Here is a 56586-nt window from a genome sequence, read left to right on the forward strand (position 1 = left end):
TCGTCGGCGCGTTCTTCGGCGTGCTGGCGTAAGGGCCCGGCTGCATAGACTGTCATTGCAACCTGGTAAGGGGATGGAGCGGGCCTATGCCCTCAATCCCCTTACTTGTATAGAGGGAGTTCGTATGTTCGCGAAGGATCGCGAAGCAATGCGCCTGACGCCGGCAGAAGTCAGGCTGATTCTTATTGAGTCCCTGCAATGGTGCGCCAACAACGCGGTGTACTTTTTAGGGCTTATCGGCGCGGCGACGTATGATCTGGCTGGCACGGCCTTTTTGGTTGCTGCCATTACGCTCGTGCGCAATCTTATGACGTCGGCGGGCAATATGGTGTCGGGCTCGGTCATCGACCGCTTTGGACCGCGCCGGACGTCGTTTGTGACGTGCGTGATTACGGCGGTGCTATCGCTTGGCGTGGGGTTGGCGCCGTTGTCTGTCCCCGGGCTTGTGTTTGCCGCGTGCGTCTTGGGGCTTGCGGGCGGCTTTATCAACACCTGCACGCATGCGTTTCCGGGATACCTGGAGTCGACCACCGAGGGCCGTACCCGCGTGAACGGTCTCATGGTGTTCTACAGCAATATCGCCTATACCGCTGGCCCGTTGCTCGGTGGTGCCATCGTGAGCTGTTTTGCCACGCAATCGGTCTATCTGCTCATGGCGGGCATGATGGGTGTGGCGGCTGTGCTCTCCTTGGGCTGTCACGAGTGCGTTGTTCCCGCAAAAGGGGAGAAGCCGAAGGGCGGTATTCTGGGCGGCATGGCCGAGGGTGCGCGACTTACGTTTCGCGATCACGACCTGCGCCTCATCTTTATCTCGGGCTTTTTGGGTTTCTTTGCGTTTGGCGCGTTCGATTCGCTGGAGTCGTTGTTCTACCGTGATGTGCTCAACGTGGATATCGTCTGGTTGGGCTGGCTGTCCTCGGTCGTGGGCCTTACTTCCTCGGTGGGTGCGTTCATCCTGACCAAGCTTTCTGCTCGCCATGTCAACCTGCGATTGCTGCTCGGCGCGCTCATGGCCGTGGGCATTGGGTCCATGGTGTACGTGGGCACCGATATGCTGGGGGTCGCGATTATCGGCCAGGCGATTAACGGTATGGCCTGGGGATTCCTAGAACCTCTGCAGATGATCTTGATTCAGGAGCGCGCCGACATCAAATACCTGGGGCGCATTACCGGCTTTGTGCGTTTTGGCCTGATGAGCGCCGGCGTGCTACCGCTGCTGGCGGCTCCGTTTTTAGCGGAGGCTTTGGGCGTCCAGGCGGTGCTGTTTGGGGCATCGACCATTATTGCGCTGGTAGGAACGCTGTTCTTTGTCACACAAGGGAGACGCCAGGGGCGTTAGCTATACATCAAATTCTAATTTAATACCACTCACCAGAGAATTTCGACCGTTCACCGAGGATTGGAGCAGATTGAAAAGTGGTATTAAAAACACGTTAGGTGTATGTCTATAATTGGTATCGAAAAGAAACGCGATGTATAGATTCGCGTGCAGAACAGAAAGGAAAAGCCATGAAGGAAACCGAGAAGATCGAAATCATGCACTTTAGCCAGGAGGGCTACGTCGAGGACGGCAAGAACGTCTACGAGGCCGGCAAGAAGATGACCGCGCTCGCCGACAAGGTCGCCGACGAGGGCTACGACGCCGTGTTCCTGATGGGCGTCGGCGGCACCTGGGACGAGCTCATGCAGCTCGAGTACCTCATGAACAAGTTCGGCGACCGCGACCTCGAGGTCTACCTGATCCACGCCGCCGAGTGGAACGTCATGGGCCACAAGCGCATGACCGAGAAGTCCGTCGTGCTCACCGCCTCCGAGTCCGGCACCACCCCCGAGGTCCTCGAGGCCGTCAAGAAGATGAAGGAAAAGGGCATTCGTGTCTACGCCATGACCAAGCCCGAGGGCCTCATCGGCCAGGCTGTCGGCGCCGAGAACTGCGTCAAGATGGCTTCCGATCATGGTAACGGCGGCTGCGAGATGGGCTACTACCTCGCCGACTGCTTCGGCCTGCGCCTGCTCAACCGCCGCGGCTGCTTCCCGCAGTTCGACAAGTTTATTGAGCAGACCAAGGATGTTTGGACCCACCTGGTCGACATCCGCAAGAGCTTCGAGCCGCGCGCCGAGGAGCTCGCCAAGAAGTACGCCCTGGCCCCCTACACCATGTTCATCGGCTCCGGCGCCCTGTGGGGCGAGACCATCCTGTTCTCGATGTGCATCCTCGAGGAGATGCAGTGGAAGCGCACCCGCTACATCACCTCGGCCGACTTCTTCCACGGCACCCTCGAGCTCGTGGAGCCCGGCGTCCCCGTGTTCCTGTTCATGGGCGAGGACGAGAACCGCAAGCTCGATGAGCGTGTCCGCGCGTTCCTCAACCGCGGCGTGACCGGCGACACCGACATCAACATCATAGACACCGCCGAGTTCGCGATCCCCGGCCTTGACGACGAGTTCCGCGTCATCGTGTCTCCGTGGATTCTCTCCTCGCTGATCACCGATCGCCTTGCCGCTTACTACGAGACGGTCACCAAGCACAACCTCAACTACCGTCGTTACTATCACCAGTTCGACTACTAATAGTTAACCACTCATTTAAGAAGCACCCTGCCCGGGCGCATGCGTCCGGGCATTTTTATGCCGAAATTCGCAAGAAAGGGGAATCGAATGAGGCAGTTTATCGTGGCGTCCCATGCTCACTTCGCGTCTGGAATCGTCGAGAGCATCGGCCTGCTCTCCGGCGAGCGCGAAAACGTCCATGCGCTGTCTATGTATGTCGACGGAAACGAGGACCTGGTCAAGGAGGCCGCAGCGATTCTGGACGGCTTTGCCGCGGACGATGAGGCCGTCGTTTGCACCGACCTCTTTGGCGGCAGCGTCAACAACGAGTTCACCAAGATCGTCCAGACGCGCCCCAACACGCACCTGGTGACCAATATGAACCTGCCACTCCTTATTCAGCTGCTGTTCGTGCCCGACTCCACCCCGATCGATGAGGCCATTCGCCAGATCGTCGAGGCGGACGACACTAAGGTCAAGTACGTCAACGACCTGCTGGGGCAGGCCGAACTCGATGAGTTTTAATCGTTAGGAGCACATCATGATTCAGATGATTCGCGTGGACTATCGACTGCTTCACGGCCAGGTTGCCGTTAGCTGGACCTCGGCTCTGGGTGCCGACTGCATCCTGTTGGTGAGCGACACGGTCCTCAATGACAAGCTTCGCCTGCAGGCCCTTTCCCTTGCAAAGCCTGAGGGATGCAAGGTCGTCGTCAAAAATACCGAGGACGCCGTCAAGGCGCTTCAGAGCGGTGTGACCGACAAGTACAAGCTCTTCGTGGTTTGCGAGACGATCCAGCAGGCCGGTGCCGTCGCCAAGGCGATGGGCGTCAAGAAGATCAACCTCGGCAATGTTGCCTTTAGCGAGGATGCCCGCCAGGTCTCGACCAGCGTATTTCTCACGCCCGAAAACGAGGCATACGTCAAAGAGCTGCTCGGCGAGGGCTACGAGCTGTTCATTCAGATGATTCCGGCAGATGCGAAGACTGACGCCGCGAAGGTCATCGGTTAGGGGCCGTCATGGTTATCAAGACAATCCTGATTTTCCTGATCGCCCTTTTGGGTTATTCCGAGTGGCTGACCGGTACGAGTTACCTTCAGCGCCCCATTGTGCTCGGACCGTTGGTCGGCCTTGTCATGGGCGATGTGGTGACCGGCACCATCATGGGCGCCACGATGGAGCTTGCCATGGTCGGCGCCATCTCGGTCGGTGCGTATAACCCGCCCGATACGATTTCCGGCACTATCCTGGGCGTATCGCTTGCCATGCAGGCCGGTGCGGACGCTTCGGCGGCCCTGACCCTGGGCATTCCCATCGCAACGATCGTCCTGGCGCTCGATACCGCCCTGGGCCAGCCGGTGATGCTGCTGCTGGTGCACCGTATCGACAAAAACGTCGAGGACGGAGACACCAAGGCCATCACGCGCAACATGCTTATCGCGGGTTATGCGCAGAGCTGGTGCGGCCTGCTGATTATTCCCCTGGCATTCTTCTTTGGCGCCGATGCCGTCGCCAGCCTGCTCAACATCATCCCCGATTTCGTTCAGACCGGCATGGATGTCGCCGCCGCCTTCTTGCCCGCACTCGGCTTTGCGATGCTGGCGCAGATGATTATGAACAAAACGGTGGCTCCGTTCTTCTTCGCTGGCTTCTTCCTCGTCGCCTACTTTGGCATTAGCACGACGGGCGTGGCGATCTTTGCCGCGATCATCGTCGTCGCGATGACGGTTTTGGGCGAGAAGAAAAAGGCGGAGCAGCCCGCAGTGGCAACCGAGGATCCTGCGATTGGGAGTGGGTTCGATGAGTTTTAAGTTTGAGTCTTCTTATGACGGGCTGATTTCCCGCGCAGACCTTAAGAAGCTGTTCTGGCGCTCGATTCCCTATGAGCATTCCTGGAACTACGAGCGTATGGGTCATATCGGCTTTATGTGGGCCCTTATGCCGATTCTTCGCAAGCTGTATCCGCAGGATGCGGACTTTAAGGCCGCCCTCAAGCGCCATATGGAGCTCTATAACGTCACACCGTACATCTCGACGCTCCCCATGTCCATTGCTGCCGCAATGGAAGAGGTCAACGCTACTGACGATAGCTTTGACACGAGCGCGATCTCTAATGTCAAGCTTGCTTTGATGGGACCGCTGTCCGGCGTGGGCGATGCCTTCTACTGGGGCACGCTGCGAATTTTGGCAACGGGTGTCGGCACGTCGCTGGCGCTGCAGGGCTCTATTCTTGGCCCGATTTTGTTCCTGCTCGTGTTCAACGTCCCTCACTACATTATCCGTTACCTGCTGACGTTTGTGGGATATCGCTTTGGCTCGGACATGATCAGCAAGGTCCAGGAATCGGGCATTATGGACACGATCGTCAAGATGGCCTCTATCATGGGCGCCATGGTGATCGGTGCTATGACCATGGAGATGGTCACCGTGGACATTCCGCTCATGGTCGGCGCGGGCGATGGCGCTCAGACGCTCGCCGAGCTGCTCAACGGAATCTTCCCGGGCTTTGTCACGATGGGGCTGTTTGGAATCGTCTATCTCATGCTCAAGAAGAAGATGAATCCGCTGCTCATCATGCTCGTGATCCTACTCGTGAGTATCGCCGGCGCGTTCTTTGGAGTGCTTGGTGTTCAGTAGGGCATCCGTCATAATTAAAACAATGTAAGAGGGGGCGTCGCGCACACTGTGCTGCGGCGCCCTTTTGCCGAAAGGTGGACAAGATGGAGTATCCACAGCTTGCCGTCATGAATATCAGCCATCGCTATTTTGACCTTGAGGAATTCTTTTCCTCGGCAGCGACCTCGGGCTACACGTGTTGCGAGCTTTGGACCGGGGCGATGCATCTGTATGTCGATTGCCATGGATACGATTCGCTCGAGCAGGTGCGGGAGCTGTCACAGCGGTATGGAGTTCGGATTGTGGGACTTTGTCCCGAACAGAACAACCCCAAGCCGTGGAATATCGCGGCGCGCGGGAATGAGGCGCGTGCCCGCACGCTCGCGTACTTTAAGAACGTTGTGGATATCGCGGCGGAACTTGGAGCCGAGCAGGTCATGGTCTCGAGCGGCTGGGCATTTTTGAACGAGCCGATCGAGGACGCGTGGGGTCGCAGCGCCTCGATGCTGCGTGCGATTGCCGAGCATGCGGGAGAACGCGGCGTGCGACTGGTGCTCGAAGCCCTACAGCCGGTTGAGTCGATGATCGTGAACTCGGCGGCCGATACGAAGCGCATGATCGAGGCAGTTGATCATCCGGCACTTAAGGCGTGTCTGGATATGGGCGCCATGGCGGTGGCGGGGGATACCATCGACGATTACTTCGATCTGCTTGGCGAAGATGTCGCCCACGTGCATTTTGTCGATGTTGCGGCAGATGGCACGACGCATCTTGCCTGGGGTGACGGCGACCGCGATATGCGCGCTGACCTGGATAGGCTGGTGGCGCGCGGCTATCGCGGAGTTGTTTCGGCCGAGACCTATGACGGGCGCTATTTTGCCGACCCCGCAGCTGCCGATGCGCAGGTAATGGCAGAGTATCGTCGTGCGATTGGCGCCTAGGTGGGGTTGGGCTGCGGCAATCTGCCCCATGTTTCCAAATGAATACGGTGTGAGCGGCTGCGACGGATTTCCCCCGCAAGCACTCTAGTATGCTAAAGTACCCAGAAGACCGGCGGAGCTATGCCGGTCTTCTGTTCTATGCGAAGCACAGCATGAGGAGGCTCACCAGATGACGGCCACACCGTGGGGATTCCGGGACATATTGCCCGAGGAGGCTCAGGCACGCGAGGAGATCGCATGTACGGTGAAGGGCTGCTTTAGGGAGCATCATTACCTGCCGGTTGAGACGCCGCTGCTCGAGGACAAGGGTTCGCTCGAGGAAGGTGGCCGCATTGCGGACACGCCGTTTAAGCTCTTTGACGATGACGGGCGTTTGCTGGTGGTCCGTCCCGACAACACGTTGCCGATCGTGCGCTTGGTTTCGACCCGCATGCGCGCGGCCGACCTGCCCCTGCGCCTGCGCTACGAGGCGCCGGTGGTTCGCGAGTGCCAGCGCAATGCCGGCGGCTCGCGTCAGTTTACGCAGCTGGGCTTTGAGCTCATCGGCGCGGGCGACGCCGCGGGCGATGTCGAGATTGTCTCGCTGGTAGCCGAGGCCGTGCGCAAACTGGCGTTGCCCGATGCGCGCATTATCGCAGGTAGCGTGCGTCCTTTTAAGGAGCTGCTCGCGGCGTGCGAGGATCGCGAGCTGGCTGCCGAGGCCCTGCGCTGCGTGCACGCCAATGACTTTGTGGGCCTCGATGCCCGCGTGGTGGCAAGCGCCGAGTCCGAGGCCGTCAAGGCCGCCATTAGCGAGCTGCCGCGCTTGCACGGCGGTGCCGAGGTACTCGACCGTGTGGACGCGCTGCTGGAAGCTGCCGGTATCGTCGCGCCGCTGACGCGCGAGCTGCGTGCCCTGGTCGAGGGCCTGGCTCCCGAGGACGCCCAGGTGCTGTCGTTCGACTTTTCCATCATGAACTCGTTCGATTACTACACGGGCCTGGTATTTAAGGCCTATGCCGGTGGCCTGCCCGATCCGGTGGGTTCGGGCGGTCGCTACGACTCCATCTTTACCGGCGCGTTCGGCGATGGCATCGAGGTACCGGCGGCGGGATTTGCCTTTTCGCTCGAGCGTCTGGAGGCCGCGCGCACTTCGGCTGAGGACGCCGCTTCCGACGGCGACCACGCCGCGGGCCGTGGTGCCGAGGGTCCGCTGCGCATCGCCGTTCCCAAGGGCTCGCTTAAGGCCGACACGCTCGACGTGCTCGAGGCCGCGGGCCTGGACGTCTCCGAGCTGCGCGACCCCGGCCGTCACCTGATCGTGCGCGGTCGCGATACGCGTGCCGGCGAGGGCGCGGTCGGAGATATCGAGTTTGTCATTGTGCGCCCCAGCGATGCGCCCGCCTTTGTGGGCTGCGGTGGTGCCGATTGCGGCATCTGCGGCTGGGATTCGCTTATCGAGGCCGACCTCAACCTGCTGCAGCTGGTTGATCTGGGCTACGGCCTGTGCACCTTTATTGAGGCTGAGCCCGCTTGGCGCGCCGGTCAGGCCGAGCGCAACTATGCCCGCCGCGGTTCGCTTCGCGTGGCAACCAAGTACCCGCGCATCGCGAGTGCCTGGTATGCCGAGCGCGGCGTGAACGCCGACATTGTTTCGCTGCACGGCAACATCGAGCTGGGACCCATCGTCGGCATGACCGACCGCATCGTGGATATCACCGCCACGGGCGCCACGCTGCGCGACAACGACCTGGTCATCACCGGCCGCATTATGGACTGCACGGCCCGCTTCTTCGTCAACCCGGGTGCCGCGCGCCTGGATCCGCGCGTTCGCAACCTGGCCGATCGCCTGGCGGCTGCCGTGAAGGACAAGCATTTTGAGCCCGTCGCGGGCTCGGCACAATAGCGCGAGCACGCACGGGCGCCCCCATATCCGGGCTGCGGACCGATTGGTGCCGCTGCCCGGCATCTCGTTTTCCAAACGCAACCTCGACCGATAGGGGATACCGATATGAAGACCATCAAGCTTGCTCCCGGTGAGCGCCTCGTTACCAACCAGCTCAACCGCAAGGGTGTGCTGCCGCAAAACATCGTCGACGCCGCCCGCGATATCGTGGCCAACGTGCGCGCCAACGGCGATGCCGCGGTGCGCGATTATTGCCAGCGTTTTGACGGTGTTGAGCTGCAGAGTTTTCGTCTGCCGCAAGAGCAGATCGATGCTGCGCTCGAGGGCCTCGATCCTGCCTTTGTCGCCGCGTTGGAGAAAGCCGCACGCCAGATCCGTGAGTTCCACCAGCGCGAGGTCGAGCAGAGCTGGTTTACCACGCGCCCGGACGGCACGATGCTCGGCGTTAAGGTGACCCCGCTTGCCGCTGCCGGCATCTACGTGCCGGGCGGTCGTGCGCAGTATCCCTCTACCGTGCTCATGAACGCCATTCCCGCTAAGGTGGCCGGCGTCAAGCGCGTGGTCATGGTGACCCCGCCGCAAAAAGATGGCCTGATCAGCCCCTACACGCTCGCCGCGGCCAAGCTTGGCGGCGTGGACGAGATCTATATGGTGGGCGGCGCCCAGGCCGTGGCCGCGCTGGCGTACGGCACCGAGACCATTCCGCGCGTCGACAAGATCACCGGCCCGGGCAACGCCTTTGTTGCCGCGGCCAAGCAGATTGTCTCGGGCGACGTGGGCATCGACATGGTCGCCGGCCCCTCCGAGGTCTGCGTGCTGGCCGACGCCACGGCCAAGCCTATGGTGGTCGCGGCCGACCTGATGGCTCAGGCCGAGCACGATCCGCTGGCCGCCTGCTACCTGGTGACTTGCGACGAGCAGTTTGCACGCGAGGTCGAGGCGGGCATCGATATTCTAGTGGCGCAGTCGCCGCGCGCCGAGATCACGCGCGCCTCGCTCGATAACGAGGGCACTATCGTAGTGGCCGCCGACATGGCCGCTGCCGTCGAGGCCGTGAACACCGTGGCGCCCGAGCACCTTGAGCTGCACTGCAAGGACGCGATGGGCCTGCTCGGCGGCATTCGCAACGCCGGCGCCATCTTTGTGGGCGCCTGGAGCTCCGAGCCGCTCGGCGATTACGTCGCCGGCCCCAACCACACGCTGCCGACCGGCGGCACCGCCATGTTCTCTAACCCGCTTGCGGTCGAAGAGTTCGTCAAGCGCTCGAGCGTCATTTGCTATACACCCGAGGGCTTGCTCTCCGACGCTCCCGCAACACAGCGCCTGGCCGAGGCCGAGGGCCTGTGGGCACACGCGCTTTCGGCCGCGCTGCGTCGTCGCGTGCTGGAGCAGGGCGAGGATGCCGTGAGTGCCGAGTCTCTGGCCGCGGCCGACCTGACCAAGGTTGCCTGGCCAGGCGACGCCGTGGCGACGGTTGCCGAGGGCGTGGACCTAATGGCGGCTGCGGGCGGTGCCGCTGGCGCGGTCGTCGAGGAGGCCTAATATGGCCGAGCTGACGCCCCACATGAAGGAGCTCGTCCAGCCTTACCTGGCCGGTATTGAGCCCTACGATCCCAACTTTACGCCCACGCGCATCAACCTTTCGGCCAACGAGAACACCTATTCCGTGCCGGCCGGCGTGCGCGAGGCGATCGACGCTGCCTTGGCTGCCACACCGCTCAACCGCTATCCCGATCCCATGTCGAACGACCTGCGCGACGAGCTTGCTGCTTGGCATGGCGTGACGCGCGAGCACATCTGCGTGGGCAACGGCGGCGACGAGCTGCTCTATAACTATCTGCTGGCGTTTGGCGGCGCGGGAAGGACTCTGCTCAACTGCCCGCCGTGCTTTAGCGAGTACGCGTTCTTTGCGTCGCTCTGTCAGACCGAGGTGCGCGACGTGTGGCGCGACCCGGCGACCTTTGAACTCGACCAAGCTGCTGTGCTCGCGGCAGCGCCGGCGTGCAACCTGGCAATCGTAACCTCGCCCAACAATCCCACGGGCGACGTGGCGCCGCTCGACTTTGTCGCGGCCCTGTGCGATGCGTGCCCCGGCATGGTGATGGTCGACGAGGCCTACGTGGAGTTTGCCGACGACTCGTTTGGCGCGGCCACCACGGCGCAGGGGCTTATCGCCGAGCACCCCAACCTGGTGATCCTGCATACGTTGTCCAAGGCGTTTGGCGCCGCCGGCGCGCGCCTGGGCTACGTGATCGCGGCGCCCGAGGTTATCGAGGTGTTCGCGGCGATTCGCCAGATCTACTCGGTCAATGTGCTGAGCAAGGCCGCCGCGTTTGCCTGCGTGCGCGCCCGCGATGCGTATGCGCCCGTGGTGGCGCAAGTTACATCCGAGCGCGAACGCGAGTTGTGCGCCCTGCGTGCAATGGCTGCCGAGGGCATGCCCGTGGAGGCATGGCCGAGCGCGGCGAACTTTGTGCTCGTGCGCACGCCGCATGCCACGCGCGTGCGCGAGCGTCTGCGCGATGAGTATTCGATTTTGGTGCGCGACTTTAGCTACGCGCCGGGGCTCGCGGACTGCCTGCGCATTACCGTGGGTACCCCGCAGGAAAACGATGAGGTGCTGACCGCGTTTGCCGCGCTGGTGAAGGAGGAGATGTAGATGGGCCGTTATGCCGAGGTAACCCGTAAGACGGGCGAGACCGACATTGTCGTCAAGCTCGACCTGGATGGAACCGGTACGTGCGATATCTCGACCGACGTGCCGTTTTTCGACCACATGCTCAACGCCTTTGGCCGCCATGGTCTGTTCGATCTGGCGGTGCACGCGGTGGGCGACGTGGAGGTCGATGCGCATCACACCGTCGAGGACACGGGCATTGTGCTGGGCGAGGCGTTTTGCCAAGCGCTGGGCGACAAGGCGGGCATTACGCGCTTTGCCGACGCGGCGATTGCCATGGACGAGACGCTCGTGATGGCCGCCGTTGATATCTCGGGTCGCGGGCAGGCCTACTGCGAGCTGCCCGTGCCGACTGAGCGCGTGGGCAGCTTCGATACCGAGCTGGCCGTCGAGTTCTTCTACGCCTTTGCGCGCGACGCCAAGCTCACGCTGCACGTGCGCGAGCTGGCGGGCGGCAACTCGCATCACATTATCGAGGCGGCCTTTAAGGCCGTGGGTCGCACGATGCGTCACGCCTGTGAGCTTGATCCCCGCGTGCAGGGCATCCCCAGCACCAAGGGCTCACTGTAACCGTCACAAGGGTAAAAACCACCACAAAGGGGACAGGCACCTTCGTGGTGGTTTGGCGGGCGGTGCGTTCAAAAGAGGTAAAACCACCACGAAGGTGCCTGTCCCCTTTGTGGTGGTTTTGAATGGGAAAAGGAGGGTCGCGTGGGCGAACCGGAGATCGTGGTGGTCGACTACCACAAGGGTAACTTGTCGAGCGTCGTGCGCGGACTTGTGCGCGCCGGTGCCGCCGCCTGCACATCGGACGATCCGGAGCAGATCCGCAACGCCGACGGCCTGGTCATCCCGGGCGTGGGCGCGTTCTATGACGCGATTGCCTTTATGCGCAAGAGCGGCGAGGCGGACGCGGTGCTCGACGCCGTTGCCGCCGGAACTCCGCTGCTCGGCATCTGCCTGGGCCTTCAGCTGTTTTTTGAGCGCGGTGACGAGGGCGTGCCGGCGGACGAGGGTGCGGACGCGGACGACGATGCCTCCGAGCATGCCGGTGGCCCCTGGGTCGATGGCCTGGGCATCATGCGCGGCTCGTGCACGCACCTGGAGTCGAGCCGCCTCAAGGTGCCGCACGTGGGCTGGGACCAGGTGCACATGACGCCTGCCGGCGCGGCCGATCCGCTGCTCGCCGGTTTTGCCGAGGGCGCCAATATGTACTTCACCCACAGCTATGCGGTGGCCGACGATGCCGATGCCGCCGATGTTCTGGCGCGCACGCACTATACGCGGAGTTTCCCGTGCATCGTGCGCCACGGCAACGTGTGGGGCTGCCAGTTCCATCCCGAGAAATCCTCTGCGCTGGGTCAGCGCATCCTAAAGAACTTCGTCAACATCGTTGAGGAGGCCGGCCGATGATTCTGTTTCCCGCAATCGATTTGATCGGCGGCAAGGTCGTGCGCCTGGAGCGCGGTGACCGGAGCCGCTGCAAGGTATATTCCGACGACCCCGTTGCCGTTGCCCGCTCTTTTGCCGAGCAGGGCGCGAGCTGGGTGCACGTCGTCGACCTGTCCGCTGCCTTTGGCGAGGACGAGGACGCGTGCGCTGCCAACTCGACGGCGATTAAGGCCATCTGCGGCGTCGACGGTCTGTCCGTGGACGTGGGCGGCGGCGTTCGCTCGCTCGCACGCATCGATGAGCTGGCAGGCTATGGTGCTCGCCGCATTGCGCTGGGCACTGTGCTCGTGACCGAGCCGGGTTTTGCTGAGGTGGCAGCCCAAGGCTTTGGCGAGCTGCTGGTGGCTGACATTGCCGCACGCGACGGTCAGGTCAAGGTGAACGGCTGGCGTGACGGCGCGGGCGTGGCACTTGACGATGCCGTGGCGCAGCTCACCGAGCTGGGCTTTGAGCACCTGGTCTACACTGACATCGCGCGCGACGGCATGCAGACGGGCATCGATGTGGCGGCGTATCGTCATGTGGCCGAGGTCGCGGGCTTTCCCGTCGTGGCGTCGGGCGGTATCTCGACGCTCGGCGATATCCGCGCGCTAGCCGCGGTGGGCGAGGACGCCATCGAGGGTGCTATAACCGGTCGTGCGCTCTACGAGGGCAACTTTACGCTGGCCCAGGCGTTGGCCGCCGCCCGAGGGGAGGAGTAGCCCATGCTAACCAAACGCGTGATTCCCTGTCTGGATGTTAAGGACGGCCGCGTGGTCAAGGGCGTCAACTTTGTGAGCCTGCGCGATGCGGGCGATCCGGTGGAGCTGGCCCGCGCCTACGACCGCGAGGGTGCGGACGAGGTCGTATTTTTGGACATTACCGCGACGAGCGACAACCGTGCGACGACCATCGAGATGGCGGCACACGCGGCCGAGGAGCTCGCCATTCCCTACGCCGTGGGCGGTGGCTTTCGCGACCTTGCGGGCATGCGAACGATGGTGGCGGCCGGTGCCGACAAGGTATCGCTCAACTCTGCCGCTGTGCGCGACCCATCGCTGATCAGCCAAGCTGCCGCGGCGTTTGGCAGCCAGGCCGTGGTCGTGGCGATCGATGCCAAGCGCGTCGGCCTGCCTGGGCAGCCGGATGCCGACAAGTGGGAGGTCTTTACCGCGGGAGGCCGCAATGCCACGGGTATCGACGCGGTGGCGTGGGCCGAGGAGGCGGCCCGTCGCGGCGCCGGCGAGATCTTGCTCACCAGCATGGACCGCGACGGCACCAAGGCTGGTTTTGACCTGGCGCTCACCCGCGCCGTGGCGCGCGCGGTGTCGATTCCCGTCATCGCGAGCGGCGGCGTGGGCACGCTCGAGCATTTTGCCGAGGGCGTGATCGAGGGCGAAGCCGACGCCGTACTGGCGGCCAGTGTCTTTCACTTTGGAACCTTCAGCATTCGCCAGGTGAAGGAGTATATGGCCAGCCAAGGCATCCCTGTGAGGCTGGACTTCTAGTGCTGCGGCTTGCCCAGGCGCCCGACCTTCCGGCTCCAACCCTCCTCGCGTACTTTAAGTACGCGTCGTCGGGCTTGTCGCTCGGAATCTCGGGCACCTGGACAACCCTCGCCGACCTGCGAAGTTTGAATTTGGGGAGAGAAATGGAAGAGATAACCGATCCTTCAAAACTTACGTACGACGCCCGCGGGCTGATTCCTTGCGTGGTTCAGCAGTATGACACCGGTGAGGTGCTTATGGTTGCTTGGATGAACGAGGAATCGGTGGGGCTGACGCTCAAGACCGGGACCACGTGGTTTTGGAGTCGCAGCCGTCAGGAGCTCTGGAACAAGGGCGCGACGAGTGGCAACATGCAGGAGGTCAAGGAGCTCTGGGCCGACTGCGATAGCGATACGCTGCTGGTCAAGGTGGACTCACCGGGCCCGGCCTGCCATACCGGCAACCGTACCTGCTTCTTTAAGCGCATGGAAGGGGGAGTGCGATGAAAGTCGTGACGCCGTTCGAGGTCGCCGAATGCAACACCGAGCTCCTCCGCGCGGGCGTGCCATGCCGCGTGCACCTGACTGATGCCTGCGGGGCGCAGTCGCTTTGGCTCGAGGCCGAGAAGGAAAGGCTCGATGAGGCCCATGCCGTCATCGTCGAGTTCTTTGAGAAAAAGGGCGCAAAGCCTCGGTTCGATGAGGCCGGTACCTACTTTACGCTGCAGTAACGAGAGGAAATAACCATGGGAGTCAGAACAGCTAACGTGCAGCCGGGAAACATCGGTGAGACGCTGACGGGACTGGCCGAGGTGATTCACAGTCGTCGCGACGCATCGCCGCAGGAGAGCTATACCGCGCGTCTGCTGACCGACGTCGAGGACGAGCTTCTCAAGAAGCTTGCCGAGGAGGCGAGCGAGGTGATCATGGCCTGCAAGGATAACGACCACGATCACATCCGCTACGAGGCCGGCGACCTGATCTACCACCTGCTCGTGACGCTCGAGCGCTACGGCATCACCCTCGACGAACTGGCCGGCGAACTCAACGCCCGCCGCCACTAGTCATTGGGGACGTTCTTAAACGACTAGTTAGGCGAGGGGCGTGGATTCCCATTCGCCGGTGGGGTGGGGGATATCGAAGGCCCGGTAGCCGCAGTCGTAGGCGTGGGCCTGGGCCTCGCGGATGTTCCAGCAGATGTCGCAGGCGCGGTGCGCGTCCGAGCCAAAGGTGATGGGCACCTCGGCATGGGCGAAGCGGCGCAACAGCCCGGTCGCGGGGTAGTAATCGTCGAGCCCCTTGCGCGGTGCGGCGGTCGAGACCTCAACGCGGCGACCCGTATCGTGGGCGCATTCGGCCATCTGCTCCCAAAACGGCGCGGGGTCAAAGTCGGGTGCAAAGCCGTCCTTCGAAAAGCGCATGACCAGGTCGGGATGGGCCATCGCGTCAAAGTTGAGTGAGCTTTCGCAAGCACGGCACCAGTCGTCGACGTAGCACTCCCACACGCCGCGCACGCCTAAGTTTTCCCAAACATGCAAGTTGGTATCGTCGTCGATCCAACCGCAAAGGGAATCGGGTGTATCGGGGCGCGCGACGTCCTCTGTCCCTGCCGTGCCCGCGGCGCCTGCCGCAATATCGCCCGGGTTGCCAATCCAGTGCACGCTGCCCAGACGTACGACGGCGCCCTGGGACCAGTGCTCTACCAAGGGCTCGCAGCCCTCGTACCAATCGCATTCAAAACCGTAGATAAAGGTGAGCTCCGGCGCAATCTGCGCGGCGAGTTTGCGGGCGTCCTCAAAGGCCAAACGATGTGCCGGCAAGTCGCCCTCGACGACCTGCACCTCGCAGTTAGCATCCATACTGGCGGGCAGGGTAAGGTGGTCGGTCGAGACCATGACGCGGCAGCCGGCGGCAGCAGCGGCACGGACGTTGTTCTCGAACGAGGCGTGCCCGTCCGAGAACGAGGTATGAGTATGGCAATCGACCAGCGGGCAGGCGGGCATGGCGACTCCTTTGCATTTGGTGAATCCGCTCCATTGTAATGGTGCAGCTCTCAACACGCCGCGCACGCCGGGTGCCGAAATCGAGTGGAAAGGCGGGACGGCGCGTGCCGGCGCCGGCGACTACTTGCTTCGTGCCGCCGCGCGTTTGGCCTGCACTGTTACCATCGCGTGTCTCACGGCGGTGATGGGGCGATAGCGGATCATACGCGGTCCCGACCAACGCATAACCTCGCGGATCTTCTCGCGCATGGCAGGCCGGTAACAATGCGAAGGACATGCCGAGCAAAATGTCTTGGTGCCCATGTGCGGGCAGTGCTCAATGCGCGCGATGGCGTATTTCTGCAGCTCGGCGCATTCGGGGCAGAGCGTAATGGTTCGAAGGCCGAGTTTCACGCGCACGGACTCATCGCCGCCAGCCTGTTCGACCACATGCCCGCCGCCATGATGCCCACGACACCACAGCGCAATCATCTGCGACACCATTTGGGCCTCACGCTCACGTTTGCGTGCTAGCTCCGGTGTGTCGACTGGGCGCGCCATTAGCTCAGCCTCCCGTGCTCGACCGAAAGCGAGAAATCGGCAAACGCGCAGGTGCTGGCACGGTGGCTCACGAGCACAATGGTCTTGCCGCGGCGCTTGAGCTCGTCGATTGCCTGCATCACGGACGCCTCGTTGAGAGCATCGAGCGCGCTGGTGGGTTCGTCGAGCAAGATGAAGGGTGCGTCGTTGAGGAAGATGCGCGCAAGGCCGATGCGCTGGCGCTCGCCGCCCGAAAGCGAGTCGCCCAGCTCGGCAACGGGCGTGTCGAGTCCCTGCGGCAGACGGTCGATGAGCGTGGTGAGTGAGGCGGAGCGGCAAGCGTCGAGCAGCTCGGCATCGGTGGCGTTGGCGTGCGCGACCAGCAGGTTCTCGCGTACGGTGCCGCAGAACAGATGCGTGTCCTGGGTCATATAGGCCTCGTGGCTGCGCAGGCTCGCCGTGTTGATGTGGCGGGCATCGACGCCGCTCACCGTGATGGTGCCGGCTGCGGGGTCCCAAAAGCGCATGAGCAGCTTAAGCAGCGTCGACTTGCCCGAACCCGAGCGCCCCATGATGCAGGTCATGGTACCGGGCGCAAAGGTGCAGGTCACGTCGTCGAGGATGAGACTCGCAGCGGTGTCGTTCGCGACCTGCTCTGTGGCGCCCGCACCGCCCGCGTCCACGCCGCCCACATAGCTAAAGCTCACATGCTCGGCTGCGGCGCCGGCAAACTCAACGTTCTGTCCATCGGCGACCTCGGCGCACTGGGGCCGCTCGTCGAGCAAATCGAGCACGCGTGCGCCCGAGGCGAGCGTCTCCTGCAGTGAGGCGCCCAGGCGGCTCACGGCCATCACCGAGCCAAACGACGACACAAAGGTAAAGACGGCGACAAACGCTGCGGCAAAGTCAATCGTTCCCGCAGCCACCAGCTGCAGCGCACGCCCGAGCATCACCAGATTAGCCACAAGAATAAGCGCATCGGCTACGGCCTCGCTGACCGCCTGGCGGCGCTTGAGGCGCGCGTCCACGGCGCCGACTTGCTCGGTCAGCTTGCCCAGGGCACGGCTGCGATCGGTGCCACCGGCAAACTGGATGGTCTCGCCCGCGCCGCGCAGACTGTCGAGTACAAAGGCGCCCAGCTTACCGGCGCCCTCGCGGCTCTGGCGGCCGGTGGTGCCGCATGCCTTGGCCGAGGTCAGGGGCAGCAGCACGCCCAGGACCGCGTAGGCCACGAGCGCGATGCCCGCGAGCTCGGGGCTCACAGCCAGCAAAAAGCCCTCAAACACAACGGTGCAGACCAGAGCTATGGCAATGGGCGAGATGGTGTGCGCGTAGAAGACCTCGAGCAGCTCGATATCCGAGGTGACCAGGCTCACGAGCTCGCCCTTGCCGCGGCCCTCGAGCTTGGCGGGGGCGAGCTGGCGCAGGGCGCCAAACACCAGGTCGCGAATGTGTGCGAGCAGACGGAATGCGATGTAATGGTTGCAGAGCTGCTCGCCGTAGTGGAGCGGCCCGCGCGCGATGCCGCAGGCGGCACAGGCCGCGCATGTGACGATAAGACCAAGCCCCAAGGCGTTGCGGCCCAGCGCGGCCATAAGGCCAAGGGCGCCAAAGGCCGGCACGAACGCGGCGGTGAGCATGCCAATGCTGCCCAGCGCGACGGCTAGCACAAGCCAGCAGGCAAGCGGTCGGACGAGCCCCATCATGCGCCACATGATGGACGGCGCCGAGCGACGGGCGCGGCCGGAGTCAGGCACCGCGGCAGCGGAAGACGAGCCGGCACCGTTGAGGCCATCGGTACGGGCGGTGCTGCCGTCAACAGCCTCATCCGCGCCAGCATCCTCGGCATCATCCTCCGCATACGCATATGCCGAGAGCCGTTCCTGGCTATCCCACATGCGTGCATAGACGCCCGCGGTGGCCAAGAGCTCGCCGTGAGTCCCGCGCTCGGCAATACGGCCACGCTCCAGCACCAGGATCTGATCGGCGTCTACGATCGTCGACAGGCGGTGCGCCACCACAATTACAGTGTGCTCGCCTGCGAGCGACGCGATGACCTCGCCGATCGCGGCCTCGCTTGCGGCATCGACGTTGCTCGTAGCCTCGTCAAACACATAGATCGGCGAGTCATGCAGCAGGGCGCGGGCCATGCACACGCGCTGGCGCTGGCCGCCCGAAAGGTTGGTGCCGCCCTCGTTAATCACCATGTCGAGCCCGCCGTTGGCCTGCACAAAGGCCGCCACGCGCGTGCGGTCGAGCGCGCGCAAAAGCTCGGCGTCGGTGGCGTTGGGCTGGGCGAGCAGCAGGTTGTCGCGCAGGGTGCCGGCAAACAGGTAGCCGTTGGTGGGCACCAGGGTGACGGCGTGCATGAGTGAGGCGGCCGTGGCATCGCGCAGTTCAACGCCGCCAATGCGCACGCTGCCGCGGTAGGCGTCCTTGCGGCCTGCGATAATCCCCGCGAGCGTGGACTTGCCGCCGCCGCTTTCGCCCACGAGTGCCACGAGCGAGCCATGCGCAATGGTCGCGCTGGCGCTGTCCAGCACCGTGCGGTCGCCGTATGCATAGCTCACGCCCGCGAGCTCGATATCGCCGCGACCGTCAAGCTCAACATCGCTGCGCTCGGGCTCTGGCGTATCCAAAATGCCAAACATGCGGCGCGAGGCGGCCATGCCGTTCATGGCTGTGTGGAACAGCGATCCCAGGCGGCGCATGGGCAAAAAGAACTCCTGCGACAGAAAGACGATGAGGAAGGCCGCCTCAAAGCCAATCTTGCCCGTGGCGAGCTGCAGCGCGGCTACGATAATGCCGAGCGCGGCGCCCATGTAGACGACCAGATCCATTACGCAAATGGAGCGCAGCTGCATCACCAGCAGGCGCATGGTCGCTGTGCGGAAACGCTCGGACTCGGCGTTGATGCGCTCGTGCCAGCTGCGATCGGCCTGGTAGACCTTAAGGGTGGTGAGACCCTGCACGGCCTCCAGGAACATGCCGCCCAGATCGACATAGCTGCCCCAGTACTCGGCACCGATCTTTTTGGCGTTGCGCATGACCATCATGATGGAGACGGGGATGACCGGAACGCAGGCGAGCAGCAGCGCGGCAGGAAGACCCGCCTGGCCCACGAGCAGTACAAACAGCGTGATGGGTGCCAAGCCGGCAAAGAAGAGCTGCGGCAGGTAGCCGCCAAAGTACACCTGGAGTTGCGTGGCGCCCTCGACGCTGGTCTGGACGGCCTCGGCGGTGGGGACGGTCTCGGTGTAGGAGGGGCCGAGTGCGGTGAGCTTGTCGTAGACGAGCGAGCGCACGCGGCGGACGGCCTCGAACGCGGCCCTGTCGCCGGCGCGTTGGGCCAGGTAGATGGAGGCGGCGCGCGCGATGATGGCGGCGGCGAGCGGCAAGGTCGCCTGTGCGAGGGCATCGACGGCGAGCGCGGTGGAAAGGCCGTCCGTGACGATGCCGCCCAAGATGCGCGCAAGCACCCACATCACCGTGATGTTTGCCATGAGCGCGATCCACTTAAACAGGACGCTTGCCATAATGCAGGGCGTTGCCTGCGGAACCAGGGAGAAGAGCCGCTTCTCGAACATGAAACCTCCTATGCCGTAACGGTGCCGGTCGGGGTCCTCGGCAGCCGCTTAGTTAGCCAAATGCAACTAGAGTAGCATCGTGCAGCCTGTAAGTATGCCGAGGGTAATTTTTTGGCCGATGAACTGCGTAGAAAGTTCAAAATTGTTGAGTGTAGTGAACTTTGTGGTGGACGGAGTGCGAGCGCAATTCTGATCGTGCGCGGCCCCGCTCCAAAACATGTACGTCAGCCTCCAAAACCGACAAAAAATGACATGTTTGGAGGCTGACGTACACGTTTGGATAGGGGTGAGGGCGGCGACGGACGAAAGTCACGCCTGTGCCACGTCCGATGTGCTAGCGTTTGGGTGAATAAAACGAGCCCGCGCGGAAAGGATTCGGACCGTATGCAACGTGGAAGTACATCTCCGCTGTCCCGCGAGACCGATGCGCCCGAAACTATCGTCAAGCTGGAGTGCGACATCGATGACGCGTCGCCCGAGGTGCTCGCCTATGCCGCCGACCGCCTGCGCGAGGCCGGCGCCCGCGAGGTGCACTGGCTGCCCCTCTACTGCAAAAAGGGCCGCCCCGGATGGCAGTTGCAGGTGATCTGCTCGCACGAGGATATCGAGTGCCTACAGACGATTATCTTTTTGGAGACCACGACCAACGCCGTTCGTCGCCAGGTGATGGAACGCGTTTGCCTGCCGCGCCGATTCGAGCAGGTGACAACGCCTTGGGGCGAGGTATCCGTTAAGGTGGCGACCCTGCCCGACGGCAGCGAGCGCGCGGCTCCCGAGTACGAGGATTGCGCCCGTCTTGCCCGCGAACATGGCGTGCCGCTCCAACGCGTGATGCAAACGGCTCAGAGCGTGGCGCTGCGATTCTAGTAACACGGTAGATGGGCTCCATATCCGCCAGACCTCGTATTCAGCCCTCATCAACCCCACTCTGAAAGGACTCCCCATGAAATACCTCATCGCCTCCGACATCCACGGCTCGGCATACTGGGCCGAGCGCCTCTGCACCGCCATCGAATCCGAGCAGCCTGACCGCATCGTGCTGCTAGGCGACCTGCTCTACCACGGCCCGCGCAACGACCTGCCGCGCGACTATGCCCCCAAGCGTGTGATTCCGCTGCTCAACGCCCTGGCCGACCGCATCATCGCGGTGCGCGGCAACTGCGACGCCGAGGTCGACCAGATGGTCCTCGACTTCCCCGTCATGGCCGACTACGCCACGCTGTTCGACGAGACCGGCCGCGAGCTGTTCCTGACGCACGGCCACGTCTTTGGCGCCGGCATGCACAACAGCGTCGACCACGCGCCCGCGCTGCCCGAAGGCTCCGCGCTCGTCTACGGCCACACGCATATCAAGGTTAACGAGGCAAGCGAGGCGCACCCGGGCCTGTGGCTCTTCAACCCCGGCAGCGTGAGCATTCCCAAGGACGGTACGCACAGCTACGGCATCTACGAGGGCGGCGCGTTCCGTCACGTGATCCTGGAGGAGGAATAACCATGGCGCAGCACATGGCTCAGCAAAATGCCGAGGGCTCGCGTGACCTGTCCACGCTGGTCGACGCGTCGGCCGAGCTGCAGCATCTGGTGCAGACCATCTGGCGCCTGCGTCAGCCCGACGGCTGTCCGTGGGACCGTGAGCAGACGCACCGTAGCATTGGCAAGAACATGATCGAGGAGGCCTATGAGGCGCTCGACTGCATCGAGGCCGACGATGCCACGCATCTGCGCGAGGAGCTGGGCGACGTGCTCATGCAGGTGGTGCTGCATGCGCAGATTGCGGCGGACACCGGCGAGTTTACGCTGGCCGACGTGGCACGCGATATTGACGCCAAGCTCATTCGCCGCCACCCGCACGTGTTTGGCGATGCGGATGCCGACAACCCCGACGAGGTGCTCAAGATCTGGGATGAGGTCAAGCTTGCCGAGAAGGCTGCCAAGGACAAGGCTGTGGCGGCGGACGAGGCTGCGCCCGAAGGCCTGCTCGACGGCGTGCCCACGCACCTGCCGGCGCTGATGCAAGCTCAGAAGGTGTCGCGCAAGGCGGCGGCCGTGGGCTTTGAGTGGGAGACGGTCCAGGATGTGTGGGACGAGGTCGCTGAGGAGCGTGCCGAGTTTGAGGCCGAGGCTCCCGGCTCGCCCGAGCGCGAGATGGAGTTTGGCGACCTGCTCTTTGCCTTGGTCAACGTCGCGCGCAAAGAGGGGATTGACGCCGAGAGCGCCCTGCGCGCGAGCACGGCCAAGTTCCGCCGTCGCTGGGCTGCGATGGAGCAGATGGCGGCCAACGCCCATGTGGATTTGGCTGAGCTTTCAACCCACGGCCTTAACGACCTCTGGGATGCCGCCAAGGCGGAGGAGTAAGACTGCGGGAACGACGGGCTGATACGCCTCATCGTTCCCGCTAATTTTTTCGAAAATCAAGTGTATCCCTTGGCTAACTTAGGGCATAATGCAAAAAGTGCGACATGGCTAACTTACGGAGACGCACCGACGGTGTGCGGTCAGCCGGTCGCTTGCATCCATTACGTTTCCAAGTGAGAGGGAGACAACATGAGCGATATTTTGGACGTCTACGGTCGCGAGGTACTCGACAGCCGCGGCAACCCCACCGTCGAGGTCGAGGTCGTGCTCGAGGACGGCAGCTTCGGCCGCGCGATGGTGCCTTCGGGCGCTTCGACCGGCGCCTTTGAGGCCTGCGAGCTGCGCGATGGCGACAAGGGTCGCTACCTGGGCAAGGGCGTCTCGCAGGCCGTCGAGCACGTCAATAACGAGTGCGCTAACGCCGTCGTGGGCCTCGACGCCTTCGATCAGCGCACCGTCGATGCCGCGCTGATTGCCGCGGACGGTACCCCCAACAAGACCAAGCTCGGCGCCAACGCCATTCTGGGCGTGTCGCTGGCAGTTGCCCGCGCCGCTGCCGAGTCGGCGGGTCTTTCGCTGTACCAGTACCTGGGTGGCGTCAACGCCCACCTGCTGCCCACGCCCATGATGAACATTCTCAACGGCGGCGTGCATGCCGACAACAACGTCGACTTCCAGGAGTTCATGATCATGCCGGTGGGCGCCCCGAGCTTTACCGAGGGCCTGCGTTGGTGCGCCGAGGTATACCACACCCTCAAGGGCGTGCTGCACGAGGCAGGCCTAGGCGGCGGCGTGGGCGACGAGGGTGGCTTTGCCCCCAACCTCAAGACCAACGCCGAGCCGTTCGAGTACATCACCAAGGCCGTGGAGAAGGCCGGCTTTAAGCCCGGCGTCGACTTCATGTACGCCATGGACCCGGCCTCGACCGAGTTCTACAACGCCGAGACCGGCATGTACGAACTCAAGGGCGAGGGCGTGGAGTACACGAGTGCCCAGATGGTCGATTACTGGGAGAAGCTCGTCGACACCTATCCCATCATCTCCATCGAGGACGGCATGGCCGAGGAGGACTGGGACGGCTGGGTCGAGCTGACCCGCCGCATTGGCAACAAGGTGCAGCTGGTGGGCGACGACCTGTTCGTCACCAACACCGAGCGCCTCAAGAAGGGCATCAAGCTGGGCGCCGCCAACGCGATCCTGGTCAAGGTCAACCAGATCGGCACGCTCACCGAGTCGCTCGAGGCCATCGAGACCGCCAAGGAGGCCGGCTACGCCTGCATCGTGAGCCACCGCTCCGGCGAGACCGAGGACTCCACGATCGCCGACCTGGTCGTGGGCGTCAATGCCGGCCAGATCAAGTCGGGCGCCCCGTGCCGTAGCGACCGCATCGCCAAGTACAACCAGCTCATCCGTATCGAGGACGAGCTCGAGGGCAGCGCGCACTACGCCGGCAAGGCCGCGTTCTACAACATTCGCTAAACGGGCGAATTTGGCGAGGAGGAGGCTGACTCGGTTCCGCCCCGCCTTGGCTGGACGCCGCAAAGCGCTGTGGGCGCTGGGCCATATGGCTCAGCGCCTTTTTTATGTCGAGCAAAGGCTGGCGAAGGCGGTGCGGGCGCTCGTGCTATAACTAAAGGACTTAGCGCAAACAAACCTCAACCGCACAAGGCGCACATGGATCAGATTTACGACAACAGGTACTATTCCGCCGGTTCACGCGAGCCGTCGCCTCGCCGTGCACGCACGGTGCAGCTCGGTGGGTCCGCTTATGCCGGCGCCGACCGCTCCACGCAGCGCCCGGCAAGTACCTCGCGCCCCAATGCTCAATCAAATACCTTGGCAGATGGACCGGTGCGCCCGGCACGTTCGACACATGCGTCGCGTCCCTCGGCCCAGACGCACGACAGGTCGAGCAGGCCTTCGAGCCGTCTTTCGGGCTCGGACTTTATGCGCTACGCCAACGACAATGCGGTGGTCAAGGCGATCTATGACTTTACGCATGGCTCTCTGCGTCCGCTGTTTATCGGTATCGTGGTGGCTCTGGCGCTCGTGAGCCTGTATTTCCCCGTGCGCGACCTGTACGTTGCAAAACGCTCGAACGACATCTTGGCCAAGCAGGTCGAGATTCGCGAGCAATACAAAGATGAGATGAAAAAAGACACTGACAAGTGGTTCTCGGAAGAGGGCATTAAGGATCGGGCACGGGAACTGGGCATGGCGATGCCCGGCGAGAAGAGGATTGAAGTGCTGGGCCTGGACGATGATTCGGATTCGTCGTCGAGCAAAAAGTCCTCAAACGCCAAGAAGGCCAGTGAAGTGGCCAAAGAGATCGAAGAGGTCGGCAAGGACGCACCGTGGTACATCCAGACGCTCGATATGCTGTTTGGATTTAACGGCGTCGAGGGCCAGACGGTCGCGTCCAGCGGCGAGTAGGCGAGTAGCGCCCGGAGGGGAGCCCGCAATGGCAGATTGCAAACGATATAAGGTGGCCGCGATCGACCTGGGAACGGTGTCGTCGCGACTGGTGTTGGCCCAGGTCGAGGGCGGGGCGATCGTGGAATCGTCCAAGCATACCGAGATTACCGACCTGGGCGAGGGCGTGGACGCGACGGGTCGCTTTTGCGAGGCGGCTGTCGAGCGTGTGCTCGATGCGTGTCGCATGTTTGTGGATGATGCACGTGCCTTTGGGGCCGCCTGCGTCTGCACCACCTGCACGAGTGCCGCGCGCGATGCGTCCAATGCCGCGCTGCTGCTGGACGGTCTGCGCGATCTGGGGCTCGAACCGCAGGTGATTCCGGGCGAGGTCGAGGCGCGCCTGACGTTTTTTGGCGTGGCACACGACTTTGCTGGCGAGCGCATCATCGTCGCCGATTCGGGCGGTGGCTCCACGGAGCTCGCGACGGGCGTCTATGCGCCTGAGCGCGGGGTCTTTGCGCTGGAGGGAACGCGCTCACTGGACATCGGTTGCCGTCGCGTGACGGAGCGGTTTTTCTCGGCGCTGCCGCCCGCGGACGGCGAGCTTGCGGTTGCCGCCGCGTGGGCGGGCGAGCAGTTCTCCGCCTATTTTAAGGGCCTGCCGAGCAATTATGAGCGTGCAGAGCGCCTGGTCGCGGTGGGCGGTACCGTCACTACGCTCGTGGCGCTGGTCCACGAACTGGAGCCGTACGACTCGAGCTTTGTGCACCTGCGCGAGCTTTCGATGGAGCAGATTTCTGCCGCTATCGAGCGCATGTCCACGCTGGACGTGGAGAGCATTGCCGCGTTGCCAGGCGTGCAGCCCAAGCGCGCGGGCGTGATTCTGGCCGGCGCCGTGGTGATTCGCGAGCTCATGCGCGCCGGTGGCTACGATGCGCTCACCGTAAGCGAGAACAGCCTCCTCGCCGGCATGGCCGCCGCCATCAACGAGGTTCTCGACGGCGCGACTCCCACCATCGCCTGGACCCCGAGCCTGAGCGCCCTTTAACCATCCCCTCATAAGTTGCGGTGAAATGCGGACTAAAATCGCCCTTTCGGGCCCCAACCAGTCCCTATTCCACCGCAACTCAACAGCCGGCACCTAGGGACGTTTTTTTCTGCCGGCACCTGGGGACAGTCCTTGCTGAGCGCCTCCGCAGCCTTTATGCCAGTTTGTCGATTTGCCCAATTTCCCAAAGCGGAATATTGACGAGCGTGTCCTCGTCTCTATATGCCGCCAGAGAGCTCCTCACGCAACGCTCGAGTTTGAATTTTTCGCAGGCTATTTTCAGACTCTTCGCTTTAAGGTTCTCTGCCGCCTTGACCTCAAGCGGAAGCACGGTTCCCGCATGGTCGATGGCAAAGTCGGTTTCGGCATTGCCAGAGGTAGAGGACCAATACACGGGAGTTTTGTCTTGGAGCAAAAGCTCCTGCGCGACGTATTGTTCGGTCAGCGAACCTTTGAACTCGGTAAAAACAGCGGATCCGTTAAGAACGATGGCCGGAGAGAGACCGGAGAGCGCTCCGAGGATGCCGGTGTCGATGCAGAACAGTTTGAAGCCCGAGAGGTCTTCGTAGCTCGAGAGCGGTGCCTTTAGAGCGGAAACACGTGGCGCCTTATGAACGATTCCGTAGTCCGTGAGCCACTGGAGGCTTTCCTCAAAATCGCGTGCGCGCGCTCCAGGGCGAAGGGCGCCATAGACAAACTTCTTGTTCTCCTTGGCAAGCTGGCCGGGAAGGGATTTCCAAACCAACCTCATGCGCTCGACGATGCGGGCGGGTGCATGTTTGCCAAAATCGGATTCGTAAGCCTCGATGATTTGCTGCTGAAGCCTTCGGGCTTCAATGAAGTCGCGTGTCTCGGCGAAAGCGGAGACAACTTCGGGCATACCACCGACAACAAGGTATTCCTTGAGCAAGTGCACGAGCTTTTCGGTGACGTTTGCTAGAAGGTTCATGTCTGCGGCAAGGATGGCGTCGGCGAGCGGGTTGCCGTCGACGGCGCGAACGAACTCGGCAAACCCCATGGGACGCATGGTGAGCTGGTCGATTTTGCCGACGGGAAATGACTCGTTTTCGCGTCGGAGCGCGAGGCCCATATAGGAACCGGCTGCTACGATGTGGTATTCGGGTGCAAGCTCGTTGAAGTACTTGAGCGAGGTGATCCCGCGTGGCGCCTCTTGGATCTCGTCGAAGATGATGAGCGTGTCTGTCGGCGTTACGGTTTGGCCACGTAGGAGCTCTATCTGGGAGATGATGCGCTTGGGGTCGAGGTCCCCATCGAACAGCGAGCGTGTGCTCGGCTCGAGCATAAAGTCAAAACGAATGACGCTTCGATACTGCTGGCTTGCGAATTCGTTAAGAAGCCAAGTCTTTCCTGTCTGGCGGGCTCCCTTAAGCAAGAGAGGTTTGCGATTCGCCCTTGATTTCCAAGCGATAAGTTCACTCATAAGCTGTCGTTGCATATTGCCTCCCAACCCTCTCGGCTAGTATAAGACCATTTGGGCGTTTCCATCGGAAAATGTGCGAGACAACCACGTTTTCCCATCGGAAAAATGTGCGAGACAACCACGTTTTCCCATCGGAAAATGTGCGAGACAACCACGTTTTTCCATCGAAAAATGTGGGAGTGCCAATCTAAGTTGCGGTGAAAAAGTTCTTAAATGAGCTGGTAACCAGTCAAAACAGGAACTATTCCACCGCAACTTATCATCCGTGTCGGCATCCACAAGAAACGAGCCCGCGTCTCCGGGGGACACGGGCTCGTAAACAATGCGTGGTAGGGGCGGTGGGACGTCTGCGAATTTGCGCAGCAAATACGCACCGGCCTCGGTCGCCTGCCGGCGCCCTCGCCGGCTCGCTACAAACGCTCCGCGTTCGCTTAACGCTCGCCCCCTCGCGGGTTCGAGCCCCACCGGCGTGCAAAAGAAACGGGCCCGCATCCCTGGGAGATACGGGCCCGTAAAAGCCAATGGTAGGGGCGGTGGGACTCGAACCCACAATCCTTGCGGCGAGAGATTTTAAGTCTCCTGCGTATGCCAATTCCGCCACGCCCCCGTGAGACTAGAAGTCTAGCACAAGCCGCCCGTTACGCGTTGACAGCCATCGAGTGCTGGCCCGACTTTTCCAAGTACTCGGCAAACTTGGCCTCGTCGCCCTTGTTCTTGTACTGCAGGGCCAGCAGGTATTCCAGGCGGCAGCTCTTGACCTTGTCGTCACCGGCCTCTTCGAGCATGCGCTCCAGCTCGGGAATGTCGTTGTGGCGCTTGAGGATCATCGTGTCGTACATCAGCTGGCATTCGTGTGTGACTGCCTCGGCCTGACCGCCCTCAAAGCCCTTGATCTCGTGCAGCAACTCCTTGGACTTTTTGCGGTCCTCCTGGCCAACGTAGTAGTTAAAGGCTTTGATCACCAGGTCGACGCGCTGCATCTTGGGCAGGTTGAGTCCCAGCAACAGGTCGAACATCTCGTTGGCGTGTTCGTGGTCCTCGCGCAACAGATAGGAGTTCAGGCGCAGGTAGTCGCGGTTGTAGCGCGGGTACAGCATGCTGGTGAGTTTGCCGTCGAGCAAACGATCGAACTCGTCCCACTGTTTGGCAGCCATCAACTGCTGCAGGCGCTTAAACGTGGTGCGTTTTTTGATGCTAAAGAACACCGACACGGCGATACAGATGATAACGACGGCGGTCCAGAGTGTGCGGGAATCGGGCATATTAGGGTCCTTAGTCGCTCATAAAGCGAGCGGTATGACAACACGTACTGGATGTATTATACGCAGCGCGCAAGCAAACTGGCATAAAAGCTCATCGAGGCCGAGTGCCATCGCTCGCTGCGGTACACTTACCTAAAGTAAACCATGAAGGGAGACATTACCTATGAAGAAAATCGTTTTGGCTTGCGGTGCTGGCGCTGCTACTTCCACGCTCGTTGCCCAGAAGGTCGCCACCCTGCTCGACGCCAACGGTTACGCCGACAAGTATGAGATCGTGCAGTGCGCCATCTCCGAGGCCAAGGACGCTTGCGACGAGGGCGCCGACCTGCTGATCGCCACCACCGTTGCCCCCGAGGGCCTCACCTGCCCGTACGTGAGCGGCGTGCCCTTCATGACCGGCATGAACCGCGTTGCCGCCGAGAAGGCCGTTCTTGACGTCATGGCTCAGTAGGCGCTGCCTGCATGAGTGAGCAGAACGCCAATCCGGTAGAGCTCTTTGGTATGCGCGTTGCCCATGTGGGCATTAACGCTGCCGACCCGGCAGACGCCTTGGAGATCGCGGAGCTGTTCTCGACGATGATGGGCCTGCCCGTTATCGAGACCCCGGTTTCGTACTTTAACGATTCGCTGGTCGAGGTTATGAAGCAGAACGGTCGTGGCACCAAGGGCCACATTGGCTTTGCCGTCAACGACATCGATGCGGCCGAGAAGTGGTTTGCCGAGCGCGGGCTCGAGGTCAACGAGGAGTCGCGCGCGCTGCTGCCCGACGGTAGCACCAAGCTCGTGTACTTTAAGCGCGAGTTCGCCGGCTTCGCCGTGCACCTGTGCCGCGAGTAGCGCACGAGCTGCTTTAGTTAGCAAAAAGGGATAGGGCCGTATGGCCTTATCCCTTTATTTATGCCGAGGGATCGACTTTTGCAACGGTCAAAAAACCGAAGTCTAATACTTTTCCGAGAAGTGAACGAGACAAATCAGCCCCCCCCGAAGCATCGACACTTTAAGGGCATCGTTTCCTGCAGTTTCGATGCTGGAATCCTGCGATTTTGCGGCCGAAAAATGCGGATGCTTCGGGGGTCCGAATATGGTCGTTCACTTCTCGGGAAAAGTATTAGACCTCGATCCACGAGGGGGCATCCCTACCGTGGCAGGCGAATCGTAAAGCGGCTGCCGACCCCTTCGACCGAGGTCACACCGATGACACCGCCATGGCTATCGACGATCCACTTGGCAATGGCAAGCCCCAGACCCGAGCCCTGCGCGCCGGCATCGCGCGCGTTGTCGGCGCGGTAGAACCGCTCGAACGCGTGAGCTGCGGATTCCTGGTTCATGCCGATACCCTCGTCCTCAACGCTTATGTCGATCGTGCCCATGCCCGCATCCGGCGCTACGCCAAACGAGATGGGCGTTCCCGCATCCGAGTACTTGGCGGCATTCTGCACGATCACGCGAAGAGCCTGCTTTACAAGCGCCACATCGACGGACGCATCGCAGCGCGAGTCGCTGACAAGCGCAGCGTCAAAGGCCAGTCGATACGTGTGCCCGGCATCGATCATCTGTGATTCTTCGCAAACCTCGCCGACCAGTGCAGCCAGGTTGGTATTCGCGCGCCGCAGCACGGTGCGACCGGCATCGCCGCGTGCCAAAAACAGCAGCTGTTCCACGAGCTCCTGCATATGCTCGCTTTCGGCTTTGAGCGAGGTGATGGATTCTGCCAGCACGTCCGGGTCGTCTTTGCCCCAGCGGTCGAGCATGTTCACGTAGCCCTGAATCACCGCGATGGGCGTGCGCAGCTCGTGGCTCGCATCGTTGACAAAGCGCATCTGCTGCAGCTTGGCCTCTTGCATCTGGCGCAGCAGGCGGTTGAGTGCGACCTCGATGCTTGCCAGGTCGGCGTCGCCGGTGGTGACGCTCGGCGAGTCGACGCTTGCGCGCTCGATGGCCTGTTCCAGCGTTTCCATCTTGCCGCCGGAGAGCTGCATACGGCCGAGCTCGTCCACGCGCAAGGCAAGGTCGTTGAGCGGCGCCATGGTGCGGCGCACGCGGCGGGCGCCGCCGAGCATGTTGAGCACGCTGATGACCTGCCAACCCATAACGACAAGGTAGAGAGGCCATAGCGCGACGAGGTCCTGCGCGAGGGGGAAGGTCTTGGTGGTACGCGCAAACTCGACGGTATAGGTGAGCGTTGTCAGGTCCCAGCCGCGTGCGGGCGTCAGCGACATGCCGTGAACGGTGGCGCCGGGAATCCAGCCTGCGGTAAACGCGCTGTCGGGCAGCGTCTGGTTGTATCCATAGACGAGGATCGCCGCCGCAATCACCATCAGCAACAGATCGAGCCAGACGTAGCTCATCAAGCGGCGCCACATATAGCCCCAGTTGATGGCGCGGGCGATGGAGGTGACGCGCTTGGCCTCGGCGTTATGCGCGGCAGACATAGCCCACCCCGCGCACGGTCTGGATGATGCGGGCGCCGCCAGCGTCTTCGATCTTGGCGCGCAAATGTGCGATGTGCACATCGACGTTGTTGGTATCGCCCACGTAGTCGTAGCCTAGCGCCTCATGCGCGATGCGCTCGCGCGTGAGCACGGTGCCGGCGTGCGCCATAAGCAGGGCGAGGACGTCGAACTCGCGGGCCGTGAGCGCGATGGGCGAGCCGCCGACCGTGACTTCGCGGCGGTCGGGGTCGAGCGAAACCGATCCCACGGTGAGTGTGGCAGGGGAGGGCGAGGCAGGGGTCTGGGCCATGTCACTGGCCGGGGGCATCGCGGTGGCCTTCTCGCCCGCGACGCCCGCCATGCCCGCTCCGGCGCCGACGCCAGCTACGCCCGAAGCCGCCCGCATGGCCTCCGAGCGCTTCAACGCCACGCGGATCCGTGCGAACAGCTCCTCAATCGCAAACGGCTTGGTCAGGTAATCGTCGGCGCCGGCATCGAGCCCAGCCACCTTGTCCATCACGGCATCGCGCGCGGTGACCATAATCACCGGCACATCCTTGTGCTTGCGGATGCGCCGCAGCACTTCCATACCGTTGAGCTGCGGCAACAGTACGTCGAGCAGAATCAGATCGTAGTCGCGCTCCAGCGCCAGGTCCACGGCGGTGCGGCCGTCGGCGGCGTGCTCTACCTGGTAACCCTCGTGCTCCAGCTCGAGCGTCACAAAGCGGGCGATTTTCTCCTCGTCCTCTACAATCAGGATTCGTGCCATACGTGCCCCCGTCTGCGATTACTTGTCGTCGTTGAGATTTTGCTTGATGTCGTCTGCGGCGTCGGCGGCGTGATTCATAAGGTTGTTGATACTGCCGGGCACATCGCCGTCGCTGTCGATGCGGTAGCGCATGCCAAAGAACAGGCCAAGCAGCATCAACCATATCGTGGCGCCCCAGGCAAACAAGGCGATGATGGGGATCAGGATGGGAATGTTGAGGATGATCGCATCGCGGCGCGTGGCGATAAACTTGGTGTCCAGGCTCAGGCGGAAGAGCTTTTTGAGGTACTCCCACACGCTGTCCATCTTCTTGGAGAAGTCGGTCTTTTCGCTCGACTTTTCGTAGGCGGCCTGCGCGGCGACCATCTCGGCAGAGGGCTCATCGACTGGTGCGGACTCGGTGGCGGCATGCGCCGATGTGGTCTGGGTCTTGCCCTGCGACTCAAGCCAAATGATGGCATCCAGAACGTTGCCGTCGGCGGCGTCGAGCGCGGCCTTGGCATCGGTGTAGCTCACGTTGCGCTTGGTGCGGATGGTTTCAACTTTTTCGAGGTCGTCCATGACCTGTCCTTTCGTTCGATGGGCGCGACGTCGGGCGATCTGCCCGGGCGCGAGCGTTGCGTTCGGCGGCCTGCGTCGCGCGGCGCCGCCCCGCCCTTGGTCGAACTCTATAGTGCAGGTTATAGATTAAGCGATTCTTGAGCCAAGATTAATGCTGGATGAGTTTTTGGGTGGTGTGGGCACAGGCAGTCTTTGAGGCAAGTGCGGGCCGGGCGCCCGGGGCGTAAGGGTAAATTTGTGTCCGCACGGCGAGATATACTTATTACCAACGTTAAGGGCGTGACGGGGCAAAGTTGCCTGCCGCCCGCGAAATCAGAGGGGTCGCCGTGCCGTATGGCGCAAACGAGCGGGGTCCCGACGCAAACAGGGGGTCATAGGTGCATATCTACGCTATGAGTGACATTCACGGGTGTTTGGACGCCTTTAAGGCATCGCTATCCACCATCGACCTCGATGCCCAGGACTTCAAGCTGGTCTTACTTGGCGATTACTGCGATCGAGGCCCCGATTCGCTTGGCGTCTTTGAGCTCATCATGGACCTGCAAAAACGTTACGGCGATCGCGTCGTGGCACTGCGTGGCAACCATGAGGGGATGTTCCTTGAGTACATTGACGAGGTGAACGATCCCAATTTCACGCAGGCATGGATACTTGCCGACAGCAATCTGGCAACGGCTAAGAGCTTCTTAGATGCCGAGGCATTCAAGCACGTTAAGCATCTGTTGAGGCTCAGGGAGTTCGAGGAAGCGTACGCCTTTACGGTCGAGAGCATGAAGGCCGAGCATGCGGACATCATCGCGTGGGTCCGCAAGCTCCCTTATTTTTACGAGAGCCCCTTCGGCCAGGTTTTTGTGCACGCCGGTATTGAAGAGGATGCCGGGGAGTATTGGAAGATGGGCACGTCTGCCGAGTCGTTTACCATGATGCCGCCCGATTACGTGGGGCGTAAGTTCTACCTGGATGTTATCGCCGGGCACATCAATACCGAAGCGGCTTCGGGCATCGCAGGCTACCGCGGTATCTGGTATGACGGAGCCAGCCATTTCTACATTGACGGGAACGTAGTTCAGCACGGTGAGGTCGTCGTGCTGAACTACGACTCAGAGACAGGGAAGTACAGCGGGCAAGGGCTGGAGTAGGTTGACGGGCGATTATTTGTCTGCCAACCTACGCAGTGCTTCCTTAAGCCAACCATTCATCGCTTCCGAGCGATATGTTATTGTCCAGGGCTTTGGGGCCGTCTTCGGTTTAACAAGCTGTAGCTTGATGCGCCTGTTTTCAGGCTGGTTAGGGGAACACAATAACTGTAGATGCAATGCACTTAAATCGCCCATGTCCCGCGATTTAAAATGTTGATACAGGCAATGGTATTCGTGCTGATCACTGCTTAAAGCGTGAGCGACATCGAGGTATGCGAGCACGGAGATGAGCACATGCCATTGCTGATTTAAATTGTCATGCGCGCTGTCGGTAAAGGGCTTGAAGGCATCGACTTCTGCAATTGTATCGTCGTCAAAATAAAAGCGGTAATGCTTTTGCTTATCGGTGCGGTGTCTGAGCACAAGATAGAAGGCCGCGTTTTCCGGGTGATTTTTCATTATGTTAATTGTCGGTCCGAGTCTTTTTGCCTGCTTCGCTTGTCTCCATTCGGTTCCACACCAATCGCCCCATACGTCTTCCCTGAGAGCGGCTTCCATTGCAGCGAGCTCACTGTTGTCAAGCTGATTCAGAGCGACTATGGCTTCGCCCAACGTCTCGGCATCGTCTGCGCTATTACTGCTTTCGGAACCGATCTCGCAGGAATCGTTGCACCATCCAATGAAGTTCTTGACGCCTATTCCTATTGGATGATCGATATGAAACTTTTTGGTCGGGGATGCACTGTTGCGCACGCTATCGACACGGTTGAAAAAGTCCTGGATGTGGTTCAAATCGGCGAGCTTGGCTTCGTCCATATCTGGATTCCTTTCTCATCAGGAAACATGTCTCATTATAGGCATGCCTGCGGTCGTAGCGGCTAGGGGTGCCAGCATGGTCCCAGGGGAGGAAAATGATGGCCTCTCAACGACAGCGCTGCGGCAGGAACAGATTAAGCAAGGCACTGCGCCTGTGCGTTATGCAAATCACGTTGCAAAAGTATGAAAATATCCTACAAATGCAACATGAAGTACTTTAGCAACATAACGGCGATAAGCGAGCTTTCCGAGAGCGAGGGCGTGTTCACCACGGCTCAGGCGGCTCGCATGGACATTTCTCGAGATGCGCTGGCGCACTCATGCCGCGTGGGGCGTCTTGAGCGGATATGCCACGGTGCCTACCGGATGTCGGGCGCGCAGCGCCGAGACACCGACGAGCTCAACGCTCTTTGGAAGCTCACCAATCCCTCCCTGTGCGCGTGGGAGAGAAAACGCCAGTGGGATGGCATCGCCGTGAGCGGTACGACTGCGGCGAACCTGCAGCAAATGGGCGATTTCCATCTGTCCCCCCTACAGGATGACCGCGCCCATGCGCATCAATACGAGAAACGATTCCCTTTCTTTTGTAAAGCGCGAGATTGCCGAGCGGGATATCGTTTGGCTCGACGGCCTGCCGGTAACCAAGCCCGAGCGCACGCTTGTCGATCTTTGCCTCGATTGCGAGGACCCCTCATTAATTATCGATGCCTATAACGATGCGCTTGGGCGAGGGCTCGATATACAGCGGCTGAAAGAATTCGTAAAGGAGAACTCTAAAACCGCCAAGCGGCGCGGACTGATGATGCCTTTGCTGATGGTACTGAACGGGTAATGTGAAACAGAGGACATGGTGAAGTACAAAACGCCTGCCGCATTGAAGATGGCTGTTAGGAATGCCGCAAGGCAGTTTTAAATGAGCGCCGAAACGTGAATAATCGTGCTGCGACTGTCACGTTATTGCCGGTAGCGCTACCGTTCGCATGATTTGGGTGCCGGTAAGTGATAATTGATTAATGGCCGCTGCTATACTTATCGATTATGATGCTAGTAAGATTGGCTTTGGATGGAATCGATGCAGCTTGAGCCCGAACCGAGGATTTTAATTGAAAGCCTAAGAGATATTGGGTATTCGTTTAATAGTGCACTAGCTGATATTGTTGACAATTCTATTACCGCGAGGGCAAGGAATATCTCAATCCTTGCTATTCCTTCTGATGACTTCAGAATTGCAATCATTGATGACGGTGAGGGGCTTGGCAGAGATGAGTTAATGCATGCCATGAGGCTCGGTAGCACTGATCCGAGGTGCAAGCGGAATTTGAACGATCTCGGGCGTTTTGGTCTCGGGTTAAAAACCGCTTCATTTTCACAATGCAGAAGGCTGACGGTTGTGTCAAAGAAAAACGGTGAAGTGAATGCCTTCACGTGGGATCTCGATCTTGTTGCCAGTGAAAACAAATGGACAGTTTTGGAACAGAAAAGAACGGACTCCATTCCGTTTATTGGAGAGATGAACGAGACGGGTACGCTTGTTCTATGGGAAAAACTTGATCGTCTAACCGGGGTAAATGGATCCGGAAAAGCCAATTACGACAGAATTATAAGTGAGGCTCAAGATTACCTCTCTCTTGTATTTCATCGTTACTTAGCGGGAGAACGTGGGCTCAAGCGCATTAAGGTCAATGTGAATAATCGCACGCTTGACCCCATCGATCCATTTAATGTTAGCAATCAGGCGACGCAACCATCGCCTGTCGAAAATGTTTGTCCCGGCGTTACGATGCAGGCGTTTACTCTTCCGCATAGGTCAAATTATGCTTCAGATGCAGAGTATGAAAAGTTTGCTCTTCCTGGCGGTTACTTAAAGAATCAGGGAGTCTTTCTCTATCGCGCGAAGCGCTTGATACTGCATGGAACTTGGTTTGGGATTGCCAAGAAAACCGCTCTCACCCAGTTGTGCCGCGTGAAGATTGATATTGATGTTAACCAAGATGAAGCATGGAAAATTGACGTTAAGAAAGTGTCCGCTCAGCTTCCGGAAGAAGTAAGGGCGAGTATCAAACAATTGATTGCTCATATTGGTGCGCCTTCAAAAAGAGTTTATCGTCGTCGCGGCGCTAGGTTAACGAGGCCTGAGGTATATCCGGCTTGGAATGCGATAAAAACTGGAGACAAGACCCTTTATTGCATTAATCGCAAAAACCCAATTCTTGATAGCTTCAATTCATCTCTTGATGATGATCAGAGGGCTGCTTTCAAGACTGTTCTTTCGCTGGTCGAATCGTCATTCCCAACGGAATCTCTTTTTTACGAACTGTCGAACAACGAAGGGTCAGTTTGCTTTGAGGAGATGAAAGACGATGACTTTTGTAATGCTGTTCTCACTTTCTTTGGCTCATTAAAACAAATGGGGAAGGATGAGGATGACATCCTCTCCACTATGAGGTCAGTTGACTTGTTCGCCACACGTTGGAATGAAGTACTTGCCATTTTGGGAATCGAGGAGTGCTAAATGGACGCCACACTAGAGCAGTTCATCAATTACATTGACAACTCCGCCAGAGATAAACTAGAGAACGATGACGGCGTTCCCGAAGAGGCGGATGTTGCGGATACCTATTCGCAGTTCTACACTGCATTCGCCGGAATTTTCCCTGTATCTAAACAATGCGACAAGGATGATATCGTCCGTAGGCTTGTTGAGAAGTATTGTAGCGAGCTTACGATTAAGAAAAAGCTTGGCTTTGAGTTTAAGGATGAGGATAGCCATCCCTGGTTGAGTGAAGCAGAAGACTCGATCGAATGGTTCTACTGGAATCGCTATAGGCGATACTTGGTGCGCGATAAGAAATGGGCGCCCGCCGCGGTTAAGTCGATAGATAGGGACAGTCGCAACATCCTTGACTTAATGGCCGATCCTTTAGAGTGCGGCTCTTTTACAAGACGCGGCCTCGTAGTCGCATCCGTTCAATCGGGAAAAACTGCAAATTATATTGGGCTGATATCCCGCGCCGCCGACGCGGGATATCGAATCATTATCGTCATGGCCGGCGTGCATAATGTCCTGCGAAATCAGACGCAAGCTCGTCTTGAAGATGGTTTTACAGGTTTTAACATTGAGAACAGCACAGTCGAACCGGTTGGCGTTGGCAAGGGGAGTCAAGCCCGACGACCAATTGCCTGTACCTCGAGAGAAGCAGACTTTAGTACAGAACGAGCTAAGGCTTTAAGGTGCATCCAGCCGACGCAAACAAACGAACCTTTTTTGTTTGTTGTTAAGAAGAATAGTAAGTCTCTCCAGCAGGTAATTGAATGGCTGGATGCCAGCAATAGCCAGGATCAACCTCTGTTGCTCATTGACGATGAAGCGGATAATGCTTCGATTAACGGAAAATACAAGCTCGAAAAGCGAGAGAATGAACCGACCAAAATCAATGGGCAGATAAGAAACCTGCTTAACCTATTCAATAAGGCCTGCTATGTTGGCTACACTGCTACGCCATTTGCTAACGTTTTGATCGACCCTAGCGTTGACAGCGATGAGTATGGCAAGGACCTTTTCCCGAGCAACTTTATTTATACGCTTGAGGAGTCCTCTGACTACTTCGGTGCCAAAAAGGTATTCGGAGATTACGACGAGCCTACTCACAAGCACTTGCGTTTCATTGACGATGCGGACGATGTCCTTCCTGCAAAACATAAAAGTAGCTTTGAGCCCTTTATGCTTCCCCTTAGTCTAAAGGCGGCAATTCGTACTTTTGTATTGGCGACGACGATAAAGACACTTCGTTTTGGCACTAATTTCCATTCAACGATGATGGTCAATGTATCTCCCTATAAGAAACCGCAGAATTGCATGCGGAATCTAGTTGAGGATTACCTTAACGACCTGAATACGGCGGCGAAATCCTATGGGGCCTTAAACCCGGAGGAGGCGCTTGAGGCTTCTCCGCACCTAAAGGATTTGAAAGCTACTTGGGAGCTGGAATATGCAGGCTGCGGTTTTGGCTGGAGCGAAATACAGCCACGTCTCTACGACCCGGATTATCATGTTCTGAGCATCAATACAGACTCAGGAGATGCTCTGGACTATGAGAACAGGAACGAGCGAGTTATCGCGGTTGGCGGATATAGGCTTTCTCGTGGTTTAACCCTTGAAGGGTTAACGGTCTCTTACTATTCGCGAAACGCCAGAGCATATGATGCGCTGATGCAGATGGCTCGTTGGTTTGGATATAGGCCTCAGTATGAGGATCTTTGTCGTGTATGGATGACCGACGAGGCGGCGGGCTGGTACAAATACGTTGCCGATTCGACGGAGAATCTGTTCGATCAACTAAGGAGCATGCGCCAAGTTAAGCGCACTCCAAAGAATTACGTTTTGAAAATACGCCAGAGCCCTGATGCCCTGACCGTTACCGCGAGAAATAAGATGGGTGCCGGGCAAAAGGAAAAGGCCCCCATCGATTTAAACGAGGGATTCGTTGAAACGATTGCATTTGACAGGGACGCGGAGATAGTTGCCGATAACGAGGCGGCATGCAGGGACCTTCTTAGCGCAATAAAGGGGTATGCGGACTTCAAAGACGGGGGCTCTTATAGATATCTTTATAAGGGGGTTCCGGTCAAGTTTGTTACCGCTTTTCTAGAAGCCTATGAAAATGAAGATGGCCTTTCGCCAAAGTCTCAAAAAGCTCCAATCCTAAGCTACGTCAACGAACGGCTGCTTGATGGCGAGCTGAAGGAATGGGACGTTCTCTTGGCACATGGCTCTCGATCAAATGATCCAATCGATTTGCCTGTTGATGGAACGGTCAGCATGGAGCAAAGATATCCCGGTAGCGCTTCGAACAATGATGTCGTTGTTGTCGGAGAGAAACATCGTTTATCCAGTCGTGGAGTTGAGGCCGCTGGCTTAAGTGCGGAAGAAAGGAAAATGGCGGAAGAACGATATGCTGCAGACCATAGCGGCGACAAGGCGAAAAACTGTTCTGATCTCTATTATCGTCAAATAAGGAGGCGGCCATTGCTGGTTTTGCATCCGATTTGCATGCGATTTGGAGAAATCAAAATTAAAGAAAAGAAGGAGGCCGGAAAAGAAGCTCCTTCCTGGTGGAAGAGCTGGGATGCTCAGGAATGCGTTTTCGGCTGGAGCATCAGTTTTCCGCACACCGATAAGCAAACGCGACCAGTCACTTACGTTTTTAATTCTGTGGCACTGGAGAACATGATGCCGGAACCCGAAGATAGCGATGATGATTATGAAGACGACTAGCGATAATCCGTGGGAAGAGCTGCCTAGATCGCGTGGAAGGGGCGACTACAACACGAGAATGGTCGCACCCGATGTCAATCCCGATGCAAAAAGGATTTATTGGGCAAAGGGGCGCTCTAATCACCCTGCTTTTCTTGTCGAATATGACAGCAGCGAGACGGGGGCACCGGAGCCTCCCAAGTTTAAGAACATCTCTATTCGAGACATTGAATCGGAGCGCTCCATACTGCTTGAGCTCCAAGACCAGGAAATGAAAGCCCAATTTCTCCGCTTATGTCTTGATATTGCCGACTCGGTGCAGAAAGCCCCCACCGTTGCGATGAGGAAGATGACCTTCATGAGGCTCGAGAAATGGGCTTCGTTTCTCAGGCCCGGGCGTGGTCCCCTCACAGCCGAGCAACAAAAAGGGCTTATCGGCGAGCTGCTTTTTCTTAAACGGGTTTCCGCTGCCATTTACGAGCCGTCGAATGCCTTGAGTGGCTGGACAGGGCCAGAACGCTCTAAGCGCGATTTCGGTTACGGGCAGATTTTCGTCGAGGTGAAAAGCAAACGAGGGTCGTCGAATTCGGAAATTGGAATATCGTCAGAAGAGCAATTGAACACCAACGAAAGTGAAAGGCTCTTCTTATATGTCGTTGAGTTGAACAGCGCTACGGATGAAGATAAAGCGGCATTCAGCCTTACCGATGTCGTCAACGATGTTCAAATGCTCTTCGACAGCCCATTGGATTTGGCGCACTTTCAGGAGAAGCTGTCGGATGCCGGGTATTTTCCGGAAGACGATTATTCCCACACCTTGTGGAGCGAGGGCGTAACTGAAACATATGAAGTTAAGGATGGATTTCCGCGAATCGTTTCCAGTTCGTGTCCGCCTGGAGTTAAGGCTGTTACATATAAAATCGACCTTGGCTACTGCTCTGATTACGAAGTTGATCAGAGCGCAATTACCCAAGCATTGAGGTGAATTAGATGACAGATTCCACTTCGTTTCAGGAGGAACTGTTTCAAGAGGTCAAGAATAAGGCGGACTCAGAGGGAGTCTATAAGAACGATGCGTTCTTTGACCTCATCACTGATTATCTTTGCGATGCGGGAGAATTCGATGAGGCCATCCCCGCCTTCTGTCAGAGAACTGGAATAAGGGTTGATGGCTACTGTGGCGATCCTTTTGAGTCAAGCAGAAAAGTCCTTGGCCTCATTGTCCTCGACTTCAACCAAGATACTGGCTTGCTGACATTAACGAATTCTGAAATGGAGGCAGATTTTCGGCGGCTTGAGAAATTCGTAACCAAAGCATTGGATTCTCAATTTAGGGAATCTCTTGAGCCGACGGATCCGGGGTTTGGGCTCGCCGATTTAATTCACGCTCGCTGGAACGAAATCGAGCGAGTTAATCTGTATCTTCTTTCAAACAAAAAACTTAGCCAAAGGGTTTCGGGTAAAGAGACGGGGAGTGTCCTTGGCAAAGAGGTTGTTTACAACGTCTGGGATCTTGAACGGATAGGTAATCTTATTGAATCGGGTCGTGAGCTGGAGAGACTGCTCATTGACTTTAACGAATTGCCGACGGGTCCGATTCGGGCCCTTCTCGCAAGCTCTCCGAAAGACAAGAACAAGGTTTACCTTGCTGCGATACCGGGTGTCGATTTGGCGCGCATCTACGATCGTTGGGGAGCGCGACTTCTTGAGCAAAACGTCCGTGTATTTCTTCAGGCGAGAAGCAATGTCAACAAGGGTATAAAGCGTACTCTCGAGAATGAGCCCGAGCTTTTCTTCTCGTTCAATAACGGTATCACGGCGACCGCAGAGAGCGTTACAACGGAGAGCGGGGAAGACGGGCTTTTAATTGACCGTCTAGAAAACCTGCAGATAGTTAACGGTGGCCAGACAACCGCATCGGTTTATGCCGCATATAAGGCTGGTAAAAGTTTGGACCGCGTGTTTGTCCAAATGAAGCTTAGTGTTGTCAGCCCGGAAGAGGCTCTCGAACTGGTGCCTAGGATCTCTGAATATGCAAACAGCCAGAATAAGGTTTCTTCAGCCGACTTCTTTGCAAACCACCCTTATCACGTGAGGATCGAAGAGTTCTCGCAAAGGATACTTGCTCCCATGCGGGCAGATAGCTTCACGCAAACCAAATGGTTCTACGAGCGGGCAAGAGGCTCATATCGAGATAAGCAAGCTTATCTTACGCCTGCGCAGAAGCGTAAATTTGTTGCTGAGTTTCCTAAAACGCAGACTTTTACGAAAACGGATTTGGCAAAATATCTCATGGTCTGGACGAATAAGGCCTACTTGGTCAATCGCGGTGCCCAGAAGAACTTCTCTGAATTTGCTCGGCTAATTAAAGACTCCTGGGATAAGGATGAGAGTCAGTTCAATGAGACTTATTTCAAATATTTGATTGCCAAGAAAATTATATTCGATCGCACAGGCAAGATTGTGCAGGCGCGTGATTGGTGGGAAACCGGCAGCTATCGCTCGCAGCATGTAGTCCTTGCGGTGGGAGTGCTTTCAAATGCAGTTTCCGCTTTAGGAAAAGCCGTTAACTTTCTTGGCATTTGGAATCAACAATCGTTGTCGCCAGCGTTTGAGAGGGCGCTTGGGCAAGCATCTGACGCTGCGCATGATGTATTGATGCATCCCGCGACGGGCTATCGAAACATTTCTGAATGGGCAAAACAACAGAAATGCTGGGAGGCTATCAAGTTAAAAAAGGTTGATTGGGACAAAGAGTGGCTTGGAGCTTATTGACCTCGATGAGGAGAAAGACATTCAGCGAGAGGGCTCCCGTAACCAGAAAACGCTGAATGGGATTGAAGCTCAGACGGCGGTTTGCGAGATGGGAAGCGGATTTTGGCAAAATGTTCTTAACTGGTGCCTTGCAGAGGGCGAGGGAACTGAGAAGGAACGGGGTATTTTGCAGTATGCATGTGCCTTGCCAAACAAAGTGCCCTCCGAGAGCCAGTCCGTTGTACTTATTAACATGATGAAGCGGCTGCACAGAGTCGGCTGTCCTTACCGTGTTAAGAGCAGTCAGTATCGTCTGTAAGATTCTCGTAAAACCCGTGGGCTTCTTTTCCAAGTGCCTTTGCGACTACCGCCGCTATCTGCTGGGCAAGTAGCGGCGGCACCGCGTTACCCACCTGAGTGTACTGAGACGTTCTGTTGCCTTCGAACAGATAGTCATCTGGGAAGGTTTGAAGTCTTGCGGCCTCTCTCACGGTAAGGCTCCTGCATTGCGACGGATCCGGATGGATGTAATAGTGTCCGTCCTTGGCGATATGCGAGGTGATGGTCGTAGAGGGTCTTCCCCATACTTGCACACGAAAACGGTCGTTGAATTTATAGTTACCAGTCGTTTTTGCTGCCTGGACGTTCTTATGATTGGGAAGCAATGACTCGGGGAATTCTTCAAGGCGTGCGGGCGTACCGTATTTTTCTGCATATGCCGCACAAAAGAGATAACGGTCAAGATCGCTCGCCAAGTGAGAGCGAGACTCATGATTTGTGAGGACCTTGCTATTTCCGAGCCTTCCTCTATACCATTCTTCATATCGATTGTGGACGGGATCAACTTTGTGCTTTGCGGTTAACTTTGGCGCGTAGCGTGAAATTACCCTATCAAGGATGTCTGTAAGATCGTTGCATTCGCCATTGTCTTTCAACTCTTTTGCCGCTGAGTTTATGTACTCTGCCCAGTTCATATCGCGCCAGTTTTCGTTGCGTTCAGAGAATCCGCTTCGCAGTTTAGGCAGCCCACGAAGGGCTGACCCAAGAGTGCAAACATGCTTTTTGGTTAGCGTGCTCGGTTCGATTCCGGTGTCATTTTTAATACCAAGGAGAATGACCCTGTGGCGCATCTGGGGGATTCCATACTGTTCGGCTTTGACAACGTAATCTTTTGGATTATGGGGGTCATCAGTGACGAGGGAATGGATAGTGTATCCCGCCTCTTCCATATCTTTGCATATGCGGTTAAAAACGCCATGGCCCTCGTGCTTTGCAGAAAGAAGTCCTTTGACGTTTTCCATAACGAAGACATCCGGCTTTAGCTCGTTGATAAACGAGAGGTAGCAACGGTAGAGGGTGTGCTTCGGGTCCTCTTCGAATGTAATGTCATGCTTGCGCCGCGATCTGCCCACCAACGAATATGCTTGGCACGGAGGTCCGCCAATAAGGACTAGCGGACCCCTATCACGGTCTTCAAACCATCTTGTCACGCGTTCGGCGCCGAGTTTAACCAAGCGGTCGTCTCCATCGACGAGCTCGTCGCATAAAGCTTCTTCGCAAGCAGCCTGCCATTCTTTTGGGCGGTAGCGGATAAGTTGGTCGAAGGTCTCATTGTCATGCTTTTTCATGTATCTGAGATAAACTCTCGGCAATGTTCCGTCCGGTTCTGCAATTTTGCGCAGATATGAACGAAGCCTCAGGGTCTGATGAGCCTGCTTGTCACGTTCAATGGACATGATTGTTTGGAACACGGGCTTGTTCTCAGCGTCTCGAAGTGATGAGAAGCCTTCCCCAAGGCCTCCCGGGCCCGCGAATAAGTCAATAACGGGAATCACTGCTAACCCTCTCCAAACAGAAACTTCTAGATATCCAGGCTACCAGGATGAAAGTCAAACGTCCAGGAGTGTCTCGCTATGTAAATAAACTTTCTATTTATAGCAGTTGCGGGAAACTCGATAAGTGCAGGCGGCGCGCCAGCATTTGAGTTTCTGCTCAAAGATGGCCCAGATCGCTTCCTGTCAAACGGGCATCTTATGGGCATTCCAAAAATGCGGGAATGAAATTGTTCAACGCACTCTTGAACGATTCGCCTCATACCATTGTTCTGCGCCTTGACGCTGCTTTGACTGAGCCCGACTTATAATGGCTCTGATGTAATTCTGCAGGTTCTTGTTGCTACGTGACAAGAACTTGCAAAATTCGCAAGTTCTTGTCATTCTGTGAGAAAAACTTGCAGATTGGGGCGAGCGATGGATAAACGGATGGTTCCCAGAAATCGATATCTCGAGAAGTTAATCGCCTTCCGTGACACGGATGTCATCAAGGTCGTAACGGGTATGCGCCGTTGTGGCAAATCGACGCTTCTGGACATGATGCGCAAACATCTGGAGGATAACGGCGTTCCATCCGAATGTCTTTTGACCTTTAAGATGGAGTCATTTGAGCTGGAGGGCGTGCGTGATTGGCGAGAGCTTTACCGCCACGTGGACGGCCTAATGCCTGCGGGCAAGAGGTGCTATCTCTTCTTCGACGAGCTTCAGGAGGTTGCCGGATGGGAGAAGGCGATTAACGCACTTCGTGTCGACCGGGACTGCGATATATATGTTACGGGTTCGAATGCTTTTCTCCTCTCGTCAGAGATCGCGACCTTAATCTCGGGCAGGTATGTCGAGATTCGGATGCACCCGCTCGCTTTTTCGGAATATGTCGACTTTCTTGGTCCGACTGACGTCACGAATAGGCTCGCTGTTTTTGGTCGGGAGGATATTGTTGCACTCGACGATCTTCTTGACCGATATCTGACGTTTGGAGGCCTGCCGTTTCTCGCTGCTTCAAAGCTGCCGGAGCAGGAAATGAAGGACTATATCTGGAGCACGTACCAAACAATCGTCGGGCGCGACATTTTGGCTCGCGAGGCGCGTCGGGGTAGACGGTCGGTGACGAGCAGGAGTGTGCTCGACCGCGTCACTTCCTACTTGGCTGATAACATTTCAAACCCGACATCAATTAATAAGATCGTTGGAACGCTGGCAGAGAACGGGGCGAAATCCTCGCACGGCGTCGTGGACACTTGTGTGTCCGCCCTTGAGGAGACCTATATCTTTTCGCACGCGCGCCGATTTGATATTAAGGGTCGGGACATTTTGAAGACCGGCGGCAAGTTTTACATTGAGGATCTGGGACTTCGAGCCTTCTTGGATGGGTATCGCGGCAGCGACAGCGGACGTGTTCTCGAAAATGCCGTTTACAATCGCCTTGTCTATGACGGATACCAGGTCTTCACGGGTCATCTTCGAGATGCCGAAATCGACTTTGTTGCGATAGGCGACGGCTCGGATCGTAAGTTTATTCAGGTCACAGAGTCGATTGACGAGGAGGCGACGCGTAAGCGCGAGCTGCGTCCATTTGAGCTCAGGTCGCTCGAGAAGATTACCGGCGGTTACGAGAAGATCGTCGTCGTTCGTCAGGGGAGCCATCCGACCGACATCGACGGCATCAAAATCGTTTCTGCAGTCGATTTCTTAATGGGTAGGCTTGGGGCTTAGTGCGTTTGGAGCGCGTCTGTTTCCTATGCCTAGCGACATTGCCACAGCTCGTGACGCCGCCGGCTTCTTCCTTTCCGTCGGGCGGCACCAACTCAGCTGATCCGTTGGGGATGGAGGAAAGCGGACCATTTTCGGCGCGCCGCAGGTGATACGAATCCTGCGGCGCGCTGTTATTTGAGCGAGGGCTTTCAGCTGTGTCCGCGTGGCGTGGGACACTTAACCTGCCGTCCTGCTCTGCCGCGACGGCACGTACCTGAACAACGACCCTCTAAGGAGCTCGAAATCGATGAGTGACAACACCAAGCATCTCGCAAAGAAATGCGTCAAGGACGCGGGGCCGTGTCTCACGCTGTGCCTTGCCGGTGCAGCGGTCGCGCTGCTGGCTGTTTTGGGGCCATTTGACGTGCTTCGAAGCGCCAGCTCTCTACACGTTTGCATGGCTCTTGCCGGCGCCATGATGACCGGCGGCGTGCTCGATCTAGCTTTTTGGGTGTTTGACCCGTTTGGATGGAAGAACGAAGGGTAAGCCCTAAGGGATGGATGCCCCGCAGCGTTAGGAGGTCCCCGTGATCTGGTTTACCAGCGATACACACTTTGGACACGAGAACATGCTGCGTCTCGCCGACAGGCCTTGGTCGAATGTTGCGCAGATGAACGACGCCATGGTCGCGAGCATTAATAGCAAAGTCGCTGCGGACGACGAGCTTTACATTTTGGGCGACTTCAGCTTTAAGATGACGGTCCAAGAGGCCTACGAGTTGCGTAAAAGCATCGTATGTAAGCACGTCCACCTGCTACCCGGCAACCACGACAAAGACTGGACGCAGCCTGCCGTAGCGGATGCTTTTATCGTCGAGCCGCCCATTTGCGTGCTCAAAATCGATCGGCAGAAAATCGTGCTGAGCCACTATCCCATGGTCGACTGGCAGGGCATGTCGCACGGCAGCTGGCATCTGCACGGGCATATCCATAGCTGCGGCGGCGCGTATAACAAGTTCAACCTTCGGCAGGGGCTGCTGCGCTATGACGTGGGCGTGGACGCCAACGGTTACGCCCCGGTAAGTTTGGATGAGCTCAAGTTATGGTTTGCGCAGGTAGACGAGCTGGTGCAGTGCGTTAAGTGGCCGTGGTGGGTCAACGTTACGGACGATGAACAGGTCGAGCGCGATCTCGAAGCCTATAAGAGGGAAGTGGTGATCCGATGACGGTCTATGTGACGGGCGATATTCACGGCGGCCTCGACATGCAAAAGCTGCGCGATTGGGACCTTGGGGATAGCCTGACGAGCGACGACTATCTGATTGTCGCGGGCGACTTTGGCTTTCCCTGGGATTTCTCTGCCGAGGAATGTGCCGACATCGCTTGGCTGGAGTCGCGCCCCTATACCGTGCTGTTCGTCGACGGCAACCACGAGCGTTTCGATCACTGGGCGGAGCGTCCCATGGAGCTGTGGCACGGTGGGCTGACGCAGCGTCTGTCGGATACCTCCCCCATACGGCGCCTGACGCGCGGCGAGGTTTTTGAGCTCGACGGCTCAACGATCTTTACCATGGGCGGCGCCACGAGCGTGGACAAAGGATACCACATTCCCTATTCCAGCTGGTGGCCGCAGGAACTGCCGGACGAGCGCAACTTTGAGGAGGCGCGGGCAAAGCTCGACAGCGTGGGTTGGAAGGTCGACTACGTGGTCACCCACACCTGCCCTACGCGCATGCTTTCGCCCACGCTTTATCCGGCACCCGGCTGGAATTCCCCCGCCGTTGATCGGCTTACGGCATTTTTCGATGAGCTGGAAGACCGCTTGGATTACAAGTGCTGGTATTACGGGCATTTCCATCGGGATGCCAACCCGGCCGAGCGCCATACCGTGCTCTACGACTGCATCGTTCGCCTGGGCGACGAACTCCAGCCCTGGGATGTTGCGTAGGGGTGGAGTGAGCGGCTACTCGGCCGTTACAGTGATGTTCTCCCGGTGTGCGCGGATAACGTCCCAGCTAAAGTGCTCGACCAGTTGCTCGGCAGAGCGCGGCGTGGTGTCCGGCACGATGCCCGTTTGCCCGGCGAGCCAGCCCAGCAGTGCCTCGGGTGTGCCAAAGCGGGCGCGGAGCTCTCCAAGGTCCAGATCGCGATCGCGCTTGGAAAGGCGGCGGCCGTCCGGTGACATGAGCAGCGGAATGTGCGCGTAGCGCGGCATGGGCAGCCCCAGCAGATGCTGCAGATAGATCTGGCGCGGCGTGGAACCCAGCAGATCGCATCCGCGCACGACCTCGGTGACGCCCATGGCGGCGTCATCGACCACCACGGCCAGCTGATAGGCAAACACGCCGTCGCTGCGGCGCACCAAAAAGTCGCCGCACTCAGTGGCGAGCGCCTCGCATTGGGCACCATACGTGCGGTCCACGAATTCGATCACGTCGTCTGCGAGATCATCGACGGTGGGCACGCGCAGACGCGTGGCTGGGGCGCGCAGAGCACTGCGGCGGGCGATTTCTTTGGCAGAAAGGTTTCGGCAGGCGCCGCGGTAGATGGGCGTGCCGTCGCTGGCGTGCGGCGCGCTTGCGGCGTGGAGCTCGGCGCGCGTGCAAAAGCAGGGGTAGGTGAGGCCGGCGTCTTGCAGACGGCGCAGGGCGTCCTCGTACAGATCCAGGCGATCGTGCTGGTAGTAGGGGCCTTCGTCCCAGTCGAGCCCCAGCCAGGTCAGATCGTCAATCAGTTGAGCGGCAAGTTCCGGGCGCTTGCAGCGATCGTCCAGGTCCTCGATGCGCAGCACGATGCTGCCGCCCTGGCTGCGGGCCGAAAGCCACGAGCACAGGCAGCTGAACACGTTGCCCAGGTGCATGCGGCCCGAGGGCGACGGGGCGAAACGGCCCACGACGGGTGCGGGGGCGGAGGCGGGTGGCGTCGCTGGCGCGTCCGCGGCGGGTGTTGCTATGTTGCGTGTTTTGATATCCATGCGGACGAGTATAGCGCGGGGCACGATGGGGAGGCGTCACTGTGGCCCGCAAGTTGTCGAGGCCCCGCATTGCGTATGGCGGCCGCAGACTCGGTGCCTTGATTCCTGTCCATCAACTCGGCACCTTAGACGACAGAAACCCCAGCAGCTCTTCGCAACTGCCGGGGTTTCCGCGGAAAAGGGGGACATAATCCTCGAGCGAACGGCAAAGGGGCAAACCGTTTCGCTCAACTGCTTTATGCCCCTCGGTTGGCGGCTCAATCAGCGCGGGCCGCGCCCACACAAAGCCGCTACACCTGTGACGGAGCTGTGAAGTGGTATCTATTGCCGGGGCGGGCTATGCCAAGGGTGCCCCTAATGACTGGTCATTTAAGAACGTTCCCAATGACTAGCTGCCGGGGTGCGGGCGTGACTTTCGTCCCGTTTGATACTCCGCTGGCCTAGATGTTCGTCATGTGCGCCCGCAAACGTGGGACAATGACGCTACTGGTACCACAGACAAAGGATGTGCCTATGAACGCCCCCGTTGCCCAGCCCTGTCGGCAGCGCCGCCTGTTTGCGCGGTTCGCTTCCGTCTGCGCACTCGTCGCGCTTGCGTTGTTGCTGCTGCCTGCCGTCGCGCACGCCGACGGCTACTCCATGAGCCAAACCTATATCGGTGCCACGGTTGAGGCCGATGGCTCGCTGACCGTTGTCGAGGGACGCCAGTTCGATTTCGACGATGACATTAACGGCGTGTATTGGGATATCAATACAGGCTCTAACCAGCAAGGCGGCTCGGTGGTCGTCAATGTGCTGAGCGTCGAGGAAGACGACACTGCGTTTAACAAGGTCGACAGCGCAAATAAAGGCGACGACGGCGTTTACACGGTGGAACAGTCCGACGACGGCGTAAAGATTAAGGTGTTCAGCCCTCACGAGAGCGGCGACAGCGCAATCTACTACGTGAGCTACACCATGACCGGTGCGGTTATGAACTGGGCCGATACCGCCGAGCTCTACTGGAAATTCGTGGGCGACGGCTGGTCGGCGGACTCCGATGACGTCGAGATGGAGGTCTACTTTGCAAATGCCGCTGCCGGGACGGCTGCCGTCAAGGGCGATAACTTCCGCGCATGGGGCCACGGCCCGCTGACGGGCGACGTGTCGCTCGATGCGGACGAGCCCATGGTCACCTATACCATTCCCTGCGTGCACCAGGGCGAATTCGCCGAGGCACGCATCGCCTTCCCTAGCGACTGGGTGCCGCAGCTTGCCGCTTCGGGCGAAGAGCGCATGTCAACGATCCTGAGCGAAGAGAAGGAATGGGCCGACGAAGCTAACGCCCGCCGTGAGCACGCGCGTGCGGTTGCCAGCGCGATTGCCGTGGTGTGTGTTGTTGTGGCGGTTGCCTATACCGGTGTAATCGTGATGCTCAAGCTGCGCAGGCCCAAGCCCAAGCCGCTCTTCCAGGACGAGTACTTCCGCGATGTGCCCTCCGCCGATCATCCCGCGGTGCTTGCAACTCTTATGAGCTGGAACGACGTGCCCGATCAGGCATATATCGCCACGCTGATGAAGCTGACCGACGACCGCGTGATCAAGCTGGAAGAAGCGACCGAGACCAAGAAGAAGGGTCTGCTCCGTCGCGAAAAAGAGGAGCAGACGTATCGCATCACAGTGACCGACGAGGCCTGGAAGGCTGCCAAGAAGGACGGCATCGATCGCGACGTGCTCAAGGTCTTCTTCGCTGGCGTTAAGCCCGATAAAGACGGCGTCCGTTCGCGCACGTTTAGCGAGCTGGAGGAGTATGCCAGCGAGCGTACTGAATCTGTTGGCGACAAGCTCGAGGACTATCAGAGCACGGTTAAGGGCAAGCTGGAGGAGTGCGAGTTTATCGCATCGGATGGCACTATCGCGATGGTGGCCGGCCTGGTTCTCGGCATCATCATTGTCTTTGGCATTTTGGGCTCTCTGTTCTATACCGACTTTGCGGACGCCAATGTCGGCGCCGCTATGATCTCGATCCCCGTCACGATCGTGGGCTTTGTCCTGAGCTGCACCTTCCGCCGTTACACGCAGGAGGGCGCCGAGGTGGCGGCTCGCTGCAAGGCGCTCAAGCATTGGCTCGAGGACTTTACGCGTCTGAAGGAGGCCGTCCCCAGCGACCTGATCTTGTGGAACAAGTTTCTGGTGATGGGCGTTGCCCTGGGCGTTTCGAAAGAAGTGCTGCGACAGCTGGCCGAAGCCGTGCCTGCGGACCTGCGCAACAGTGACGATTTCTACGACAACTACCCCTGCTACTGGTGGTATTACCATCACTACGGCAACGAGTCCCCGCTCGATTCGTTCAACGATGTGTACCACGAGACCATCCGCGAGCTGGCTTCGAGTTCCGATAGCTCGAGCGGCGGCAGCGGTGGCGGCTTTTCCGGTGGCGGCGGTGGCGGCGTCGGCGGAGGCGGCGGCGGAACGTTCTAGCGAGCGCTTGCTTTGGGGTGGATCTTTCTGGGCGGTTGCCAGGGAAGATTCATCCCATTTTTGTGCATCGAAACGGGTCAAACTTTCCGCTGAGGACCTTCGCGCAAGGGGCAGTGGACAAAAAATGCCAAATATGAGTACTGTTGCTGCGTTGGTCACATATGTTTGCACATAATAATGGGCTCCTAATGAGAGTACTTCTCGTTAGGAGCCCATTTTATTGAACATTTGGGGAGCTACGTCAGCTCATGCAGCTGGTCGTCATGCCTACAAGCGTCAAAAATGTCCCAAATCGCTGCTACTAAAAAGGTAACAGTACTCATATTTGATGTTTTTTGACCAGGGCTATCTACAAACCCCCTAGGCCACTCATTGGGGACAGACTTAAATGACTAGTTGTTGGGGATCAGTCATTGGGGACGTTCTTAAATGACTAGGTGTGGCTGCTTGGGCTAGGCTGTTAGGTCGAGTTCGTAGAGAAAGCTTTCACGCGGCATGGCGTGGCGGCGCTCTTCGCGGTTGGCGCGGTGCGTGGCCGTGCGCTTAAAGCCGTGCAGCTCGTAGAACTTCCACGAGCAGTTGGAGTCGGTGTACAGGTGCGCCCTCGTCGCTCCAAGCGAGGACAGGTGCGAGACTGCGGCATCGAGCAGAACCGTGCCAACGCCCAGGCCATGGACATCGCGATCCACGGCAAGCAGCGTGACCTCGTTGTCGTGCGGCAACGGGCTGCTCTCGAGCAGACGGTTGTTGGTTCGGATGGTTGCGCGTACAAACGAGAGATACTCGGCGCAGGCATCGGGCTCCAGCTCACGCATCTGCGATAGCAGCGCGCGTTCGGTATCCATCCAGTGTTCCTTAACGGTGGCGCCGGAGCTCTGTCCCGCACGCGCGAGCGAAATGCCACGCGCCTGACCGTCAATCACCGCAACCTGCGAAAACGTCGACGACGAAAGGCAGTAGGCAAGGTCGCACGCGGCCTCGAGGCGGTTGTACTCATCGTTATCCGAATTGTTATGCCAAAGCTGCTGCAGAATCAGCGCGATGGCGTCGAAGTCTTCGGTATCAAACGGTCGGTAGAGAACCCGCGAGACCATGGTGCCTCTTTCTTTTGCGGATGCATATCGAGCACAGTTCTACCACGCCATTGGCATCTAATTATGGTGCCCCTGTGTTCCATGAACTCACCGTGCCCGGTGCCGTGCCCATCCCCCCGCTCGTAAACTTTTTCTGCACAGCCGTGCGTTGCGGGATGCAACGTCGCGCTCGATGCGCTACATTGAATCAGTATTTTCAATGCCGCTGCGCGAGCGCTGCAGATCGACGTATCACCGACTCACAGAGCACGGCGGCGTACCAGACAGGAGGACTGCATGGGATCTGATGTGAAGATCGCACGCGCGTTGATCTCGGTTACCGATAAGACGGGCGTCGTCGATTTCGCACGGACGCTGGTTGACGACTTTGGCGTCGAGATCATCTCTACGGGCGGCACGGCTCGTGCCATCGAGGACGCGGGCGTTCCCGTAACCCCCATCGAGGAGTTCACGGGCTATCCCGAGATGATGGACGGCCGCGTCAAGACGCTGCATCCCAAGGTTCACGGCGCGCTGCTGGCCCGTCGCGATTCCGAGCAGCACATGCAGGAAGCCGCTCAGCACGGCATTAAGCTAATCGACCTGGTCGTCGTCAACCTGTACGAGTTCGAGAAGACCGTCGCCAACCCCGAGGTCACCTTTGCGGATGCCATCGAGCACATCGACATCGGTGGTCCCTCCATGCTGCGCTCTGCCGCCAAGAACGCCGCGAGCGTTACCGTCATCTCCGATCCGGCCGACTATGATGCCGTCCTGGCCGAGATGCGCGAGACCGGTGGCTGCACCACGCTTTCCACCCGTCGTCGCCTGCAGGTGAAGGTCTACCAGACTACCGCCGCCTACGACACGGCTATCTCCCGTTGGCTTGCCGCCCAGGCAAGCGACGTGGCGGACACCTCTGCCAAGCTCGAGATCTCGTTGGAGAAGGTCGACGACCTGCGCTATGGTGAGAATCCTCAGCAGAAGGCTACGGTCTACCGCTTTGCCGAGGGCTGCGAGAACACCGCGAGCTCGCAGTTCCCGCTCGTGGGCTCCGAGCAGATTCAAGGCAAGCCGCTCAGCTACAACAACTATCTGGACGCCGATGCCGCTTGGAACCTGGTGCGCGAGTTCGACGAGCCGGCCTGCGTGATCCTCAAGCATCAGAACCCCTGCGGCTCCGCCGTTGCCGAGGACATCACGGCTGCTTACGACCGCGCCTTTGCCTGCGATCCCAAGAGCGCCTTCGGCGGCATCATCGCCTGCAACCGCGAGGTCCCCTTTGAGCTGGTTGAGCACTTTGCCGATCAGAACAAGCAGTTCGTCGAGGTTATCATCGCCCCGAGCTACACCGCCGAGGCGCTCGAGCGCATGGCCAAGCGCCCCAACCTGCGCGTGCTGGCTACCGGCGGCGTGGACCACGGCGCCAAGGTGGAGCTGCGCTCCATCGACGGCGGCATGCTGGTGCAGGAGGTCGACCACGTGATCGAGGACCCCGCGACCTTTACGTTCCCCACCGACCGCAAGCCCACCGATGCCGAGATGGCCGAGCTCGAGTTTGCCTGGAAGGTCTGCAAGGGCGTCAAGTCCAACGCCATCCTGGTCTCCAAGGGCAAGGCCGGCATTGGCATGGGCCCCGGTCAGCCCAACCGCGTTGACTCTGCGCTGCTTGCCTGCGAGCGCGCCGAGGACTTCTGCGAGCGCGAGGGCGTGGAGAAGGGCGGCTTTGCCTGCGCAAGCGACGCGTTCTTCCCGTTCCGCGACAACGTCGACGTGCTTGCCGCACACGGCGTGACCTGCATCATCCAGCCCGGCGGCTCCAAGCGCGATGACGAGAGCATCCAGGCCTGCAACGAGCATGGTATTGCGATGGTCTTCACGGGCGCCCGCCACTTCCGCCATTAAGTAGGGAGGTGGCGCTGCGGCTTGCCCAGCCACCGCACCTTGCCGTTCATTCGTCGCTCGCGTACCCAAGTACGCGTCGCTCCTCTTTCACGGCAATCTGCGGCACCTGGGCAACCCTCGCCGACCTGTTAGGTTGACTGGGGAGGATGGGATGTTATCTCGTCCCTTGGACTGGCCTCGCTTCTAAAATAATCTCTGCAAAAGACGGCCGCTCCGTTTGGAGGGCCGTCTTTTTGGTATAAGAGGACGGAATGACTAACACGAAAGGTATGACCATGCCCCAGATTGATGATGCCGAGCTGTTTGGCAATGCCGAGGATCAGCGTGCGTACGAGGACTTTTGCGCCAATCAGGAGGCGGTCGAGAAGTTTACGCTCGACAAGCCCGCGCTTATCTGCCGTTGGCGCATGTCCAACAAAAAGGTGCCCATGCTCAACCGCCACATCCGTGCGCTATCCGAGCGCCTGGTGCAGGGCGAGCCGCTTACCCATAACATGCTCAGCTGGGCCAAGCAGCACGTTGAGTGGTCGCTTGCCGAAGGCGACTACACCGCACGCGACGGCGTGCTCATGCTGGTGATCGACATCAACGGCAACGCCGCCATGACGGTGGGGGAGTACGAGCCGCTCGCCGATACGTCGGCCAAGGCGCTGCGTGCCCGCTCTGCCGAGGCCCGCTCCGAGGCTGACGAAACTGGTGTGGCGCCCGAGCTGCTCGCCGCCGTCAACAACGGCGAGCTCGCCTTTGTGGCGCCGGCGGACGAGTTCCTGTGCGGCACGGCGACGCTCATCGAGCAGCTGGCCCAGACCAAGGGCATCTCGGTCACGCGCGTAGACATTCCCGCGCAGCTCAAGGGCGCTTTGTTTCTGGTGAGCGACGAGCACGGCGTGGTTCCCGCTGCCGATGCCGACGCCGCCGAGTCCGATGCAGCGACGGTCGCCTTTTTTGCCGACGGCTACGAAAAGCTCCGCGCCCGCCGCTAAATGATTTTTCTGGGACGGGGATTTTATAATCATTTGATCCCCGCACCCGTTGCGAGCGAGGGCGAGTCGGACCTTTCGTTCGCGAACAGTTCTGTCACCTTGTTGCCGCGCGAGGCGCGTGCCGGCGACTTCGCGGCGATAATGGCTGTAAGGCAACTAAGAGGGGAACGGAATCCATGGCGCTGATCTATATCGTTGAGGACGACGAGCCCATTCGTCGCGAGCTTGCCGACATCCTTGCCCGTGCCGGTTTTGAGGTCGAGGCCTGCGAATCGTTTGAGCACGTCTCGCGCGATATTCTCGCTGCCGCGCCCGACCTGGTGCTGCTCGACCTCACGCTTCCTGTCAAAGACGGCCAGCACATCTGTCATGAGGTCCGTCGCGAATCCGAGGTCCCCATCATCGTTCTCACGTCGCGCACGACCGAGATCGACGAGGTCATGGCTATGACGCTCGGCGCGGACGACTTTGTTCCCAAGCCCTACAGCGCGCGCGTGCTCGTGGCGCGCATCAACGCACTGCTGCGTCGCACCGCGGCGGCGGGCGAGCGCGGCACGCTCGTCCACAAGGGGCTGGAGCTCGATCTCGCTCGCTCCATGGTCACCAATACGCAAACCGGTACCAGCACCGAGCTCACCAAAAACGAACTGCGTATCCTCTCGCTGCTTCTGAGCCGCGCGGGCAAGATCGTTTCGCGCTCGGCCATCATGCAGGACCTGTGGGACTCCGACGCCTTCGTGGACGACAACACGCTCACCGTCAACATCAACCGCCTGCGTACTACGCTCGAAAAAATCGGCATCAAGGGGTATTTGACAACGCACCGCGGCCAAGGCTATTCGGTCTAGGGGTCGGCTATGTCGTTTGGCAAATTCTTTAAAGATGCGCTGCTTCCCGTCGCCGTGTGGGCGTGCGGCGTGCTGCTGAGCTGCTTTGTGCTGACGGTCGCCGGTGCTTCGACATCTATTGTGGTCGTGGCGGTCGGCGTGTCCTTTATCTTTGGTATGCTCGGCATCGTGATCGAGTACGCGCGCCGTCGTCGTTTTCTGCGCCAGCTGGAGCGTGCGGCAGAGGAGCTGGAGAGCCCCGTATGGGTGCAGGAGATGGTGCAATGCCCGACCTATGCCGAGGGCGAGCTCGAGTACGAGGTCTTGCGCCGGGTGGGCAAAGCTGCCTGCGACGAGGTTGCCGAAGGCCGGCGTCAGACCGATGACTATCGCGACTATATCGAGAGCTGGGTCCATGAGGCCAAGCTGCCCCTGGCGGCGGCCCATCTAATTTTGGAAAACCTGGACGGCAGCGAAGACGACCTGTCGCGTGTGGATGACCTGGGCCGTGAGCTGGCTCGCGTGGAACGCTATATCGACCAAGCGCTGTACTATGCGCGCTCGGAAGTCGTGGAACGCGACTACCTGATTCGCCGCTGGGATCTCAAGACCTTGGTGACGGGTGCGATTAAGGCCAACGCGCGCGAGCTCATTGCGGCGCACGTGGCTCCGGTGTGTGAGAACCTCGACTTCGAGGTCTTTACCGACGAGAAGTGGCTCGAGTTTATCCTGGGCCAGCTCATTCAGAACAGCATTAAATATGCGCGCGAGGACGGCGCGAAGATCGTGTTTTCGGGCGCGTTGTTGGACGAGGGCCTGGCGAGCGAGCGCATTGAGCTTACCGTTGCCGATAACGGCTGCGGCGTGTGCACGGCAGACCTGCCACGCGTGTTCGAGA

At 59.2% G+C, this 56586-nt stretch carries 54 protein-coding genes and 1 tRNA gene (1 of these 55 only partly in view); 41 read left to right on the top strand and 14 right to left on the bottom strand.

The window, feature by feature from the left end; all coding sequences use genetic code 11:
- Positions 1-124 precede the first annotated feature (124 nt).
- From DXC18_RS02610 to hisE, 17 genes are all read left to right on the top strand, one after another.
- A complete protein-coding gene (locus DXC18_RS02610; protein WP_199412177.1) occupies positions 125-1339 on the top strand; it encodes an MFS transporter in 1215 nt (404 codons plus the stop codon).
- A gap of 170 nt (positions 1340-1509) precedes the next feature.
- Complete coding sequence (locus DXC18_RS02615; RefSeq protein ID WP_117716240.1) at positions 1510-2571, top strand: SIS domain-containing protein; 1062 nt, start codon at positions 1510-1512, stop codon at positions 2569-2571.
- Between the two features lie 87 nt (positions 2572-2658).
- On the top strand, positions 2659-3075 hold the full coding sequence (locus DXC18_RS02620; protein ID WP_117716241.1) for a PTS sugar transporter subunit IIA: 417 nt from the start codon (positions 2659-2661) through the stop codon (positions 3073-3075).
- 16 nt (positions 3076-3091) lie between these two features.
- Positions 3092-3562, top strand: coding sequence for a PTS sugar transporter subunit IIB (locus DXC18_RS02625; RefSeq protein WP_099432278.1), 471 nt, complete (start codon positions 3092-3094; stop codon positions 3560-3562).
- A gap of 8 nt (positions 3563-3570) precedes the next feature.
- Positions 3571-4362 (top strand): PTS sugar transporter subunit IIC, encoded by a 792-nt coding sequence (locus DXC18_RS02630; RefSeq protein WP_117716242.1) that lies wholly within the window; start codon positions 3571-3573, stop codon positions 4360-4362.
- Positions 4352-5188, top strand: a complete 837-nt coding sequence (locus DXC18_RS02635; protein ID WP_117564887.1) for a PTS system mannose/fructose/sorbose family transporter subunit IID — start codon at positions 4352-4354, stop codon at positions 5186-5188. Before DXC18_RS02630 ends, DXC18_RS02635 begins: the two co-directional genes overlap by 11 nt.
- 83 nt (positions 5189-5271) lie before the next feature.
- Positions 5272-6108, top strand: coding sequence for a sugar phosphate isomerase/epimerase (locus DXC18_RS02640; RefSeq protein WP_117716243.1), 837 nt, complete (start codon positions 5272-5274; stop codon positions 6106-6108).
- A gap of 169 nt (positions 6109-6277) precedes the next feature.
- Entirely contained in the window at positions 6278-7993 is a 1716-nt protein-coding gene (hisG, locus tag DXC18_RS02645) for an ATP phosphoribosyltransferase (protein ID WP_117716244.1), read from the top strand.
- A 105-nt stretch (positions 7994-8098) separates the two neighbouring features.
- Entirely contained in the window at positions 8099-9535 is a 1437-nt protein-coding gene (gene hisD / locus DXC18_RS02650; RefSeq protein WP_117716245.1) for a histidinol dehydrogenase, read from the top strand.
- Position 9536: 1 nt separating this feature from the next.
- A complete protein-coding gene (gene hisC / locus DXC18_RS02655; protein ID WP_117716246.1) occupies positions 9537-10652 on the top strand; it encodes a histidinol-phosphate transaminase in 1116 nt (371 codons plus the stop codon).
- On the top strand, positions 10653-11240 hold the full coding sequence (hisB, locus tag DXC18_RS02660) for an imidazoleglycerol-phosphate dehydratase HisB (protein WP_117716247.1): 588 nt from the start codon (positions 10653-10655) through the stop codon (positions 11238-11240).
- A 141-nt stretch (positions 11241-11381) separates the two neighbouring features.
- Entirely contained in the window at positions 11382-12083 is a 702-nt protein-coding gene (locus DXC18_RS02665; RefSeq protein WP_117716248.1) for an imidazole glycerol phosphate synthase subunit HisH, read from the top strand.
- Entirely contained in the window at positions 12080-12823 is a 744-nt protein-coding gene (locus DXC18_RS02670; RefSeq protein ID WP_117716249.1) for a HisA/HisF-related TIM barrel protein, read from the top strand. Before DXC18_RS02665 ends, DXC18_RS02670 begins: the two co-directional genes overlap by 4 nt.
- Positions 12824-12826: 3 nt before the next feature.
- On the top strand, positions 12827-13609 hold the full coding sequence (hisF, locus tag DXC18_RS02675) for an imidazole glycerol phosphate synthase subunit HisF (RefSeq protein WP_117716250.1): 783 nt from the start codon (positions 12827-12829) through the stop codon (positions 13607-13609).
- A gap of 143 nt (positions 13610-13752) precedes the next feature.
- A complete protein-coding gene (hisI, locus tag DXC18_RS02680) occupies positions 13753-14094 on the top strand; it encodes a phosphoribosyl-AMP cyclohydrolase (protein WP_117716329.1) in 342 nt (113 codons plus the stop codon).
- Positions 14091-14318, top strand: a complete 228-nt coding sequence (locus DXC18_RS02685) for a hypothetical protein (RefSeq protein WP_089573590.1) — start codon at positions 14091-14093, stop codon at positions 14316-14318. Before hisI ends, DXC18_RS02685 begins: the two co-directional genes overlap by 4 nt.
- A 15-nt stretch (positions 14319-14333) precedes the next feature.
- Positions 14334-14651, top strand: coding sequence for a phosphoribosyl-ATP diphosphatase (gene hisE / locus DXC18_RS02690; RefSeq protein WP_117646209.1), 318 nt, complete (start codon positions 14334-14336; stop codon positions 14649-14651).
- Between the two features lie 27 nt (positions 14652-14678).
- Here the strand turns inward: hisE and DXC18_RS02695 are convergent, their stop codons facing one another.
- From DXC18_RS02695 to DXC18_RS02705, 3 genes are all read right to left on the bottom strand, one after another.
- Complete coding sequence (locus DXC18_RS02695) at positions 14679-15590, bottom strand: PHP domain-containing protein (RefSeq protein WP_117716251.1); 912 nt, start codon at positions 15588-15590, stop codon at positions 14679-14681.
- A 120-nt stretch (positions 15591-15710) separates the two neighbouring features.
- Positions 15711-16130 (bottom strand): nitrous oxide-stimulated promoter family protein, encoded by a 420-nt coding sequence (locus DXC18_RS02700; RefSeq protein ID WP_089573587.1) that lies wholly within the window; start codon positions 16128-16130, stop codon positions 15711-15713.
- Positions 16130-19696 (bottom strand): ATP-binding cassette domain-containing protein, encoded by a 3567-nt coding sequence (locus DXC18_RS02705; RefSeq protein ID WP_117716252.1) that lies wholly within the window; start codon positions 19694-19696, stop codon positions 16130-16132. The genes DXC18_RS02700 and DXC18_RS02705 overlap by 1 nt, the downstream gene beginning before the upstream one ends.
- A 384-nt stretch (positions 19697-20080) precedes the next feature.
- Here DXC18_RS02705 and larC point away from each other — a divergent pair, with 384 nt between their 5' ends.
- The 6 genes from larC to DXC18_RS02735 all read left to right on the top strand — a co-directional run bounded on the left by larC (position 20081) and on the right by DXC18_RS02735 (position 25514).
- Positions 20081-20563, top strand: coding sequence for a nickel insertion protein (gene larC, locus DXC18_RS02710; RefSeq protein WP_117716253.1), 483 nt, complete (start codon positions 20081-20083; stop codon positions 20561-20563).
- Between the two features lie 76 nt (positions 20564-20639).
- Positions 20640-21188 carry a phosphodiesterase gene (yfcE, locus tag DXC18_RS02715; RefSeq protein WP_117716254.1) on the top strand — a complete coding sequence of 183 codons (549 nt, stop codon included), beginning with the start codon at positions 20640-20642 and terminating at the stop codon, positions 21186-21188.
- A gap of 2 nt (positions 21189-21190) precedes the next feature.
- Positions 21191-22051, top strand: a complete 861-nt coding sequence (mazG, locus tag DXC18_RS02720; protein ID WP_117716255.1) for a nucleoside triphosphate pyrophosphohydrolase — start codon at positions 21191-21193, stop codon at positions 22049-22051.
- Between the two features lie 189 nt (positions 22052-22240).
- Positions 22241-23530, top strand: coding sequence for a phosphopyruvate hydratase (gene eno / locus DXC18_RS02725; protein WP_117716256.1), 1290 nt, complete (start codon positions 22241-22243; stop codon positions 23528-23530).
- A 195-nt stretch (positions 23531-23725) separates the two neighbouring features.
- On the top strand, positions 23726-24484 hold the full coding sequence (locus tag DXC18_RS10640; RefSeq protein ID WP_233508981.1) for a hypothetical protein: 759 nt from the start codon (positions 23726-23728) through the stop codon (positions 24482-24484).
- Positions 24485-24512: 28 nt separating this feature from the next.
- On the top strand, positions 24513-25514 hold the full coding sequence (locus tag DXC18_RS02735) for a hypothetical protein (RefSeq protein ID WP_117716257.1): 1002 nt from the start codon (positions 24513-24515) through the stop codon (positions 25512-25514).
- 154 nt (positions 25515-25668) lie between these two features.
- On the opposite strand, the gene DXC18_RS02740 is transcribed toward DXC18_RS02735, so the two are convergent.
- The 3 genes from DXC18_RS02740 to DXC18_RS02750 all read right to left on the bottom strand — a co-directional run bounded on the left by DXC18_RS02740 (position 25669) and on the right by DXC18_RS02750 (position 28217).
- A complete protein-coding gene (locus DXC18_RS02740; protein WP_233508982.1) occupies positions 25669-26955 on the bottom strand; it encodes an ATP-binding protein in 1287 nt (428 codons plus the stop codon).
- A 522-nt stretch (positions 26956-27477) separates the two neighbouring features.
- A tRNA-Leu gene (locus tag DXC18_RS02745) sits at positions 27478-27562 on the bottom strand.
- Between the two features lie 31 nt (positions 27563-27593).
- On the bottom strand, positions 27594-28217 hold the full coding sequence (locus tag DXC18_RS02750) for a hypothetical protein (RefSeq protein ID WP_117716259.1): 624 nt from the start codon (positions 28215-28217) through the stop codon (positions 27594-27596).
- Positions 28218-28380: 163 nt separating this feature from the next.
- Between DXC18_RS02750 and DXC18_RS02755 the strand changes: the two genes are divergently transcribed.
- Both DXC18_RS02755 and DXC18_RS02760 read left to right on the top strand, forming a co-directional pair.
- Positions 28381-28668 carry a PTS sugar transporter subunit IIB gene (locus DXC18_RS02755; protein WP_117640417.1) on the top strand — a complete coding sequence of 96 codons (288 nt, stop codon included), beginning with the start codon at positions 28381-28383 and terminating at the stop codon, positions 28666-28668.
- Positions 28669-28679: 11 nt separating this feature from the next.
- On the top strand, positions 28680-29054 hold the full coding sequence (locus DXC18_RS02760) for a VOC family protein (RefSeq protein ID WP_117640416.1): 375 nt from the start codon (positions 28680-28682) through the stop codon (positions 29052-29054).
- A gap of 299 nt (positions 29055-29353) precedes the next feature.
- Here DXC18_RS02760 and DXC18_RS02765 read toward each other — a convergent pair whose 3' ends face one another.
- Genes DXC18_RS02765 through DXC18_RS02775 form a run of 3 tightly spaced genes read right to left on the bottom strand, consistent with a single transcriptional unit; the run spans position 29354 to position 31979 of the window.
- Entirely contained in the window at positions 29354-30649 is a 1296-nt protein-coding gene (locus DXC18_RS02765) for a cell wall metabolism sensor histidine kinase WalK (RefSeq protein ID WP_117640415.1), read from the bottom strand.
- On the bottom strand, positions 30633-31418 hold the full coding sequence (locus DXC18_RS02770; protein WP_117716260.1) for a response regulator transcription factor: 786 nt from the start codon (positions 31416-31418) through the stop codon (positions 30633-30635). Before DXC18_RS02770 ends, DXC18_RS02765 begins: the two co-directional genes overlap by 17 nt.
- Positions 31419-31436: 18 nt before the next feature.
- Positions 31437-31979, bottom strand: a complete 543-nt coding sequence (locus DXC18_RS02775; RefSeq protein ID WP_117716261.1) for a DUF4342 domain-containing protein — start codon at positions 31977-31979, stop codon at positions 31437-31439.
- Between the two features lie 392 nt (positions 31980-32371).
- Between DXC18_RS02775 and DXC18_RS02780 the strand changes: the two genes are divergently transcribed.
- Complete coding sequence (locus DXC18_RS02780; protein WP_147329358.1) at positions 32372-33118, top strand: metallophosphoesterase; 747 nt, start codon at positions 32372-32374, stop codon at positions 33116-33118.
- Positions 33119-33130: 12 nt separating this feature from the next.
- Here the strand turns inward: DXC18_RS02780 and DXC18_RS02785 are convergent, their stop codons facing one another.
- Both DXC18_RS02785 and DXC18_RS10645 read right to left on the bottom strand, forming a co-directional pair.
- Positions 33131-33934, bottom strand: a complete 804-nt coding sequence (locus tag DXC18_RS02785; RefSeq protein WP_117629959.1) for a hypothetical protein — start codon at positions 33932-33934, stop codon at positions 33131-33133.
- A gap of 318 nt (positions 33935-34252) precedes the next feature.
- Positions 34253-34456 (bottom strand): hypothetical protein, encoded by a 204-nt coding sequence (locus tag DXC18_RS10645; RefSeq protein ID WP_233505716.1) that lies wholly within the window; start codon positions 34454-34456, stop codon positions 34253-34255.
- A 16-nt stretch (positions 34457-34472) separates the two neighbouring features.
- Here DXC18_RS10645 and DXC18_RS10650 point away from each other — a divergent pair, with 16 nt between their 5' ends.
- From DXC18_RS10650 to DXC18_RS02815, 6 genes are all read left to right on the top strand, one after another.
- Positions 34473-34766: a hypothetical protein gene (locus DXC18_RS10650; protein ID WP_233508983.1), complete on the top strand. Its 294-nt coding sequence runs from the start codon at positions 34473-34475 to the stop codon at positions 34764-34766.
- A gap of 231 nt (positions 34767-34997) precedes the next feature.
- Positions 34998-36446: an ATP-binding protein gene (locus DXC18_RS02795; protein ID WP_117716262.1), complete on the top strand. Its 1449-nt coding sequence runs from the start codon at positions 34998-35000 to the stop codon at positions 36444-36446.
- Positions 36447-39209 (top strand): Z1 domain-containing protein, encoded by a 2763-nt coding sequence (locus DXC18_RS02800; protein ID WP_117629956.1) that lies wholly within the window; start codon positions 36447-36449, stop codon positions 39207-39209. It begins immediately after the preceding gene.
- Positions 39196-40173 (top strand): PD-(D/E)XK motif protein, encoded by a 978-nt coding sequence (locus DXC18_RS02805; protein WP_199412178.1) that lies wholly within the window; start codon positions 39196-39198, stop codon positions 40171-40173. The genes DXC18_RS02800 and DXC18_RS02805 overlap by 14 nt, the downstream gene beginning before the upstream one ends.
- Positions 40174-40178: 5 nt before the next feature.
- A complete protein-coding gene (locus DXC18_RS02810; RefSeq protein ID WP_117716263.1) occupies positions 40179-41963 on the top strand; it encodes an AIPR family protein in 1785 nt (594 codons plus the stop codon).
- The gene (locus DXC18_RS02815; protein ID WP_117716264.1) at positions 41950-42261 is read left to right on the top strand and encodes a hypothetical protein; all 312 of its coding nucleotides are present in this window, start codon (positions 41950-41952) and stop codon (positions 42259-42261) included. The genes DXC18_RS02810 and DXC18_RS02815 overlap by 14 nt, the downstream gene beginning before the upstream one ends.
- Here the strand turns inward: DXC18_RS02815 and DXC18_RS02820 are convergent.
- Positions 42236-43777, bottom strand: a complete 1542-nt coding sequence (locus DXC18_RS02820; RefSeq protein ID WP_117629953.1) for a DNA cytosine methyltransferase — start codon at positions 43775-43777, stop codon at positions 42236-42238. The genes DXC18_RS02815 and DXC18_RS02820 overlap by 26 nt on opposite strands.
- A 414-nt stretch (positions 43778-44191) precedes the next feature.
- Between DXC18_RS02820 and DXC18_RS02825 the strand changes: the two genes are divergently transcribed.
- From DXC18_RS02825 to DXC18_RS02840, 4 genes are all read left to right on the top strand, one after another.
- The gene (locus DXC18_RS02825) at positions 44192-45487 is read left to right on the top strand and encodes an ATP-binding protein (protein WP_233505714.1); all 1296 of its coding nucleotides are present in this window, start codon (positions 44192-44194) and stop codon (positions 45485-45487) included.
- Between the two features lie 286 nt (positions 45488-45773).
- Positions 45774-46013, top strand: coding sequence for a hypothetical protein (locus DXC18_RS02830; protein WP_117583597.1), 240 nt, complete (start codon positions 45774-45776; stop codon positions 46011-46013).
- Between the two features lie 40 nt (positions 46014-46053).
- Positions 46054-46692, top strand: coding sequence for a metallophosphoesterase (locus DXC18_RS02835; RefSeq protein ID WP_117629951.1), 639 nt, complete (start codon positions 46054-46056; stop codon positions 46690-46692).
- On the top strand, positions 46689-47414 hold the full coding sequence (locus DXC18_RS02840) for a metallophosphoesterase (RefSeq protein ID WP_117716265.1): 726 nt from the start codon (positions 46689-46691) through the stop codon (positions 47412-47414). The genes DXC18_RS02835 and DXC18_RS02840 overlap by 4 nt, the downstream gene beginning before the upstream one ends.
- A gap of 15 nt (positions 47415-47429) precedes the next feature.
- Here DXC18_RS02840 and gluQRS read toward each other — a convergent pair whose 3' ends face one another.
- Positions 47430-48440: a tRNA glutamyl-Q(34) synthetase GluQRS gene (gene gluQRS / locus DXC18_RS02845; protein WP_255413358.1), complete on the bottom strand. Its 1011-nt coding sequence runs from the start codon at positions 48438-48440 to the stop codon at positions 47430-47432.
- A gap of 513 nt (positions 48441-48953) precedes the next feature.
- On the opposite strand from gluQRS, the gene DXC18_RS10405 reads away from it, so the two are divergent.
- Positions 48954-50900, top strand: coding sequence for a DUF2207 domain-containing protein (locus DXC18_RS10405; RefSeq protein WP_158551952.1), 1947 nt, complete (start codon positions 48954-48956; stop codon positions 50898-50900).
- Positions 50901-51352: 452 nt separating this feature from the next.
- Here DXC18_RS10405 and DXC18_RS02855 read toward each other — a convergent pair whose 3' ends face one another.
- Positions 51353-51994 carry a GNAT family N-acetyltransferase gene (locus DXC18_RS02855; RefSeq protein ID WP_117635615.1) on the bottom strand — a complete coding sequence of 214 codons (642 nt, stop codon included), beginning with the start codon at positions 51992-51994 and terminating at the stop codon, positions 51353-51355.
- A gap of 276 nt (positions 51995-52270) precedes the next feature.
- On the opposite strand from DXC18_RS02855, the gene purH reads away from it, so the two are divergent.
- From purH to DXC18_RS02875, 4 genes are all read left to right on the top strand, one after another.
- Positions 52271-53878 carry a bifunctional phosphoribosylaminoimidazolecarboxamide formyltransferase/IMP cyclohydrolase gene (gene purH, locus DXC18_RS02860; RefSeq protein WP_117716266.1) on the top strand — a complete coding sequence of 536 codons (1608 nt, stop codon included), beginning with the start codon at positions 52271-52273 and terminating at the stop codon, positions 53876-53878.
- 251 nt (positions 53879-54129) lie between these two features.
- Positions 54130-54861: a hypothetical protein gene (locus DXC18_RS02865; RefSeq protein WP_117629945.1), complete on the top strand. Its 732-nt coding sequence runs from the start codon at positions 54130-54132 to the stop codon at positions 54859-54861.
- 176 nt (positions 54862-55037) lie between these two features.
- Positions 55038-55709, top strand: a complete 672-nt coding sequence (locus tag DXC18_RS02870) for a response regulator transcription factor (RefSeq protein WP_117629944.1) — start codon at positions 55038-55040, stop codon at positions 55707-55709.
- 9 nt (positions 55710-55718) lie between these two features.
- A protein-coding gene (locus DXC18_RS02875; RefSeq protein WP_117716267.1) for a sensor histidine kinase crosses the window boundary here: on the top strand, positions 55719-56586 show its 5' portion. Its footprint extends 176 nt past the window's final position; 868 of the gene's 1044 nt are visible here — the first part of the coding sequence; the start codon lies at positions 55719-55721; its stop codon lies off the right edge, out of view.

Source organism: Collinsella sp. OM08-14AT (genome assembly GCF_003438115.1).
GTDB lineage: Bacteria > Actinomycetota > Coriobacteriia > Coriobacteriales > Coriobacteriaceae > Collinsella.

What these genes read in the sequence shown, in the direction of transcription:
- DXC18_RS02780 (WP_147329358.1), top strand. Translation starts at nt 32,372, where the DNA reads ATGAGTGACATTCACGGGTGTTTGGACGCCTTTAAGGCATCGCTATCC.
- DXC18_RS10405 (WP_158551952.1), top strand. Translation starts at nt 48,954, where the DNA reads ATGAACGCCCCCGTTGCCCAGCCCTGTCGGCAGCGCCGCCTGTTTGCG.
- hisB (WP_117716247.1), top strand. Translation starts at nt 10,653, where the DNA reads ATGGGCCGTTATGCCGAGGTAACCCGTAAGACGGGCGAGACCGACATT.
- DXC18_RS10645 (WP_233505716.1), bottom strand. Translation starts at nt 34,456, where the DNA reads ATGGAAATCGCCCATTTGCTGCAGGTTCGCCGCAGTCGTACCGCTCAC.
- DXC18_RS02750 (WP_117716259.1), bottom strand. Translation starts at nt 28,217, where the DNA reads ATGCCCGATTCCCGCACACTCTGGACCGCCGTCGTTATCATCTGTATC.
- DXC18_RS02635 (WP_117564887.1), top strand. Translation starts at nt 4,352, where the DNA reads ATGAGTTTTAAGTTTGAGTCTTCTTATGACGGGCTGATTTCCCGCGCA.
- DXC18_RS02610 (WP_199412177.1), top strand. Translation starts at nt 125, where the DNA reads ATGTTCGCGAAGGATCGCGAAGCAATGCGCCTGACGCCGGCAGAAGTC.
- DXC18_RS02685 (WP_089573590.1), top strand. Translation starts at nt 14,091, where the DNA reads ATGAAAGTCGTGACGCCGTTCGAGGTCGCCGAATGCAACACCGAGCTC.
- DXC18_RS02775 (WP_117716261.1), bottom strand. Translation starts at nt 31,979, where the DNA reads ATGGACGACCTCGAAAAAGTTGAAACCATCCGCACCAAGCGCAACGTG.
- hisG (WP_117716244.1), top strand. Translation starts at nt 6,278, where the DNA reads ATGACGGCCACACCGTGGGGATTCCGGGACATATTGCCCGAGGAGGCT.
- DXC18_RS02695 (WP_117716251.1), bottom strand. Translation starts at nt 15,590, where the DNA reads ATGCCCGCCTGCCCGCTGGTCGATTGCCATACTCATACCTCGTTCTCG.
- DXC18_RS02640 (WP_117716243.1), top strand. Translation starts at nt 5,272, where the DNA reads ATGGAGTATCCACAGCTTGCCGTCATGAATATCAGCCATCGCTATTTT.
- gluQRS (WP_255413358.1), bottom strand. Translation starts at nt 48,440, where the DNA reads ATGGATATCAAAACACGCAACATAGCAACACCCGCCGCGGACGCGCCA.
- DXC18_RS02865 (WP_117629945.1), top strand. Translation starts at nt 54,130, where the DNA reads ATGACTAACACGAAAGGTATGACCATGCCCCAGATTGATGATGCCGAG.
- DXC18_RS02760 (WP_117640416.1), top strand. Translation starts at nt 28,680, where the DNA reads ATGAGTGAGCAGAACGCCAATCCGGTAGAGCTCTTTGGTATGCGCGTT.
- mazG (WP_117716255.1), top strand. Translation starts at nt 21,191, where the DNA reads ATGGCGCAGCACATGGCTCAGCAAAATGCCGAGGGCTCGCGTGACCTG.
- DXC18_RS02615 (WP_117716240.1), top strand. Translation starts at nt 1,510, where the DNA reads ATGAAGGAAACCGAGAAGATCGAAATCATGCACTTTAGCCAGGAGGGC.
- DXC18_RS02855 (WP_117635615.1), bottom strand. Translation starts at nt 51,994, where the DNA reads ATGGTCTCGCGGGTTCTCTACCGACCGTTTGATACCGAAGACTTCGAC.
- DXC18_RS10650 (WP_233508983.1), top strand. Translation starts at nt 34,473, where the DNA reads ATGACCGCGCCCATGCGCATCAATACGAGAAACGATTCCCTTTCTTTT.
- hisC (WP_117716246.1), top strand. Translation starts at nt 9,537, where the DNA reads ATGGCCGAGCTGACGCCCCACATGAAGGAGCTCGTCCAGCCTTACCTG.
- DXC18_RS02700 (WP_089573587.1), bottom strand. Translation starts at nt 16,130, where the DNA reads ATGGCGCGCCCAGTCGACACACCGGAGCTAGCACGCAAACGTGAGCGT.
- DXC18_RS02740 (WP_233508982.1), bottom strand. Translation starts at nt 26,955, where the DNA reads ATGAGTGAACTTATCGCTTGGAAATCAAGGGCGAATCGCAAACCTCTC.
- DXC18_RS02630 (WP_117716242.1), top strand. Translation starts at nt 3,571, where the DNA reads ATGGTTATCAAGACAATCCTGATTTTCCTGATCGCCCTTTTGGGTTAT.
- DXC18_RS02805 (WP_199412178.1), top strand. Translation starts at nt 39,196, where the DNA reads ATGAAGACGACTAGCGATAATCCGTGGGAAGAGCTGCCTAGATCGCGT.
- DXC18_RS02670 (WP_117716249.1), top strand. Translation starts at nt 12,080, where the DNA reads ATGATTCTGTTTCCCGCAATCGATTTGATCGGCGGCAAGGTCGTGCGC.
- hisE (WP_117646209.1), top strand. Translation starts at nt 14,334, where the DNA reads ATGGGAGTCAGAACAGCTAACGTGCAGCCGGGAAACATCGGTGAGACG.
- hisF (WP_117716250.1), top strand. Translation starts at nt 12,827, where the DNA reads ATGCTAACCAAACGCGTGATTCCCTGTCTGGATGTTAAGGACGGCCGC.
- purH (WP_117716266.1), top strand. Translation starts at nt 52,271, where the DNA reads ATGGGATCTGATGTGAAGATCGCACGCGCGTTGATCTCGGTTACCGAT.
- hisI (WP_117716329.1), top strand. Translation starts at nt 13,753, where the DNA reads ATGGAAGAGATAACCGATCCTTCAAAACTTACGTACGACGCCCGCGGG.
- DXC18_RS02810 (WP_117716263.1), top strand. Translation starts at nt 40,179, where the DNA reads ATGACAGATTCCACTTCGTTTCAGGAGGAACTGTTTCAAGAGGTCAAG.
- DXC18_RS02620 (WP_117716241.1), top strand. Translation starts at nt 2,659, where the DNA reads ATGAGGCAGTTTATCGTGGCGTCCCATGCTCACTTCGCGTCTGGAATC.
- eno (WP_117716256.1), top strand. Translation starts at nt 22,241, where the DNA reads ATGAGCGATATTTTGGACGTCTACGGTCGCGAGGTACTCGACAGCCGC.
- DXC18_RS02625 (WP_099432278.1), top strand. Translation starts at nt 3,092, where the DNA reads ATGATTCAGATGATTCGCGTGGACTATCGACTGCTTCACGGCCAGGTT.
- DXC18_RS02785 (WP_117629959.1), bottom strand. Translation starts at nt 33,934, where the DNA reads ATGGACGAAGCCAAGCTCGCCGATTTGAACCACATCCAGGACTTTTTC.
- DXC18_RS02795 (WP_117716262.1), top strand. Translation starts at nt 34,998, where the DNA reads ATGGAATCGATGCAGCTTGAGCCCGAACCGAGGATTTTAATTGAAAGC.
- DXC18_RS02870 (WP_117629944.1), top strand. Translation starts at nt 55,038, where the DNA reads ATGGCGCTGATCTATATCGTTGAGGACGACGAGCCCATTCGTCGCGAG.
- DXC18_RS02755 (WP_117640417.1), top strand. Translation starts at nt 28,381, where the DNA reads ATGAAGAAAATCGTTTTGGCTTGCGGTGCTGGCGCTGCTACTTCCACG.
- larC (WP_117716253.1), top strand. Translation starts at nt 20,081, where the DNA reads ATGCAACGTGGAAGTACATCTCCGCTGTCCCGCGAGACCGATGCGCCC.
- DXC18_RS02765 (WP_117640415.1), bottom strand. Translation starts at nt 30,649, where the DNA reads ATGTCTGCCGCGCATAACGCCGAGGCCAAGCGCGTCACCTCCATCGCC.
- DXC18_RS02705 (WP_117716252.1), bottom strand. Translation starts at nt 19,696, where the DNA reads ATGTTCGAGAAGCGGCTCTTCTCCCTGGTTCCGCAGGCAACGCCCTGC.
- yfcE (WP_117716254.1), top strand. Translation starts at nt 20,640, where the DNA reads ATGAAATACCTCATCGCCTCCGACATCCACGGCTCGGCATACTGGGCC.
- DXC18_RS02830 (WP_117583597.1), top strand. Translation starts at nt 45,774, where the DNA reads ATGAGTGACAACACCAAGCATCTCGCAAAGAAATGCGTCAAGGACGCG.
- DXC18_RS10640 (WP_233508981.1), top strand. Translation starts at nt 23,726, where the DNA reads ATGGATCAGATTTACGACAACAGGTACTATTCCGCCGGTTCACGCGAG.
- DXC18_RS02735 (WP_117716257.1), top strand. Translation starts at nt 24,513, where the DNA reads ATGGCAGATTGCAAACGATATAAGGTGGCCGCGATCGACCTGGGAACG.
- hisD (WP_117716245.1), top strand. Translation starts at nt 8,099, where the DNA reads ATGAAGACCATCAAGCTTGCTCCCGGTGAGCGCCTCGTTACCAACCAG.
- DXC18_RS02770 (WP_117716260.1), bottom strand. Translation starts at nt 31,418, where the DNA reads ATGGCACGAATCCTGATTGTAGAGGACGAGGAGAAAATCGCCCGCTTT.
- DXC18_RS02840 (WP_117716265.1), top strand. Translation starts at nt 46,689, where the DNA reads ATGACGGTCTATGTGACGGGCGATATTCACGGCGGCCTCGACATGCAA.
- DXC18_RS02825 (WP_233505714.1), top strand. Translation starts at nt 44,192, where the DNA reads ATGGATAAACGGATGGTTCCCAGAAATCGATATCTCGAGAAGTTAATC.
- DXC18_RS02800 (WP_117629956.1), top strand. Translation starts at nt 36,447, where the DNA reads ATGGACGCCACACTAGAGCAGTTCATCAATTACATTGACAACTCCGCC.